This window comes from Flavobacterium sp. CYK-55 (assembly GCF_018413465.1).
GTDB lineage: Bacteria > Bacteroidota > Bacteroidia > Flavobacteriales > Flavobacteriaceae > Flavobacterium.
On sequence record NZ_JAHCDK010000001.1, the window covers coordinates 519,043 to 576,713 of the forward strand.

The 57,671-nt window shown below is 39.3% G+C and carries 51 protein-coding genes and 1 tRNA gene (2 of these 52 only partly in view); 19 read left to right on the plus strand and 33 right to left on the minus strand.

Going from position 1 to position 57,671, the window contains the following annotated elements; genetic code table 11:
- Positions 1–4,535: the 5' portion of a fibronectin type III domain-containing protein gene (locus tag KIH23_RS02295; RefSeq protein WP_213211030.1), read on the minus strand. 3,649 nt of this gene lie to the left of the window's left edge; only the first 4,535 of its 8,184 coding nucleotides appear in the window; its start codon is at positions 4,533–4,535; its stop codon lies off the left edge, out of view.
- Between the two features lie 187 nt (positions 4,536–4,722).
- Here KIH23_RS02295 and hflX point away from each other — a divergent pair, with 187 nt between their 5' ends.
- Positions 4,723–5,940, plus strand: coding sequence for a GTPase HflX (gene hflX, locus KIH23_RS02300; protein ID WP_213211031.1), 1,218 nt, complete (start codon positions 4,723–4,725; stop codon positions 5,938–5,940).
- 46 nt (positions 5,941–5,986) lie between these two features.
- Here hflX and KIH23_RS02305 read toward each other — a convergent pair whose 3' ends face one another.
- The 6 genes from KIH23_RS02305 to KIH23_RS02330 form a co-directional block, all read right to left on the minus strand.
- Positions 5,987–6,904, minus strand: a complete 918-nt coding sequence (locus KIH23_RS02305) for a DUF3078 domain-containing protein (protein ID WP_213211032.1) — start codon at positions 6,902–6,904, stop codon at positions 5,987–5,989.
- Between the two features lie 64 nt (positions 6,905–6,968).
- Entirely contained in the window at positions 6,969–7,478 is a 510-nt protein-coding gene (locus tag KIH23_RS02310; protein ID WP_213211033.1) for a DUF2480 family protein, read from the minus strand.
- Between the two features lie 2 nt (positions 7,479–7,480).
- On the minus strand, positions 7,481–7,804 hold the full coding sequence (locus KIH23_RS02315; RefSeq protein ID WP_213211034.1) for an SUF system Fe-S cluster assembly protein: 324 nt from the start codon (positions 7,802–7,804) through the stop codon (positions 7,481–7,483).
- Positions 7,805–7,809: 5 nt separating this feature from the next.
- Positions 7,810–8,229, minus strand: a complete 420-nt coding sequence (locus tag KIH23_RS02320) for a SufE family protein (RefSeq protein ID WP_213211035.1) — start codon at positions 8,227–8,229, stop codon at positions 7,810–7,812.
- A 1-nt stretch (position 8,230) separates the two neighbouring features.
- Positions 8,231–8,674, minus strand: coding sequence for a hypothetical protein (locus KIH23_RS02325; protein ID WP_213211036.1), 444 nt, complete (start codon positions 8,672–8,674; stop codon positions 8,231–8,233).
- A gap of 1 nt (position 8,675) precedes the next feature.
- Positions 8,676–9,890 carry an aminotransferase class V-fold PLP-dependent enzyme gene (locus KIH23_RS02330; RefSeq protein ID WP_213211037.1) on the minus strand — a complete coding sequence of 405 codons (1,215 nt, stop codon included), beginning with the start codon at positions 9,888–9,890 and terminating at the stop codon, positions 8,676–8,678.
- Between the two features lie 117 nt (positions 9,891–10,007).
- Here KIH23_RS02330 and KIH23_RS02335 point away from each other — a divergent pair, with 117 nt between their 5' ends.
- On the plus strand, positions 10,008–11,348 hold the full coding sequence (locus KIH23_RS02335; RefSeq protein ID WP_213211038.1) for a serine hydrolase domain-containing protein: 1,341 nt from the start codon (positions 10,008–10,010) through the stop codon (positions 11,346–11,348).
- Between the two features lie 71 nt (positions 11,349–11,419).
- Here KIH23_RS02335 and sufD read toward each other — a convergent pair whose 3' ends face one another.
- Genes sufD through KIH23_RS02355 form a run of 4 tightly spaced genes read right to left on the minus strand, consistent with a single transcriptional unit; the run spans position 11,420 to position 15,309 of the window.
- On the minus strand, positions 11,420–12,736 hold the full coding sequence (sufD, locus tag KIH23_RS02340; protein WP_213211039.1) for a Fe-S cluster assembly protein SufD: 1,317 nt from the start codon (positions 12,734–12,736) through the stop codon (positions 11,420–11,422).
- Positions 12,736–13,488 carry a Fe-S cluster assembly ATPase SufC gene (gene sufC / locus KIH23_RS02345; protein WP_213211040.1) on the minus strand — a complete coding sequence of 251 codons (753 nt, stop codon included), beginning with the start codon at positions 13,486–13,488 and terminating at the stop codon, positions 12,736–12,738. Before sufC ends, sufD begins: the two co-directional genes overlap by 1 nt.
- A gap of 30 nt (positions 13,489–13,518) precedes the next feature.
- Positions 13,519–14,967, minus strand: coding sequence for a Fe-S cluster assembly protein SufB (gene sufB, locus KIH23_RS02350; RefSeq protein WP_213211041.1), 1,449 nt, complete (start codon positions 14,965–14,967; stop codon positions 13,519–13,521).
- A 12-nt stretch (positions 14,968–14,979) separates the two neighbouring features.
- Entirely contained in the window at positions 14,980–15,309 is a 330-nt protein-coding gene (locus KIH23_RS02355; protein ID WP_213211042.1) for a HesB/IscA family protein, read from the minus strand.
- A 173-nt stretch (positions 15,310–15,482) separates the two neighbouring features.
- Here KIH23_RS02355 and KIH23_RS02360 point away from each other — a divergent pair, with 173 nt between their 5' ends.
- The 7 genes from KIH23_RS02360 (at position 15,483) to KIH23_RS02390 (ending at position 23,696) form a co-directional block, all read left to right on the plus strand.
- Positions 15,483–16,340 carry an MBL fold metallo-hydrolase gene (locus KIH23_RS02360; RefSeq protein ID WP_213211043.1) on the plus strand — a complete coding sequence of 286 codons (858 nt, stop codon included), beginning with the start codon at positions 15,483–15,485 and terminating at the stop codon, positions 16,338–16,340.
- A gap of 101 nt (positions 16,341–16,441) precedes the next feature.
- On the plus strand, positions 16,442–16,879 hold the full coding sequence (locus KIH23_RS02365; protein ID WP_213211044.1) for a MarR family winged helix-turn-helix transcriptional regulator: 438 nt from the start codon (positions 16,442–16,444) through the stop codon (positions 16,877–16,879).
- Positions 16,880–17,089: 210 nt separating this feature from the next.
- Positions 17,090–18,688 carry a S8 family peptidase gene (locus tag KIH23_RS02370; protein WP_213211045.1) on the plus strand — a complete coding sequence of 533 codons (1,599 nt, stop codon included), beginning with the start codon at positions 17,090–17,092 and terminating at the stop codon, positions 18,686–18,688.
- Between the two features lie 82 nt (positions 18,689–18,770).
- On the plus strand, positions 18,771–20,669 hold the full coding sequence (locus tag KIH23_RS02375) for a M1 family metallopeptidase (RefSeq protein ID WP_213211046.1): 1,899 nt from the start codon (positions 18,771–18,773) through the stop codon (positions 20,667–20,669).
- Between the two features lie 71 nt (positions 20,670–20,740).
- A complete protein-coding gene (gene rnpA, locus KIH23_RS02380) occupies positions 20,741–21,118 on the plus strand; it encodes a ribonuclease P protein component (RefSeq protein WP_213211047.1) in 378 nt (125 codons plus the stop codon).
- A 119-nt stretch (positions 21,119–21,237) separates the two neighbouring features.
- Positions 21,238–22,881 (plus strand): S41 family peptidase, encoded by a 1,644-nt coding sequence (locus KIH23_RS02385; protein ID WP_213211048.1) that lies wholly within the window; start codon positions 21,238–21,240, stop codon positions 22,879–22,881.
- Entirely contained in the window at positions 22,881–23,696 is an 816-nt protein-coding gene (locus tag KIH23_RS02390) for an OmpA family protein (RefSeq protein ID WP_213211049.1), read from the plus strand. Before KIH23_RS02385 ends, KIH23_RS02390 begins: the two co-directional genes overlap by 1 nt.
- Here the strand turns inward: KIH23_RS02390 and KIH23_RS02395 are convergent.
- The 4 genes from KIH23_RS02395 to KIH23_RS02410 all read right to left on the minus strand — a co-directional run bounded on the left by KIH23_RS02395 (position 23,693) and on the right by KIH23_RS02410 (position 28,871).
- A complete protein-coding gene (locus KIH23_RS02395; RefSeq protein ID WP_213211050.1) occupies positions 23,693–24,145 on the minus strand; it encodes a GNAT family N-acetyltransferase in 453 nt (150 codons plus the stop codon). The genes KIH23_RS02390 and KIH23_RS02395 overlap by 4 nt on opposite strands.
- Entirely contained in the window at positions 24,142–25,131 is a 990-nt protein-coding gene (locus KIH23_RS02400) for a DUF4837 family protein (protein WP_213211051.1), read from the minus strand. Before KIH23_RS02400 ends, KIH23_RS02395 begins: the two co-directional genes overlap by 4 nt.
- A gap of 49 nt (positions 25,132–25,180) precedes the next feature.
- On the minus strand, positions 25,181–27,475 hold the full coding sequence (locus tag KIH23_RS02405) for a LysM peptidoglycan-binding domain-containing protein (protein ID WP_213211052.1): 2,295 nt from the start codon (positions 27,473–27,475) through the stop codon (positions 25,181–25,183).
- A 208-nt stretch (positions 27,476–27,683) separates the two neighbouring features.
- Positions 27,684–28,871 carry a phosphoglycerate kinase gene (locus KIH23_RS02410; RefSeq protein ID WP_213211053.1) on the minus strand — a complete coding sequence of 396 codons (1,188 nt, stop codon included), beginning with the start codon at positions 28,869–28,871 and terminating at the stop codon, positions 27,684–27,686.
- Between the two features lie 98 nt (positions 28,872–28,969).
- On the opposite strand from KIH23_RS02410, the gene KIH23_RS02415 reads away from it, so the two are divergent.
- On the plus strand, positions 28,970–30,118 hold the full coding sequence (locus KIH23_RS02415; protein ID WP_213211054.1) for an ATP-binding protein: 1,149 nt from the start codon (positions 28,970–28,972) through the stop codon (positions 30,116–30,118).
- A gap of 5 nt (positions 30,119–30,123) precedes the next feature.
- Positions 30,124–30,507, plus strand: coding sequence for a DoxX family protein (locus tag KIH23_RS02420; RefSeq protein ID WP_213211055.1), 384 nt, complete (start codon positions 30,124–30,126; stop codon positions 30,505–30,507).
- Between the two features lie 2 nt (positions 30,508–30,509).
- Here KIH23_RS02420 and KIH23_RS02425 read toward each other — a convergent pair whose 3' ends face one another.
- From KIH23_RS02425 to KIH23_RS02460, 8 genes are all read right to left on the minus strand, one after another.
- A complete protein-coding gene (locus KIH23_RS02425) occupies positions 30,510–32,774 on the minus strand; it encodes a helix-turn-helix domain-containing protein (RefSeq protein ID WP_213211056.1) in 2,265 nt (754 codons plus the stop codon).
- Positions 32,775–32,812: 38 nt separating this feature from the next.
- Positions 32,813–33,739: a hypothetical protein gene (locus tag KIH23_RS02430; RefSeq protein ID WP_213211057.1), complete on the minus strand. Its 927-nt coding sequence runs from the start codon at positions 33,737–33,739 to the stop codon at positions 32,813–32,815.
- A 63-nt stretch (positions 33,740–33,802) separates the two neighbouring features.
- The gene (locus KIH23_RS02435) at positions 33,803–34,369 is read right to left on the minus strand and encodes an OmpH family outer membrane protein (protein ID WP_213211058.1); all 567 of its coding nucleotides are present in this window, start codon (positions 34,367–34,369) and stop codon (positions 33,803–33,805) included.
- Between the two features lie 197 nt (positions 34,370–34,566).
- Positions 34,567–35,436: a class I SAM-dependent methyltransferase gene (locus KIH23_RS02440; protein ID WP_213211111.1), complete on the minus strand. Its 870-nt coding sequence runs from the start codon at positions 35,434–35,436 to the stop codon at positions 34,567–34,569.
- Complete coding sequence (locus KIH23_RS02445) at positions 35,436–35,948, minus strand: hypothetical protein (RefSeq protein ID WP_213211059.1); 513 nt, start codon at positions 35,946–35,948, stop codon at positions 35,436–35,438. The genes KIH23_RS02440 and KIH23_RS02445 overlap by 1 nt, the downstream gene beginning before the upstream one ends.
- Before the next feature lie 12 nt (positions 35,949–35,960).
- Positions 35,961–37,832 carry a tRNA uridine-5-carboxymethylaminomethyl(34) synthesis enzyme MnmG gene (gene mnmG, locus KIH23_RS02450; protein ID WP_213211060.1) on the minus strand — a complete coding sequence of 624 codons (1,872 nt, stop codon included), beginning with the start codon at positions 37,830–37,832 and terminating at the stop codon, positions 35,961–35,963.
- Between the two features lie 5 nt (positions 37,833–37,837).
- Positions 37,838–38,266, minus strand: coding sequence for an rRNA maturation RNase YbeY (gene ybeY / locus KIH23_RS02455; RefSeq protein WP_213211061.1), 429 nt, complete (start codon positions 38,264–38,266; stop codon positions 37,838–37,840).
- Positions 38,259–41,666, minus strand: a complete 3,408-nt coding sequence (locus KIH23_RS02460; RefSeq protein WP_213211062.1) for a hypothetical protein — start codon at positions 41,664–41,666, stop codon at positions 38,259–38,261. The genes ybeY and KIH23_RS02460 overlap by 8 nt, the downstream gene beginning before the upstream one ends.
- Positions 41,667–41,798: 132 nt before the next feature.
- Here KIH23_RS02460 and gltX point away from each other — a divergent pair, with 132 nt between their 5' ends.
- Positions 41,799–43,304 carry a glutamate--tRNA ligase gene (gene gltX, locus KIH23_RS02465; RefSeq protein ID WP_213211063.1) on the plus strand — a complete coding sequence of 502 codons (1,506 nt, stop codon included), beginning with the start codon at positions 41,799–41,801 and terminating at the stop codon, positions 43,302–43,304.
- A 27-nt stretch (positions 43,305–43,331) separates the two neighbouring features.
- Here gltX and KIH23_RS02470 read toward each other — a convergent pair whose 3' ends face one another.
- A complete protein-coding gene (locus KIH23_RS02470; protein ID WP_213211064.1) occupies positions 43,332–43,973 on the minus strand; it encodes a hypothetical protein in 642 nt (213 codons plus the stop codon).
- Positions 43,974–44,054: 81 nt separating this feature from the next.
- Between KIH23_RS02470 and KIH23_RS02475 the strand changes: the two genes are divergently transcribed.
- Positions 44,055–45,038 (plus strand): SPFH domain-containing protein, encoded by a 984-nt coding sequence (locus KIH23_RS02475; RefSeq protein ID WP_213211065.1) that lies wholly within the window; start codon positions 44,055–44,057, stop codon positions 45,036–45,038.
- 29 nt (positions 45,039–45,067) lie between these two features.
- Here KIH23_RS02475 and KIH23_RS02480 read toward each other — a convergent pair whose 3' ends face one another.
- The 4 genes from KIH23_RS02480 to KIH23_RS02495 all read right to left on the minus strand — a co-directional run bounded on the left by KIH23_RS02480 (position 45,068) and on the right by KIH23_RS02495 (position 47,967).
- Positions 45,068–45,322, minus strand: a complete 255-nt coding sequence (locus KIH23_RS02480; protein ID WP_213211066.1) for a DUF6327 family protein — start codon at positions 45,320–45,322, stop codon at positions 45,068–45,070.
- 2 nt (positions 45,323–45,324) lie between these two features.
- Positions 45,325–45,675: a competence protein gene (locus KIH23_RS02485; RefSeq protein WP_213211067.1), complete on the minus strand. Its 351-nt coding sequence runs from the start codon at positions 45,673–45,675 to the stop codon at positions 45,325–45,327.
- Complete coding sequence (locus KIH23_RS02490; RefSeq protein WP_213211068.1) at positions 45,675–46,004, minus strand: YtxH domain-containing protein; 330 nt, start codon at positions 46,002–46,004, stop codon at positions 45,675–45,677. Before KIH23_RS02490 ends, KIH23_RS02485 begins: the two co-directional genes overlap by 1 nt.
- Before the next feature lie 277 nt (positions 46,005–46,281).
- Positions 46,282–47,967, minus strand: a complete 1,686-nt coding sequence (locus KIH23_RS02495) for a glutamine--tRNA ligase/YqeY domain fusion protein (protein ID WP_213211069.1) — start codon at positions 47,965–47,967, stop codon at positions 46,282–46,284.
- A gap of 123 nt (positions 47,968–48,090) precedes the next feature.
- On the opposite strand from KIH23_RS02495, the gene folB reads away from it, so the two are divergent.
- Both folB and KIH23_RS02505 read left to right on the plus strand, forming a co-directional pair.
- A complete protein-coding gene (gene folB, locus KIH23_RS02500) occupies positions 48,091–48,450 on the plus strand; it encodes a dihydroneopterin aldolase (protein ID WP_213211070.1) in 360 nt (119 codons plus the stop codon).
- Positions 48,451–48,540: 90 nt separating this feature from the next.
- Positions 48,541–48,611 (plus strand) — tRNA-Cys (locus KIH23_RS02505).
- Positions 48,612–48,652: 41 nt separating this feature from the next.
- On the opposite strand, the gene KIH23_RS02510 is transcribed toward KIH23_RS02505, so the two are convergent.
- The 3 genes from KIH23_RS02510 to rnr are packed head-to-tail and all read right to left on the minus strand — an operon-like array spanning position 48,653 to position 52,206.
- Complete coding sequence (locus tag KIH23_RS02510) at positions 48,653–49,327, minus strand: LysE family translocator (RefSeq protein ID WP_213211071.1); 675 nt, start codon at positions 49,325–49,327, stop codon at positions 48,653–48,655.
- Positions 49,328–49,358: 31 nt separating this feature from the next.
- On the minus strand, positions 49,359–50,024 hold the full coding sequence (locus tag KIH23_RS02515) for a head GIN domain-containing protein (protein WP_213211072.1): 666 nt from the start codon (positions 50,022–50,024) through the stop codon (positions 49,359–49,361).
- Between the two features lies 1 nt (position 50,025).
- Positions 50,026–52,206: a ribonuclease R gene (gene rnr, locus KIH23_RS02520; RefSeq protein ID WP_213211073.1), complete on the minus strand. Its 2,181-nt coding sequence runs from the start codon at positions 52,204–52,206 to the stop codon at positions 50,026–50,028.
- 173 nt (positions 52,207–52,379) lie between these two features.
- Between rnr and KIH23_RS02525 the strand changes: the two genes are divergently transcribed.
- The 3 genes from KIH23_RS02525 to KIH23_RS02535 all read left to right on the plus strand — a co-directional run bounded on the left by KIH23_RS02525 (position 52,380) and on the right by KIH23_RS02535 (position 55,978).
- On the plus strand, positions 52,380–52,616 hold the full coding sequence (locus KIH23_RS02525) for a DUF2007 domain-containing protein (protein ID WP_213211074.1): 237 nt from the start codon (positions 52,380–52,382) through the stop codon (positions 52,614–52,616).
- Between the two features lie 614 nt (positions 52,617–53,230).
- Entirely contained in the window at positions 53,231–53,659 is a 429-nt protein-coding gene (rpiB, locus tag KIH23_RS02530) for a ribose 5-phosphate isomerase B (RefSeq protein WP_213211075.1), read from the plus strand.
- Positions 53,660–53,842: 183 nt separating this feature from the next.
- A complete protein-coding gene (locus tag KIH23_RS02535) occupies positions 53,843–55,978 on the plus strand; it encodes a Tex family protein (protein ID WP_213211076.1) in 2,136 nt (711 codons plus the stop codon).
- A gap of 13 nt (positions 55,979–55,991) precedes the next feature.
- Here the strand turns inward: KIH23_RS02535 and KIH23_RS02540 are convergent, their stop codons facing one another.
- Positions 55,992–56,969 (minus strand): hypothetical protein, encoded by a 978-nt coding sequence (locus tag KIH23_RS02540; RefSeq protein ID WP_213211077.1) that lies wholly within the window; start codon positions 56,967–56,969, stop codon positions 55,992–55,994.
- Positions 56,970–57,028: 59 nt separating this feature from the next.
- Complete coding sequence (gene tatA, locus KIH23_RS02545; protein WP_213211078.1) at positions 57,029–57,199, minus strand: twin-arginine translocase TatA/TatE family subunit; 171 nt, start codon at positions 57,197–57,199, stop codon at positions 57,029–57,031.
- Between the two features lie 170 nt (positions 57,200–57,369).
- Here tatA and KIH23_RS02550 point away from each other — a divergent pair, with 170 nt between their 5' ends.
- Positions 57,370–57,671: the start of a M23 family metallopeptidase gene (locus KIH23_RS02550; RefSeq protein WP_213211079.1), read on the plus strand. It continues 568 nt past the right edge of the window; the window shows 302 of its 870 coding nt (coding positions 1–302); the start codon lies at positions 57,370–57,372; its stop codon lies beyond the right edge, outside the window.

Here is a 57,671-nt window from a genome sequence, read left to right on the forward strand (position 1 = left end):
AAAGGAGCTGCATTTTCACAAGTTGAAATTGATTTTACACAGAGGTTAAAAGTGGTCACCTGACTCGCAGCTTCGTTTGACCAAACACGAATGTAATAGGTTTGACCAACAACAAAAGTTGCATTATTACTGGTCAAAGAGTTGGCTGCGCTACAATATTTCAAAGTCAATGCGCCGCAAGTTCCTGAATATACTGCGTGATTTAAGTTGGTCGTTGTTCCTTCAACATTTAACAGTGAAATAAAATGCGTGGTTGAAGTAGCCACAAAACTGAACCAAACATCATCGTTTGAGTTTCCTTGGCATGTGGCCGCTGCAGGTAATGAAGCCGTTGCTCCAATAATATTACCCGGTGTTGTAAGCGTACAAACAGCGGTAAGATTCACAGCAACCGGAATGGCATTAGCACACTCATCATTAGTTGCCGGTGGCGGAGGTGTTTTTATACAAACATTAAAGGTTGCAGACTGTCCTGCTGTAGTACCATTGGTATAAACACGAATATAATACGTTTGTCCAATAACTAATCCTGTTGCAACACTTTGAGGTAAGTTGCTACAATAGATATTGGTTAAAGTACCACAATCTCCTGAGAACAAAGTGTGGTTCAAAGCAACGGTTGCAGAAGCTGGAGTTGGAATCAAATCTTTGATTTCAATCATGTGAATTGCGTTGGTTGCAGTAAACTTGAACCAAACATCGTCATCATTACCGGTACAACCTGTTCCTGTTAATGTTGGTAAGGAAGGCGTAGCACCGAGCGTGTTTCCGGCTGTTTGTAGCGCACATACTTGATCCGGATTTACCGGAACGTCAAGTGCTCCAATACATTCGTCATTGGCTGGTGGTGATGTAATACAAATATTGAAAGCAACTGATTGACCAGCTGTTGTATTTGAATTGTATACGCGAATATAATAGGTGTTTCCTATTGTTAATCCCGTAGCGCCGCTATTGAGTGCTGTACTACAATATAATTTAACTAGGTTATTACAGTCACCTGAAAAAACACTGTGATGTAATGTTGCAGCAGCTGGTGTGCCTACTAAATCTGTCAAGTTAATACTGTGGCTAGTAGCTGTAGCTACAAAACTATACCAAACATCATTATTGGGTTGTCCACAACCTGTTCCTGATAAAGGTGGGGAAAGTATTGGCAATGAAGCTGTAGCTCCGAAAGTATTTCCGGCCACGGTGATTCCGCAGGTTTGACCAGCATTAATAGGTACTGGTGTAGCTGTTAAACACTCATCGTTAACTGGTTTTGTTACAAAGGTAAGTGGTGTCAAAACTGTCCAAGCACTGCTGTCTGGATCAGCACATATTGCCTTAACATAATAAGTATAAGATGTTGAAGGTGTTAAAGGCAAACTGTTGAGTTGCGTTAAATTGTATGAAGTGCCTATAATGCCAGAAATTGTTGGCGGTGTTGGCGGAATATTAGTCGGTGCTGGTTGACCTGTTGGCACTACATACAAATCAAAACTTTGTGATGGAGGAACCGAATTGTCCGTCCATGTTAACAAAGCGCTATTTGATGTAGTAACCGCAGTCATACCTGTTGGTTTAGAACAAGGTGCTGGCGTACAGTTTCCGGTTCCGCTATACAAAACCGTAAGCGGCGCTCCTTCAGCAGGAAGTTTGGTATAAAGCACATCCAAGAATGGGTTTACAACGGTAACACCAATCAAATCAGGTGCTGTTCCTGCAACACTCCAATACAAATCAAATGGAACGCCCGGACACAAAGCAACCGTTACTCCGGCTGCATTGTTGATTTGGTTGGCTCCGAGAGTAGCTACTGTAATTCCATTTTGTCTCACGAGCATTCTACCACCATTCCAGGTATTTCCTGTGGTGTTAGACAACAAGAACTTATAGTTACATTTCGCCGCAGGATCACATGTTACTGTATTGAAACTTGGTATCGTAGCAGGTTGCCATACGCTAGAATCTGAAGCTGAACAAACGGTTCTAACATATACATAATAGATTGTAGCCGGTTGCAAACCGGTTGCTGTAAATGGTGATCCCGGAGCGGTTACATCAAATAATAACTCTCCGTTTCCTGATGGAGGAATAACCCCCGGAGCAGCCGGAGCTGTTGGTCCTTGAGGTGTTAAAACGGCAGGAATCAATAATACTTGCCATTGTGTATCTGTTGGTTGACCATTCGTCCAAGTAATTGGAGCTGTTGTTGTGGTTACACTTGCAATAGTTACCGCCACAGCAGTTGGTCTAAAACAAGTTGGGATGGTTCTAAAAGTTGTAACCGATGTCCAATCGCTTGGACTATCCACCGAACAAACCGAACGAATATAAACATCATACAATGTATCTGGGGTTAACGGTCCGAATGGAGCTGTCAATCCCATTTCAAATGAAGTCGGATCAGTTCCTGGAACCGTATAAGTTGGTATGGTTGTATCGGTTGGAGCAGGTTGTCCAGAAAGAACTAAATAAATTTCCCAACCGGTCGTTGGAATTCCTGAGGTTGTCCAATTAACCGTTGCTGATGTCGTAAAAATAGTAGCTGTAGGAACTTGTACTCCAGTAGGCCTTTGACATTCTGGATTCAAACAATCAACCATTTTAGTAAGCAAAGTGTTGCCCACTTGACTACCACTGTTAGACGTTATTGAATATATAGGTTGGTCAAAGCTGTTTTTAACCAACAAACGAACTGAATTCGCGTTGGTTCCTGCTGTAGTCCACACCAAATCAAATGGCAAAGCATTACATAAAGGAACCGTCACGTTCACTGGGCCTAAGCCTGTAGTGAATGTTGGGCCGATACTTCCAACAACAATTCCCGCTTGTCTGATTTGCATAATAGCGCCTTTCCATCCATTTCCGGTTGAAGTAGTCAAAACAAATGTGTAATTACATTTATTAACGGCCTCACAAACGTCTGTATTGAAAAGGAATGGGCCTGACCATGCGCTATATAATCCGCTACCACAATCTGCGCGTACCCAATATTGATATTGTGTAGCCGGAGCCAAAGGAGTTCCGTCTAGTTGGGTCGTGACCGGGAAGTTTGAATTGGTTACTGCCAAAACACCAGGCCCTGATGGAATCAAGGCTCCTGCAGGTTGTACGGCAACTTCCCAAGCAGTTGAAGTACTTGAGGTTCCGTTAGACCATGAAAGGTTGGCGCTTGTAGTTGTAAATGATGGAACAGATAAGTTAATCGGTGCAACACAATTGGCTTGCTGAACAATTAAAGTATAAGGAAAGTTGGTAGTAGCTGTTGTTGATGAAAGCAACACATACACCGTTTGTCCTGCAGCCACAGGAACTGTTAAGTTTCTGATGCTTGAGTTGGCGTTGGCGACTCCTCCTAAACAAGTCGTTCCGATTGATGAACAAGAACCATATACAAAAACACCCGTATTGGTGCTTCCGAGCGGATTCATACTTACGGCCAACAAGATAGGATCTGTTGAATTATTTTGATAAGAATAAACAACATCATTACTGGCTAAGAAAGCACCTGTCGTTCCACATGAACTTCCCGGCGTATCACCTGTTGTGCTAATGTTGTCACCGTAAATTAACGTATTACTATTGCTCTGATAAGGCAGATTAGAAATTGGAATAGGATCGCTACACAAAGCTCCTTGCGGAGGTGTCGGCACAAGATACGGCCCTACCCAAATACTCGTGCTTTCAGGGCAGACTGAGCGAACATAATATTGGTAATTCGTTCCAGGGGTTAAACCCGTTAAATTGTAAGACCTTGGTGTTGTGGTTGAATTAATCCCTGTAATTGTATTAACCCCCGGTTCTGACGGAATCGCCTCTGGATCAAACCCTGACGGCCCGTAGATTACATCAAAATCATTAATCCCGGCATTAGCTGTCCACTGAAGCGTTGCTGATGTAGACTGAATCGGAGTAACTACACTCAAGGCAGACGGATCTGGACATCTTTGAATAATTCTAACATTGTCTACCAACCAACGGTCTCCTGATGTAGCAGCACCCGGTTGGGTAAACACTTTAACAAACGCAAAATACCTGCTCCCTGTAAAAGTTAAATTAATTATCTTCTCTTCATAATCCAATTGATCAGCAGTTAGCGTACTCAATTGTGTTTCGGTGTATTCCTGCAAAACAGTAAACGAAGCCAAATCATCTTGGTTGGGTGAACTTGACACACGAATTTGGTACTTTGTTCCGGTATCACCGGCTAAGGTTTGTCTAGTAAAAAACCTGAATTGGCTACTAGCAGGAATGGCACTAATAAGTGGCGAAATCAACCACTCTTCTGCCAAAACACCCTGACCTGTGTTTTCGCGATCAATGAAGGCGCAATCAGTTCCTTGATAAGAAGCGTGCGGAGGAACATTTTTCTTCCAGTTCTGACCCGTGTTGGTTCTGTTGTCACGTACGAGCCAGTTTCCTGAAGTTAGCGCCCAAATTCCTGAAGCGTCTGCTGCTGCTGGTGCGCCTTCAAATCCTTCATTCAACTGAGCTTGTCCAACCAGACTGTACAAGGCAACAAAAAAGAATAGAATTAATTTTTTCATAACAATGAAAATTTAGGTGGTTTGTTAAAGTATTGCAATTTTTGAGCCCCAAATTTAACAAAATATATGAAAGCGTTAAGAGAAATTTGCTTTTTAACGTAGATTGCTCAAAAATCATCGGTATAATGCCCATAAAATCAGGTGAAATGTCAGTTTATTGATTAATTTTGCAATCGAAAACGTACCTATGTTAGAGAAAGAAAACATCAATTACGAGCGAACGGTGGTGGTTGGGATTGTGACCCAAAATCAATCAGAAGAAAAGCTCCGTGAATATTTAGACGAACTTGAATTCTTGACTTTTACCGCAGGTGGCGAAGTCATCAAACGCTTTTTTCAAAAGATGGAGCGGCCGAATCCTAAGACTTTTCTCGGAACCGGAAAAATGGAAGAAATCAATGTTTTTGTGCGTGAACACCAAATTGCCACTGTTATTTTTGACGATGAGCTTTCGCCGTCACAACAAAAGAATATTGGTAAAATCCTCAACTGCAAAGTACTCGACCGAACCAATCTGATTCTGGATATTTTTGCCCAACGCGCTGAGACTTCTTATGCTCGAACACAAGTCGAGTTGGCTCAATGTCAGTATTTACTACCCCGCCTATCAGGCATGTGGACACACTTAGAACGTCAAAAAGGAGGAATTGGGCTTCGCGGTCCGGGTGAAACCGAGATTGAAACCGACCGCCGTATTGTGCGCGACCGCATTGCGCTTTTAAAAGAGAAAATCAAAACTATTGACAAACAAATGTCGGTTCAGCGCAGCAATCGCGGGGCTATGGTACGTGTAGCATTGGTTGGATACACCAATGTAGGCAAATCAACTTTGATGAATGTAATTAGTAAAAGCGAAGTTTTTGTTGAAAATAAATTGTTCGCCACCCTTGATACGACAGTTCGTAAAGTCGTGATTCGGAATTTGCCTTTTTTACTTTCGGACACCGTTGGTTTTATCCGCAAATTACCGACACAATTGGTCGAATCGTTCAAAAGCACCCTTGATGAAGTTCGTGAAGCTGATTTGCTTTTGCATGTGGTGGACATTTCGCATCCGGATTTTGAAGATCATATTGCCTCCGTAAATCAAATTCTACAAGACATCAAAAGTCATGACAAGCCAACATTAATGGTCTTCAACAAAATCGACGCCTATCAGCATCAGATCATTGAAGAAGACGACTTAATGACCGAACGCACCCGAAAACACTACACCCTTGAAGAGTGGAAACAAACTTGGATGAATGATTTCGGCCATAAAAATACCTTATTTATATCCGCCACCAACAAAGAAAATTTTGAAGAATTTCGCGAGCGCGTTTATGAAGCAGTTCGTCAAATTCACATTACACGCTTTCCGTATAATCACTTTTTATATCCTGATTATCAAGACGCTGAAGAATAAAAAAGCCTGATGTCATATCAGGCTTTTTTGTTATAGTGGTTTTGATTTAAAAGGCATAATTCACACCCAAACCAAAGATTTGTCGCGTCTGAAATCCGGCAAAAGCATTGTCGTCATAAATCGTTTGAAACACAAAATTGGTCGTCAAATAACGATTGATTTTCATCACAATATTGGTTGTGTAATCTAAATCTACATTTTGCGGTTTGTCTAAATAATTAGAATAAAGGTTCAAAGTATTTTCCAGGGTGACATTTTGCATGATGTCAAATTTGTAATAGCCTGAAGCATAGAAACCGAGTTCGTATCGGTAGCTCTTTCCTTCTTCAACCCCAAAATAGGCTTTATTCGGAAGCGTAAAGTCTTTATCAACAAAAGTAAACTTAGAGGTAAGCGGTGCCATATTAAATTTAAAATTGTCACTTTTCTTCCACAACATACCCGGACCAAAAGTTAAATATCCAGGCGAAAGCATGTTGGTGTTTTCAGTTCTGATTTCTTTACCATTGGCATCTTTAGAGTATACATAACCTTTGGTAAACTGCGTTCTAAAGTTCATAAAAAAGGAGTAATACCAATATCCTCCAGCCTTTTTACCAAAAACAGAATTGTATTCAAAACGGTCGTCGGTTTTCTTTTCAAAATCGGCATTCTTAGTCTGAATCAAACCATAAGATGCAATGACTTTGTTGTCCCAAGTGATTTTGTCTTTCTTGTAATTAAAATCGTAGTTGATTCCGAGGTTTCCCGAAATATTGTTTTCACCACCGGCCAACCAATTGTTGAAGTTAGATTGATTGAACAAAAAAATCAAATTCCCTTTGGTTTTCCAACCATTACTGGTGGTATCAACCGTTTTCTTAACTGTTTTTTCGGTGTTCCCGATGAGCTCTTTCTCTGAAGTTTGGGCTTGAATCAATCCGCTGACCAACAGCGCAAGTGCCCACCATAGTTTCTTTTGCATTTGTTCTTTGTTTTAGAAAGCGCAAAATTAAAAAACCGAGCGAAAAATCTGACTATAAGCGCTTTTATTTTTTGGCTTTGTACAACGGAACGGCCGAACACGCCTCGCCATACATAATGCTTTTGGCGTATTTCTGTATCTCTTGAACCGCCATCAAATAAGCACTCATCGGAACCGGCTTTTTAGAACAACCTTTTAAAATTACTGGTTTGTCTTGATAAATTGAATAGTCAATTTTGGGTAAAACTTCTTGGTATAAAGCGGTTTCTAAATCCTCCAAATTTCCTTGTACAATTTTGGCTGTAAACGGCGAAAGAAAAGTTGTAACCAATACATACGCCCAAGCCGGAATTATGGCATCGGTACTGCATTTAAGCGCTACTAGTTGGTCTTGATGTTGGCTCCAATCATATTCGTTTAAAGCGGTTCGAAATTCTTTTTCCTTGAGCACAAAACCTTCCCAAAGCCATTGTGCTAAATCTATTTCCACACGAACGCCTTTGGTGTAATAATCTTCTAAATCAAAAACCTCAAGTGCGCTGTTGGCTACTCTATTGATGATTTCGTCTGACATGGTTACAACATTCCGAGTTCAAGTTTAGCTTCTTCACTCATCAAGTCTTTGCTCCAAGGCGGATCAAAAGTAATTTCAACTTCGGTAGCTTTTACGTGCTCAATGGATGTCACTTTTTCTTCAACTTCTCTGGGTAAAGTTTCGGCCACCGGACAATTCGGCGACGTCAAAGTCATCAAAATTTTTACTTCAAAATCTTCATTGACCATCACGTCGTAAATCAATCCGAGTTCATAAATATCAACCGGAATTTCAGGGTCGTAAATCGTTTTGAGTTTTTTAACAATGGCCTCTCCTAAGGCATTGGTATCTATCGTGTTTTCCATGGTGATTATTTTTGGGCCGAATAGGCTAAAGCGTACATTTTTATTTGTTTGATCATAGACACGAGTCCGTTGGCGCGTGTGGGTGATAATTGTTCTTTGAGTCCGATTTCATCAACAAAATCAGTATTGGCTGATAAAATATCGTCAGGTGTTTGGTTTGAGAAAACGCGAATCAAAATCGCAATGATTCCTTTGGTAATAATCGCATCACTATCAGCGGTAAAAACAATTCTGCCGTTTTGCAATTCGCTGTGCAACCAAACTTTGGATTGGCAACCTTTGATGGTGTTTTCGTCGGTTTTAAATTCAGGGGCAATGAGCGGAAGTGTTTTCCCTAAATCAATCACATACTGAAAACGCTCCTCCCAATCGTCAAACATCGAGAACTCATCAATAATTTCTTCTTGTATTTCGCGGATATTCATTTTACGATTTCGGTGCTAATTGGTTGATTTTTTCTACCAGTTTTTGAATCTGAGCCGGCGGTGCTCCATGGTCAAAAGTCTGCGACTGATATACGCTGTCGTGGTAGGTAATCTTTAAATCTGCGTGTGGTGCTCCATCATACAACCTCTTTTTGGTCGGCGCTTCATAGGTTGATAATTCTTGAAGTTTGAGTTTCTGAAATTCCTCGACCAAAACTTTCCAATCGGCATCGCTCAATAATTGATCTTTAACCGCAGCATCTTGTTCATCGCGGCGGTTTTTGTACACTGAATAATGTTGGTTTTTCACCACAATTCGTTGGTAAAATCCGCGCGCATTGGCAGTGTAATCAACTACTGTGTTGCTCATGTCTTTTTGAGCATCAGAACCACATCCTTTGCCCATGAGGAGCATTAATAAAAATAAAAATCCTGTTTTCATCATCTTATAAAAGCATTAATCGGGCTTTTTGAATGGCCTCAATCATATAATCAATTTCTTGTTGGGTATTGTAAAAAGCAAACGATGCGCGCACGGTTCCCGGAATTTGATAAAAATCCATAATCGGTTGGGCGCAATGATGTCCGGTTCTAACGGCGATTCCCTTTTTGTCAATAATGGTTCCGATGTCATACGGATGAATTCCGTCAATATTAAAAGAAACCACCGAAGCTTTCTCACGCGCGGTTCCGTAAATTTTCAACCCTTCAATTTGAAGCAATTGCTCCGTTGCATATTCTAAAAGCGTATTTTCATAGGCTTGAATAGTGTCAAAACCCACAGAATTCAAATAATCAACGGCCACTCCCAAAACAATACCGCCGGCAATATTGGGCGTTCCGGCTTCAAATTTATGAGGCAATCCCGCATAAGTTGTTTTTTCAAAACTGACCGTCGCTATCATTTCTCCTCCGCCTTGATACGGAGGTAATCGGTTGAGCCAACATTCTTTTCCGTACAAAATTCCCACACCGGTCGGGCCACACATTTTATGCCCTGAAAAAACATAAAAATCACAGTCTAAATCTTGCACATCGGGCTTTAAATGCGGAACTGCCTGTGCACCGTCAATCAAAACCGCTGCGCCAACTTGGTGCGCCAAAGCAATCATTTCTTTGACCGGATTAATGGTTCCGAGTGCATTTGAAATATGGTTTACCGCTACGATTTTGGTTTTATCGTTGAGCAACGCTTTGTATTTTTCTTGAATCAGCTCGCCTTGCTCGTTCATTGGAATGACTTTTAAAACAGCCCCGGTTCGCTCGCAAAGCATTTGCCACGGAACGATATTGCTGTGATGCTCTAAAGCCGAAACCAAAACCTCATCGCCGGGCTTTAAAATCGAGGCAAAACCGTTGGCGATGGCATTGACTGAATGCGTTGTACCTGAAGTAAAAATCACTTCATAAGCATGCGTTGCATTGATATGATTTTGAATTTTTTGACGAGACAACTCATAAGCATCAGTAGCCTTTTGGCTCAAAGTATGCACACCGCGATGAATATTGGCGTTGATTTGCTCGTAATAATGCTGTATGGCGTCAATAACTACTTTGGGTTTTTGCGAAGTAGCTCCGTTGTCAAAATACACCAAGGGCTTGCCGTGAACGGTTTGAGAAAGTATCGGAAATTCCGCGCGGATTTGCTGAATGTCGGTCATTTACTATTTAGAAAAATTCAAAACAAAAGTAATAAAATTGAAAGTCATACATCGCTAAGAAGTCGTTAATAATTCAATTGTTTTGCTACTTTTACCCGAGTACAAAAAGTCTTACAGATGAGAAAGTTTTTAAAGTTTTTTGGGCTCATTGTTTTAGCCGGATTGATATATGGTGTCGCGGCCAATTATCCAAAACTTGAGTTGATATCGGGCTTTGCGGCCAAAAGTGTCGCTTCGGGTCATTTTATAGACCACCGTTCTTTGGAACTCATCAACCAAACCGACAATGATTTACCGCTGGTTCGTTTGGCTAAAAACAGTTTTGACGATGCCGGAAAATGGGCGCTTTCATCAGTGTACGGACTTAAAGAACGCAAAGCCATTTATCGAGAAGGGTTAGGCGCCACACTCATTGATGATGATTTTGATTTGACATTGCCGTATGAGGTTCCGAATCGTTTGCAGCCGGGCATTCAAAAGCCTTATCCGCTGGGAACTTTACCTGAAAAAGACACCATTTTTGATGATATCGACACCCCAAAACTAAAAACCGCTATTGAAAACGCCTTTGATCAAAAGGGTGAAAAAAGCAAAAGAACCCGCGCGGTAGTTGTTTTATATAAAGATCATTTATTGGGCGAACAATACGCTCCGGGATTTAACAAAAACTCAAAAATTCTGGGCTGGTCTATGACCAAAAGCATCACCGGAACCTATTTTGGTATTTTGCAACACCAACATAAAATCAACATCAACCAACCGGCACCCATTGCTGAATGGCAAAAAGACGAGCGCAAAAAAATTACTTTGAATGATTTGCTGCACATGAACTCAGGCCTTGAATGGGAAGAGAATTACGAAAAGATTTGCGATGCCACTCAAATGCTTTTTCTATCCAAAGATATGTCACGGGTTCAGCTAGAAAAACCACTCATCGGCCCACCTAATCAAAGCTGGAATTACTCATCGGGAACCACCAATTTACTCTCTGGAATTTTGAAAAAACAGTTCAATTCACATCAACAATATTTAGACTTTTGGTACAGCAGTTTGCTCGATAAAATTGGCATGTATTCAGCGCTGGTTGAAACCGACATGAGCGGAAACTTTGTAGGTTCATCGTACGGTTGGGCCACCGCGCGTGATTGGGCCAAATTCGGGCTTTTATACTTGCACAAAGGCAACTGGAACGGCGAACAAATCTTTGATGAAAACTGGGCAAAATACGTGTCAACGCCAACGCAAACTTCTAACGGAAACTACGGCGCGCAATTTTGGCTCAACGACGGCGGGAAATTCCCGGATGTGCCACGCGAAATGTTCTATTGCAGCGGGTTTCAAGGGCAAATGGTGGCTATATTTCCCAAGCATGATTTAGTGGTGGTACGCATGGGCACGAGCGAAGATTTTGATTTCAATGCGTTGCTCAGCGGTATTGTGAATAGCCTCAAAAAATAAACGCAAACCTTATTCAAGTCTGCGTTATCATTTCTTAGTTGCTCAGCATCTCGTGCTCTTAGCAGTTTTATCTATAAATCAAACCCCAAATTCACCCCGAGTTTGGTGGCGATAATTTTGGTAATGCGTTTTTTAAGTTCCGGAATTTTGATGCTTTCAATAACCTCATTTGAAAAAGCATACATCAGCAAAGCTTTTGCTTCTTTCTGCGGAATTCCGCGCTGTTGCATGTAAAACATCGCTGTTTCATCGAGCTGTCCGATGGTACAACCGTGCGAACATTTTACATCATCGGCAAAAATTTCAAGCTGCGGTTTGGCATTAATTGTGGCTTTATCGCTCAGTAAAATATTGTTGTTTTGCTGAAAAGCATCGGTTTTTTGCGCCTCTTTTTCAACGTAGATTTTTCCGTTAAAAACACCTGTTGCACTGTCGTTCAAAATGCATTTGTAGTTTTGATGACTCTCGCAATTGGGCTGCGCATGATGCACAAGCGTGTAGTGATCAACGTGTTGTTTATCGCCAATAATCGTAATGCCTTTCAAGGTAGAATCAATACGTTCACCCAAATGATAAAAGTTTAGGTTGTTGCGTGTGATGTTTCCGCCAAATGAAAAAGTATGCACTGAAACGCGGCTTTCTTGTCTTTGTGCAATATAAGTATTGTCAATCAGATTGGCTGATGACAGGTCGTTTTGTACTTTGTAATAATCAACAATGGCGCGCTTTTGGGCAAAAACTTCGGTTACTGAATTGGTCAAAACCGGGTTTTCGTTCAAACTCTGATGACGCTCAATGATTTGAACATGTGCGTTCTCTCCGACCACCACCAAATTGCGCGGTTGCACCATGAGCGCGTCTTCTTTTCCGGTAGAGAAATAGATGATTTCAATCGGTTTTTCAACCACTTTGCTTTTCGGAATATGAATATATGCACCCTCGGCAGCAAAAGCGGTATTAAGTGTGGTAAGGCTTTCTTCGCGACTGGCGGTTTTATTGAAATACTCATCGATAATCATTTTGTATTTCGGCTTGTGAAGTGCCGATGACATCAAGCAAACATCAATGCCGTCGTGCGTAGTTGCCGATAAAAACGAGCTGTATTTTCCGTCGATGAAAACCACTTTGTAGCTGTCAATTTCGTGCAAAAAGTATTTTTTTACATCGGCAAATTCAACCGCAGGCTCGTGTTTCGGAAAAACCGAATAATCGTTTTTGAGCACAGAATTGAGCGAAGTATATTTCCAAGCTTCTTCTTTTTTGGTTGGGAAGCCTTTGTTTTCAAAATTCTTGATGGCTGCACCGCGCAAATCGTGCAGGTTTGAGTCAACATCAATGTGCTGCTCAAAAGCCATAAAAGATGAGATAAGCTTTTCTTTGAGTTCCATTATGCTTCTTGCTCTTGTTTGATCCAGTCGTACCCTTTTTCTTCAAGCTCTAAAGCCAAATCAGCACCGCCGGTTTTAACGATTTTTCCATCCATCAAAACATGCACAAAATCAGGAATGATATAATCGAGCAAACGCTGATAGTGCGTGATGACCAAAACGGCATTGTATTGGTTTTTGAGTTTGTTGACACCGTTGGCTACAATACGCAAAGCGTCAATATCCAAGCCTGAATCGGTTTCGTCGAGAATGGCAATTTTGGGTTCAAGCATGGCCATCTGGAAGATTTCATTTCTCTTTTTTTCACCGCCTGAAAAACCTTCATTGAGCGAACGCGACAAAAACTTGCGGTCCATTTCTAAAAGCTCTGATTTTTCGCGGATTTTTTTGAGCATTTCGTTGGCCGGCATTTCTTCTTCGCCATTGGCTTTGCGCTTTTCATTGATGGCTGTTTTGATGAAATTCGTCACCGAAACGCCCGGAATTTCTACCGGATACTGAAACGACAAAAACACACCTTTGTGCGCGCGCTCTTCAGGTGCTAATTCTGAGATATCTTCGCCGTCGAGCGTGATTTGTCCTTCTGAAACTTCGTAGTTTTCGTTTCCGGCAATAATCGAAGAAAGCGTGCTTTTTCCGGCTCCGTTCGGGCCCATAATGGCGTGTACTTCACCAGCTTTGATTTCAAGATCAATGCCTTTTAATATTTCTTTGTCTTCAACACTTGCGTGTAGGTTTTTTATGTTTAACATCTTTTGAATGTGATTTTAAAATTTAAATGATTAACCCACTGATCCTTCCAGCGAAATTTCGAGTAGTTTTTGTGCTTCTACGGCAAATTCCATCGGAAGTTTATTGAGTACTTCTTTGCTGAAACCATTCACGATAAGCGCAATGGCTTTTTCAGTCGGGATGCCGCGTTGGTTGCAGTAAAACACTTGGTCTTCGCCAATTTTTGAAGTCGTGGCTTCGTGCTCAATTTTGGCCGTAGCATTCTTGCTTTCGATATACGGAAAAGTATGCGCTCCACAGTTGTTGCCCATGAGCAAAGAATCGCATTGTGAAAAGTTGCGGGCGTTATCCGCTCTGGAACCGATTTGCACCAATCCGCGGTAGCTGTTTTGCGATTTTCCGGCAGAAATTCCTTTGGAAATAATGGTTGACTTGGTGTTTTTGCCCAAGTGAATCATCTTGGTTCCGGTATCAGCTTGCTGAAAATTATTGGTCACAGCAATCGAGTAAAATTCACCGATTGAGTGATCACCTTTGAGCACACAACTTGGGTATTTCCAAGTTACGGCTGAACCGGTTTCAACTTGTGTCCAAGAAATTTTGGCGCTCGTCTCACACAATCCGCGTTTGGTGACGAAATTAAATACGCCGCCTTTGCCTTCTTTGTTGCCTGGATACCAATTCTGTACCGTTGAATATTTAATTTCAGCTCTGTCTAGCGCTATGAGCTCTACCACCGCTGCATGCAATTGATTTTCATCACGCGTGGGCGCAGTACATCCTTCAAGATAAGAAACATAACTGTCTTGATCGGCTATAACCAGGGTTCTTTCAAACTGACCGGTTCCGGCTTGGTTGATGCGGAAATAGGTAGAAAGTTCCATCGGGCAACGAACGCCTTTGGGAATATAACAAAACGAACCGTCAGAAAAAACGGCTGAATTCAAAGCTGCGTAAAAATTATCTTTCGGCGGAACAACCGTTCCTAAATACTGACGAACTAAATCTGGATATTCGCGAATGGCTTCAGAAATCGAACAGAAAATAATGCCTTTCTCGGCCAAGGTTTTTTTAAAAGTAGTGGCCACTGAAACTGAATCAACCACAATATCCATAGCCACTCCGGCCAAAGCTTTTTGTTCGTCCAATGAAATTCCGAGTTTTTTGAAGGTTTCCAAAAGTTCGGGGTCAACCTCGTCTAAGCTATTGTATTTGGCTTTTTTACTGGGTGCAGAATAGTATGAAATAGCTTGAAAATTGGGCTTTTCATAGTGAACATTGGCCCACTCCGGCTCGGTCATTTCTTGCCAAGCGCGAAAAGCTTCTAAACGCCAATCGGTCATCCATTCAGGCTCTTCTTTGCGCTGTGAAATGGCTCTGATAATATCTTCATTGAGCCCGACAGGAAACGTTTCAGATTCTATATCCGTATAAAATCCGTATTCGTACTCTTTGTTTTCGAGTTCAATTTTTAAATCGTCTTCGGTGTATTTTGACATTTGATTGTGGGTTTATAGTGAAAAAGATTCTCCGCAGCCGCAAGTTCTGCTGGCGTTTGGATTATTGAAAACAAATCCTTTTCCGTTGAGTCCGCCCGAATATTCAAGCGTGGTTCCGACCAAATACAAAAATGATTTTTTCTCTACGGCAATGCGTATTTGATTGTCTTCAAACACTTTGTCGTTTTCTGAAATTTCTTTATCAAATTTCAATTCATACGACAAACCTGAGCATCCGCCGCTTTTGACACCTACACGCACAAAGTCTTTGTGGGCATCAAATCCGTCGTCTTTCATCATTTCAACTATTTTTTTGCTGGCCGATTCTGATACTTGTATCATAGCTGATTTTGATTTTGTCTAAATTAACGGCAAAGATACATTAAAATAAACGTTTTGCCAGAGCGGCATTTGATTTTTAAATACAATCTTAACATAGAAAAAAATAATGCCGGCGGTATTTCAGAGTGATTTTACGTAATTTGGTCAACTTTAAATAATCAGATTTATTGGTCATGAAATTACATTCGATTGAAACTGGCAATTTTAAATTAGACGGCGGTGCTATGTTTGGCGTAGTTCCTAAAACCATTTGGAGTAAAACAAATCCGGCTGACAACAACAATTTAATTGATTTAGCCGCACGCTGTTTGCTTATTGAAGATGGTAATCGTCTGATATTGATTGACACCGGTTTGGGCAACAAACAATCTGAAAAATTCTTTGGATATTATTCGCTTTGGGGCGACCACAACCTAGATAAATCTCTACAAAAAGCTGGTTTTCATAGAGATGATATTACTGATGTGTTCATGACGCATTTGCATTTTGACCATTGTGGCGGAAGTGTACAGTGGAATAAAGACAAAACCGGTTATGAAGTAGCTTTTAAAAATGCTCGTTTTTGGAGCAACGAAAACCACTGGAAATGGGCTACAGAACCCAATGCTCGTGAAAAAGCATCTTTTTTGTCTGAGAATATTTTGCCCATGCAAGAAAGTGGTCAACTCAACTTTATCAAAAGAAATGAAAGTGACTTTGTTGCTGAATCAGAATTAGGTTTTGGGGTTTTCTTTGCTGATGGACATACCGAAAAAATGATGATTCCACACATACAATACAACGGAAAAACCATTTGCTTTATGGCGGATTTATTACCTACCGCCGGGCATATTCCGTTGCCTTACGTCATGGGATATGACACTCGGCCACTGCTCACGCTTCCTGAAAAAGAAAAATTCCTAAATGCTGCTGCTGACCAAAATTATTATTTGTTTTTAGAGCATGACGCGCACAACGAAATCATAACGGTTGAAAGAACTGAAAGAGGTATTCGTTTGAATAATGTTTTTAAATGTGGTGATGTTTTATAACCTAGTTTATATGTACTAACCATTCTCAGGCTTTATTTATCAGGGTTTTAACGAGATGTTAAATTTTATTTGATATATCAAAAGTTTTTTACTTTTACCTCATGGAAAGACTTGAGACCATTAATTTTTATCTTTTAGACAAAGCCATTCGCACCTACCGAATGTATTCTCAAAAGAAGCTCAAAGAAAACGGCTATAAAATTACGGTTGATCAATGGCTCATCATAAAAGTTTTGATGGAAAATCCGGGTATTTCGCAACAAGATATTGCCGAAAAAGTTTTTAAAGACAATGCCTCGGTAACCCGCATTATTGAACTGTTGGTCAAATCAAAATATTTACACCGTAAAGTCAATCCAAAAGACCGAAGAACTTCTATTCTAACAGTAACATCCGAAGGTGAAGACATAATTGAAAAAGTCCAAAATTTAGTGTTGCAAAACCGAAGAGTTGCGCAAACCGGTCTAACCATTGAAGAGCTGGAAAGCTTGAATGCAACACTCAAAAAAATCATCCATAATTGTCAATCAACTCAATAAACAACTACTCTTATGATTAAATTAATTTATGTGGTAACGCTTTGGGTCATTTCCACTTTTATTTTTGTACTATCATTATTCTGATTATTAAAACTTAGCTTGCTTTTTCCAGGGTCAACGCGGCAAAAATTTGCGTGATAAATTATTGTTAACCAAGCTATTTTGTTTAAACGAACCTGATTACATTTGAACCTCATAAAAATTAATAAAATGAATTTATCAAGATTAACCTGCGTTTCATTGGCTCTCGGTGCTGCGCTTCAATTGTCAGCTCAGACATCAAAACCTACAACTTTTACCGCTAAAAAAGCACCCATGACAGAAAATCAGCTCAAACGCTGGAGTCATTTAGATTTATCTAAAGACAGTATACCAGGAATGAGTGTTGATCGTTTGTATGCTGAACTAGTTAAAGGGAAACCGGGTAAAAAAGTAATTGTAGGCGTAATTGATTCGGGTGTTGATATTGATCATGAAGATCTCAAATCAGTGGTTTGGACCAACAAAAAAGAAATCGCGGGCAACGGTATTGACGATGATAAAAACGGATATGTAGATGATATCCATGGATGGAATTTTTTGGGTGAATCCGGAAATGAAAACCTCGAAATGACTCGTCTTTTGAAAAAAACGGACGACGGCTCAGAAGCTTACAAAAAAGCCCAAGAAGATTACAACAAAATGATGGAAGAAAACTTGCAAGGCAAACAACAAGTTGACTTTCTGTTTAAAGTAGATCAAACCATTAAAGACTATCTCAAAAAAGATTCGTACACATTAGAAGATGTAAAATCAATACAGAGTACTGATCCAATGGTTTCAAGAAGTAAACAAGTCATGATCAGTGTGATTGGCCAAGCCGGACCTGGTTTTGCAGATGAATTGAAAGCATACAAAGACCAAGTGTATGACATGCTCAACTACAACCTCAACAAAGATTTTGACGGCAGAAAAGTGCTGGGCGACAATGCCGACGATATGAGTACAAAATTCTACGGAAACAACATCGTTTATGGCCCAGACAAAGAACAAGCGCTTCACGGCACACACGTAGCCGGAATCATCGCGCAATCGCGCAACAACAATTTAGGGGGTGACGGAATCGCCAACAATGCTGAAATTATGGCGGTTCGTGCGGTTCCAAACGGTGATGAATACGACAAAGATATTGCTCTAAGTATTCGTTACGCAGTAGACAATGGAGCTAAAGTGATCAACGGAAGTTTCGGAAAGAGCTTTTCTCCACATAAAGAATGGGTTTATGATGCCATTAAATATGCTGAAAAAAAAGACGTTTTGATTGTACATGCCGCCGGGAACGACGGTGAAGACATTGATGTAGAAAACAATTTTCCAAATGACTCAGATGATAAAAAAACTGAGTTTGCCAGTAATGTTATTACAGTTGGCGCCTTGAACTATGAATATGGAGAAAAAATCATCGCTCCGTTTTCAAACTACGGAAAGATTAACGTTGACGTATATGCTCCTGGCATGAAAATCTATGCAACAACACCGAACAACACCTACAAATATGAGCAAGGAACCTCAATGGCGTCGCCAAATGTAGCTGGAGTTGCAGCAATGATTCGTTCATATTTTCCGAATCTAACGGCCAAACAAGTCAAGTATATTTTGATGAATTCAGGAACCGCCATTGACATGAAAGTTGAAGTTGCCGGCAATGCTGAAGATAAAAAAGCCATGTCTGAAATTTGTACCTCTGGCAAAATTGTCAATGCGTATAACGCTTTTAAAATGGCAGAAAAAATGTCGAAAAAAGCACCTAAGAAAAAAGTTAGAGGATAAATTTTGACCTCATAAAAAGCCTGATCGATGATGTTTTCGTTCAGGCTTTTTTTATTTTTAACCCCAAAGAAAAACAATCATTATGAAAAAACATTCTTGGTTATATGCCTTTTTGTTGGCTTCGCCTTTGGTTCAAGCGCAAAGTAATAGTTATTGGCAACAGCAGGTTGATTACAAAATGAATGTAGTCATGGATGCAGCTAAATATCGTTATCAAGGGCATCAAGAATTGGTGTATACCAACCATTCACCCGACACGCTCAAACGCGTTTTTTATCATTTATACAACAACGCTTTTCAGCCCGGAAGCGAAATGGACGCTCGCTTACAAGCCATTGCCGACCCTGATCGCCGGATGGTTAAAAAAGTAAAAGTTGACGGAAAAGAAATCAAACAAAGCCGCATTGCACAGCTCAAAGCTGATGAAATTGGTTATCTCAAAATAGCAAACTTCAAACAAGACGGTGTGGCCGCTGTTGCTAAAGAAGTCGGAACCATTCTTGAAGTTACATTGGCCAAGCCGATTTTGCCCAATAGCTCAACGGTTTTAAGCCTTGATTTTGACGGACAAGTTCCGGTACAAATTCGTCGTTCGGGCCGGAATAATATTGAAGGCGTAGAATTTTCAATGGCGCAATGGTATCCGAAAATGGCTGAGTTTGACTTTGAAGGTTGGCATGCTGATCCGTACATTGCCCGAGAATTTCACGGAGTTTGGGGTAATTTTGATGTCAATATTACCATCGACAAAGATTATATTTTGGGCGGAAGCGGTCTGCTCGTCAACAAAAATGAAATCGGCAAAGGTTATCAAGATGCCGGGATAACGGTGACTTATCCGAAAAAAACCAAAACCTTAACTTGGCATTTCAACGCGCAAAATGTACATGATTTTACCTGGGCGGCCGACAAAAATTATCTGCACGACATACAGCAAGTTCCCGGCGGTGCCACGATTCATTTTTTATATAAAAACAATCCAAAAATCATTGACAATTGGAAGAAAGCCGAGCTTGAAACCGTCAAACTCATGCAGTTTTACAACCAAACCATCGGAAAATATCCATACGATCAATATTCAGTGATTCAAGGCGGCGACGGCGGAATGGAATATGCCATGTGTACTTTGATTTTGGGCGAGGGCACTTATGACGGACTTATTGGTGTGATTGGTCATGAAATGGCGCACTCGTGGTTTCAGCATGTATTGGCTTCAAACGAAAGCAAACACAGTTGGATGGACGAAGGTTTTACCTCATTTTTAGAAGATTTGGGCATGAATGAAATAGCCGAGAAAAAAGCGGCCAATCCGCATGCGGGCTCGTACGACAGCTATTATTTCATGGTCAATTCAGGTAAAGAACAGCCGCAAAGCACGCATTCTGATCGCTACGATTACAACCAAGTGTATAGCATCAATGCCTACAGCAAAGGCGATATTTTTCTGTCGCAATTGGGCTATTTGATTGGGCGCGACAATCTGATGAAAACGCTCAAGCGATACTATTCAGAATTTAAATTCAAGCATCCAACGCCCAACGATATCAAACGCACCGCCGAGCGCGTTTCGGGCGCCAACCTCGATTGGTATCTGACCGATTGGACACAAACCACCAATACAATTGATTACGGTATCAAAACCATCGAAAGTGCCACAGATAATGTTCCGAGAACCGGCGTAACCCTCGAGAGAATCGGGCGCATGCCGATGCCTTTAGATATTTTGGTTGAATATACCGACGGTAGTCGCGAGTGCTTTTATATTCCGCTGCGCATGATGAGTTTTGAAAAAGACAATCCGGACGCGTCGGTTAAAAGAACGGTTTTGCCTGATTGGGCTTGGGCCTACCCGACTTATTTCTTTGAAATTCCAAAGGCTCAATCATCGATTCAAAAAATCACCATTGACCCAAGCGGTCTGATGGCCGATGTCAAGCGAGACAACAACCAATATCCTAAACCCGAACCGGTTAAAAAATAAAAATCAAGCGAGCCCGAAACAGCTCGCTTTTTTTATAGGTTCCTTTGTACCTTTGCGCAGAATCAGCGTATATGAAATACACTTATCCGAAATCTGAAAAACTCAAAAGCCAAAAAGTCATTGAAAGCCTTTTCAAAGAAGGCAAATCTGTGGCTAAATATCCGTTACGCTTGGTGTATGTTGGGCTGAATCCAACAGAAGAAAACCAACATTTTGTAGGGGTTTCGGTATCAAAAAAATATTTCAAAAAAGCAGTTGATCGCAATTACTACAAACGCTTGCTGCGTGAGAGTTATCGTTTGAATCAACAATTGCTCAAAGAAAAACTGCAAACGCCCATGGCCATCATGTTGTTTTACCAAACAAATCAACCCATGAGTCTAGAAGAAATGCAGCATAAAATGCGCTTGCTATTTGAAAAATTTCACACAAACAACAACGAACAATAGACCAAATCCGTTGTTGTTTTGACGTTTAACGAATTCTCAAAACGCATTGTTTTTCTGGGTTAAACCGTTATATTTGAACCCGATTGCCCAAAACCTTTGTCGGGTATAAAAAACAGGCTATGCTTTCATTGATTAAAAAAAAATACATCCTCCCTACTCTAGCTTCAGCTTTCTTACTTGTTGGCGTAGGTTTTAGCCTTAAAGAAGACTATTTTGAAGTAGCCAAACAGATTGAAATTTTTACCAATTTATACAAGGCCGTCAATGCCAATTATGTAGACGATACCAATCCGGCGGAGCTCATGAACATTGCCATCAAAAGCATGTTGGCTGATTTAGATCCATACACGAATTACTTCAACGAACAAGACATCGTCAAATATAAAATCAACAACACCGGCGAATATGCTGATATTGGCGCATTAGTCACCCGAAAAGACGATCAGCTCATCATCAAAGAACCCTACAAAAATATGCCTGCTGACAAGGCCGGACTCAAAGCGGGCGATGCTATTATTCAAGTGGGTGACATTGATTTAAGCGATTTTAAGGATGATGCTTCACAATTGCTTCGTGGTGGAAAAGGCACAAAAATCTCCATCAAATACATCCGTCAAGGAAAAACACTTTCAGGCCAAATTGAATTGGGAGAGGCAAAAACCAAAGCCGTCCCGTTTTTCGGAAAAATTGACGACAAAACCGGGTATATCGTATTAACACAGTTTACCAATACCGCTTCGTTAGAAATCAAAGAAGCCTTTGAACAACTCAAAAACGAAGGCATTGAAAAATTGGTTTTAGATTTACGAGACAATCCGGGCGGTTTGCTCAATGAAGCGGTGAATATCTGCAACTTTTTTGTACCGAAAGACGAAGTAATTGTCACCACCAAATCAAGAATCGAAAAACACAACAACACACACAAAACCACACGTGAACCTATTGATACGCAAATTCCATTAGCCATTATTGTCAACGGAAAAAGTGCATCGGCCTCAGAAATCGTATCGGGCGCTTTGCAAGATTTAGACCGAGCGGTGGTTTTGGGTGCGCGCAGTTTTGGTAAAGGATTGGTGCAACGTCCGGTTGATTTGACCTACGGAACCCAACTTAAAGTGACCATTTCGCGCTATTACACTCCGTCTGGCCGCTGTATTCAAGCGCTTGATTATGCGCACAAAGACAAAGACGGAAAAGCCATCCGTACCACCTCAGATAAATACAATGCGTTCAAAACCAAAAACGGAAGAACGGTATACGATGGCGGCGGAATTTTACCCGATATTGTTTTGGATGAAACCAAGCTGAGCCCAATGACCGAAAAGCTAATCGCCAATGACGGAATCTTTGATTTTGCGACTGAGTATTACTACAAAAATCCAAACTTGGGACAAACCATCCCGACTATTACCGATGCTGATTTTGCTGAGTTTAAAGCATTTCTCAAAAGAAAAAACTTCAATTTTGACTCAGAATCTGAAGCTGCTTTAAAAAACACTTGGAAAGCTGCGCAAAAAGAAAAAGTGGATGCCGGAATCCAGACCGAATACCAGCAATTACTCACCGCTTTGGCGCGCAGTCAAGAAGCCCAATTGACTCAAAATCAAAAGGAAATCAAGAACTTAATACTAGACGAGCTGCTCAAGCGTTATCAGTACAAAGAAGGACTTTATCAATACTACATCAAAAACAATCCTGAAATAAAACGAGCTGTAACTGTTTTGGCCAATCCTGCCGAATACAACAAAATTCTCAAAAAATAATGATTCGGATTTTAAGAATACTTCCTTTATTGATTTGCGCTTTGGCATTTGCTCAGGAAGAAAAAGTACAATCAGTTTACTTTGAATTTAATAAATTCAACCTCGATGAAAAACAAGGTCAAGCCGTGATTGACTTCATCAAAAACACTGATTCTACCCGCATCGAATCCATCGAAATTTTTGGTTATACCGACGATGTCGGAAAAGACGATTACAACTTTAAGCTTTCGACCAAAAGAGCCAATACCATTCAAGAAAAACTCAACCAAAGCGGAATCAAAAACAAAGTCATTGTAACCATCGAAGGAAAAGGGCGCATTTTGATTGACGATGATTTAGTCGAGAATTTACCCGAAAAACGCTCTAAAAATCGCCGCGTTGATATTGTGCTAAACTTAAAACCACTGCCTAAAATTGAACTTCCGGGGTTTTATACTACACTACAGAAAAAGCATATAGTAGGCGATCACATCTATCTTGAAAATCTACTTTTTGAACGCGGCAGCAGTAAGCTTACCATTGAAGCCAAAACGCAACTCGATAAATTGTCTAAATTATTGCTCAAATACAAGGCGCTCGAGTTTGAAATTCAAGGTCATGTTTGTTGTACACCGCCCTATCAAAAAGAAGCGATTGACCGTGAAACCCGCAAGCGAAATTTATCATCAAACCGCGCAGAATCAGTTTACAAATATTTGGTTTTTAAAAAGATTGACAAAAAGCGTATGACTTTTAAAGGCTACGGAAACTCGGTTCCGCTGGGCAAAGGTTCAGAATATGACCGCCGTGTTGAGCTTGTGATTACCAAAGCTTAGCCGCGCGTCATGCGAATGTGCTCAATATCATCTTCGAGATAAACATCGCTCACCACAACAAATCCGTGACTTTCATAGAATTTCTGCAAATATAATTGCGCTGAAATGGTGATTTTTTGCGTATTAAAATACACTTCAACCGCATCAATTGCCTCGCGCATCAGTGTGTGTCCGTGTTTTTCTGTTCTGTTTTTTTGAGCCACTACTACCCGGCCAATGGACGCGTCTTCAAAATAATCTCCAGCCTGAAATAAGCGCGCATACGCAATTATTTCGTTTTCAAGCAAACCCATCAAGTGAATTGCATTAGCGTCTTTGTTGTCGATGTCTTGATAAACGCAGTTTTGCTCCACAACAAAGACTTCAGAGCGCAATTGCAGCAATTGATATAGTTCGTTTAGAGAAAGTTCGTTAAAACGCTTTATTTTCCATTCTAGATTTGAGGTCATTTTCGGTTGGTCTTTTTTAAGAATTCTACGGATTTGATGATGGCTTCCAGTTCAAACATAATATCGCGTTTGGCTTCTGACGGATCATAGCAAAAACCTTCTATGACTAAAATTCGCTTTCGGGAGCGATCAATCAAGTGATAATTGATGAATGGCCCCGACATATAATCGTTTCGCAACTCCCAAGTTCCTTTGGTTTCATAGGTTTCACGTCCGGCAATACGCGTTCTGAACAAATAAGGCGCATAAGAATTTTCGGTAATCATCGGGGAGTTGGTGCCCATTCCACGAATGTATAAACTACCTATAGAATCACGGGTTTTGATGATGCTTTTGGTAATATTTCTGCTGGTAAACAAATTGCTCATCGGAATCTGATAAATCAAAATACTGGCGTTTCCACTGGTGATTTCTTTTTTGAGCCAAACAAATTTTCGCCGCTGTAAAACATATTTGAATCCCTGCGGAATATGAATGTCAATGCCAAATTTTCGCTGAATTTTTTTGGTCAGAATTTTTGCCGTATCAATAATTCGCTGATTTTCAAAAATCTCGGTATTATGCATTCTGCGAATAATTTCCGGAGCGTGCTGCTCAATTTGCTCCAGCAATAACGCCGTGGTTTTGGCCGAAATATGAATCACATTCTGCGGATGCGCAAACTCATTCTGAACAATTTCAAACTTGGTTTCGGTTTCTTTTTTAATGATGATGATGTTGCGTGAATTGGTTGTAAACCCCTCGAGCAATTTGAGCGGATATTGGTTGATGGTAAACATCGGTTCTTCTTGTGGCAAACCAATCACCGGACCTGCAAATTTATTTCGGATGCTATCGCCCACTTCGCCGTTCCAGAGCGGATCATCAATAATCACCGAGATGGTATTGATAGGCCCGGACGTTTTTTGATGCGTGCGATCGGGCTTTTTCATGCAAGCTGTTGCAAAAGCCAAAAAAATAATCACAAAAAAAAGGGCTTTTTTCATCCGTTGTTGGTTTGAAAGAAGCCCTAAAATTAATGCTTTTGAATCAACTCTATCCGTTAATTTTGAGTTTCATGCCCGGTTTGAGTGAATTTGAATTGATTCCGTTCCATTTTTTGATGTCAGAAACCGTTACTCCAGGGTATTTTTTGGCAATGCTAAACAAAGAATCTCCTTTTTGAACATAGTAGTGTTCGTCTTTTTTGTTCTTATTGCTTTTATCTTTCTTAGAAGATTTTTCAGCTACTGCCGTATCATTATTTGTTACTGCTTTTTTGGCAACAATAAGTTTGTCTCCCAGATTAATCTTGTTATCTTCAAGATTATTCCATGCTTTTAAATCAGCGACAGAAACGTTGTTTTTGTGAGCAATGCTACCAAGATTATCACCTTTTTTGACGGTATATTCAACATTTTTGAATTCTGAATTGTCGGCAACCGCTTCTTGATTTTCAGCTTCATTATTAAGGGTAATCTCAGAAACTTTCAATCGGCTTTCTAACTGAATATTGTTATCTTCAAGATTGTTCCATTTTTTTAAATCTTCTACCGAAATATTATTTTTTCTAGCAATGGTTGAAAGATTATCGCCTTTTTGAACTACATAAAAATTATCGTTTGCATCTAGCTCAGTTTCTTTTTTATTTCGATCACTATTAGCGATGGCGGTTTCTGATTTAATCGGTTTTTTAACCACCGTAACCACACGTTCATTGGTGATTATTTTTAAGCTTTTGCCCGCAGCAATGCTGTTGCCTTTGATTTTATTCCACTTTTTCAAGTCTGCTAAAGAGACGTCGTTTTTGTCAGCAATTTCGCTTAAGTTATCCCCTTTTTTGACTTTATAAAAACGAGTTACATCTTTGTAGGAAACCACTTTTTCTTCTTTAAAAAGCTTGGTTTCTTTAGGTGTCGTCTCGACCAAAGCGGTTTGAATTTGCTTCGCTTCAGCTTGTTTCACAGCCACCGCAGTAGAGTCGGTTTTGGTTTTCTTCACGCGAGCCGCAATGCGTTCGGTAGTGACAATTTTTAGATTTCTTCCCAGTGGAGCCTTGTTGCTTTTGAGTTTGTTCCAACGCTTGATATCAGAAACAGCTACGTCGTATCTATCGGCAATTTCACTCAAATTATCGCCGCGGCGCACTTTGTGAAATTTCGTTCGCGTAACCGAATATGATTCACCAGAACTTACAGAATCTCTAGAAGCCCATGCTTGCTGAAATCTTGAATTAAAAGGTCGCTCTCGTTGGTCTAACTCATGCTGAATGTAGGCATAGATTTTATCTTCGTTTGACGTAAAGACAGCAATTTTATCATTGGGCAAACGCAAATAGTAAGCGTTGTCGTGATAAGCCGGAACTACGTTGAGTTTGTATTGCGGATTGAGCATTTGAATCTGCGTGATCGGCATATCTAACAAATCGGCGATTTGCTTGAAAGTCATTTGCTTTTTGATCATGATGGTATCAGTAGCAAAATGCTTTACAATAGCGCGGTCTGGTTTGATTCCGTGTTCTTTATGGTATTCGTAAATATACATCGTCGCCAAGAAAGCAGGCACATAACCTTGAGTTTCTTGCGGCAGATATTTCCGAATGTTCCAAAAGTTTTGGTGACCGCCAGAACGTCTGATGGCTTTGGCTACGTTTCCAGGTCCGGAATTGTATGATGCCAAAACCAAGTCCCAATCGCCAAAAATCTTGTACATATTGGTCATATACTGAGCGGCTGCTCCACTGGCTTTTATGGGGTCAATACGGTCATCAACATATGAATCAATTCCTAAATTATATTGCTTTCCGGTATGGTACATAAACTGCCACAGACCCGTAGCGCCAACGCGAGATACGGCTCTTGGATTCAAAGCTGATTCTACAACTGCCAAATATTTGATTTCAAGCGGAACATTTTGTTTGGCCAAAGCTTCTTCAAACATTGGGAAATAATATTCCGAAACAGCCATCAATCGCTCAAAAGCTTTTTTGCGATTTTTAAGGAACGATTTAATGATGTTTTCTAATCCTTGGTTGTATTCAATATTGAACGGAGATTTAGAATCCATTTCTTTCAGACGAGCCTTGAGTAAATCTGTTGATAGTTCGTAATCAACTTTTTGATCCAGGTTGATGGTTTTGATGTCATTCTCAAGATCATTGTAAATGTCTAAACTCGTTAGCTCTTTAAGCCACAAGCTATCAACGCACGAAGCAAGATTGTCTTTGACAAATGTTTTTTTGATGGAATCCAAATACGAGATATTGCCCTGTGGTTTGGTGGCAATATTTTGTGCAAAAGCATTGGCAGCAAAAAGAAAAAGGGCTGCCCAAGTGATTTTGGGTATTCTCATAGTTTTATTTCTGGGTTTTCAGAAGGCTGAAAACGGTTGTCTCTTTCGGTTTACTCGGGTTTTCAGGGTAATTCCTGAGCACAATCAATTATTTATCAAATGGTTGTACGCGGCAAAAATAGGAATCTTAAATTACATAATCCCTATTGAATAACTTAAAGTTGTTATAAATATTGCCTAACTGCTCTATAAAAAAGGCATTTTTTGATTAATCCATAATAGCAGCAATGCCCGGAAGCGTTCTTCCTTCAAGCATTTCGAGCATGGCTCCTCCACCGGTTGAAACATAACTCATACGAGGTTCAAGACCGAATTGCTTTACAGCCGCTACTGAATCACCGCCGCCTACCAATGAGAATGCACCCGCAGCTGTTGCCTGCGCAATCGATTCTCCTAAAGCAATGGTTCCATGGGCAAAATTAGGCATTTCAAATACTCCGAGTGGACCGTTCCAAAGAATGGTTTTTGAGCTCTTAATAACTTGCTCAAATTGTTCTAATGATTTTGGTCCGGCGTCTAAACCTTGCCAACCGTCTGGAATTTGTTTTACATCAATGATTTGCGTCTGTGCATCGTTGGCAAAAGCATTGGCCGCAATCACATCAACCGGCAAATGAATCTGTACATTTTTCTCGCGCGCTGCTTCTAAAATATCAAGCGCCAACTGCAATTTATCGTCTTCACAGATTGAATTTCCAATTTGGCCACCGAGCGCTTTGACAAACGTAAAAGTCATTCCGCCGCCAATAATCATGTGGTCAATTTTGTCGAGTATATTTTCAATAACCGTGATTTTTGAAGACACTTTTGATCCGCCTAAAACCGCAGTAACTGGTTTTTCGCTGTGTTTTAAAACGCGGTTCAAACTTTCTATTTCTTTGGCCAACAAAAGACCAAAAGATTTATCATTCGGAAAAAATTGAGCAATAATCGTCGTTGAAGCATGTGCTCTGTGCGCTGTTCCAAAAGCATCATTCACATAAATATCGCCCAATGAAGCCAACGCTTTTGAAAAAGCAACGTCACCGGCTTCTTCTTCAGGATGGAACCTTAAGTTTTCAAGCAATAAAACTTCGCCAGGTTGCAGATTCTGCGCTGCTGTAGAGGCTTGTTCACCAATGCAATTTTCGGCAAACTTTACAGAAACGCCCAAAACTTCTGAAGTTTTAGCAACAATGTGTTTTAATGAATATTTGGCTTCAGCTCCTTTCGGACGGCCTAAATGCGACATCAAAATAACGCTTCCGCCACCGCTTAAAATATGATCAATGGTGGGTTTTGCTGCCTCAATACGAGTAGCATCGGTTACCTGAAAATTTTCGTCTAAAGGCACATTAAAATCAACGCGAATGAGCGCTTTTTTGTTTTTAAAATCAAAATCAGCCAAAGTCTTCATAAAAATTCATTTTTAGATTGGGGCAAATATAGACTTTTAATTTGGCGCAGAAAAACGAGCGGTCGCTTTCAGGCTGTTAACTTTTGCTATATTTGCTCATGCTTTTTTCAGAAATTCTCGGACAAGATTACCTCAAAAATCACCTCACCAAAAGCGCGCTTTCGGGTAGAATTCCGCATGCGCAACTTTTTCTCGGGCCAGAAGGATCTGGAACTTTGCCCATGGCGATTGCTTATGCGCAGTTTATTTTGTGTCAAAATTCAGGTTCTGAAAACACGGGCGGAAACGAAGCTTGTAACTTGAAGTTTGCCCATTTTTCTCATCCGGATTTACATTTTATCTATCCGAACGTCACCACCGAAGAAATCAAATCAAAACCCAAAAGCCTTGATTTTATAACCGAATGGCGCGCTTTTTTACAGCAAAATATCTACGGAAGTTTGTTTGATTGGTACCAACATCTAGGCGTTCAAAACAAACAAGGCGAGATTAGGGTAGAAGATGCCGAAGACATTGTCAAATCATTAGCGCTCAAATCATACGAAGGCGGATACAAAGTGGTTATTATTTGGATGGCCGAAAAGATGAATACAGCCGCTTCAAACAAACTGCTCAAAATGCTGGAGGAACCTTCAGACAAAACGCTTTTTATTTTAATTGCCGAGCATGAAGAAGATATTATTCAGACCATTTTGTCGCGTTGTCAAGTATTGCATTTTAGCGCCATTCCAGAAAAAATAATCGCTGATGCCTTGACTGCGCAACACGATTTAGACCCGAGAACAGCTGCAAAAATCGCACATCAAGCGCAAGGAAATTACAACAAAGCACAACAAATTCTCAACGAATCGGGCGAAGATGTGGTTTTTGAAAAATGGTTTGTTGATTGGGTCCGCGCGGCTTTCAGAGCCAAAGGAAACGCGTCAGCCATTCAAGATTTGATTCAGTGGAGCGAACAAATTGCCGGATTAGGCCGCGAAACGCAGAAAAAATTTTTAAGTTATTGCATTGAGTTGTTCCGTCAGGCTTTGTTGCTCAATTATCAGACGACGAGTTTGGTATATATGGAACCCAAAATAGAAAAGTTTAAACTCGAAAATTTTGCGCCTTTTGTTTCCGGAAACAACATTCAGGATATTTACAAAGAGTTATCAGACGCCATTTATCACATTGAGCGCAACGGAAATGCCAAAATTATCTTGACTGATCTTTCAATAAAACTCACGCGTCTCATTCACAAATCATAACGTTTATGGTATATGCTGCCCCGATTTTAGTTGCTGTTTTTTTGGCGGTTACTTTTTTGCAATCGGCTTATGAAAAAGTCATGGATTGGAAAGGAAACATTGCTTGGCTCAAAGAACATTTTGCACAAACCATACTCAAAGACCGAGTTCCATTGGCCTTGTTTCACGTGCTGGTTTTAGAATTAATTTCTGGAGTTCTTTGCTTGGCCGGAAGCATTCAACTCTACGCGAACCACAACAAAGTCTTCGCTTTATACGGCGGAATTTTTTCGTGCATCACCCTGACGATGTTGCTCTTCGGACAACGGTTGGCCAAAGATTACGACGGCGCTCGAACCATCGTCATTTATTTTGTACCGGCGGTTTTAATCGTGTATTGGCTGAGTTAACGCTACAAACTGGCGCGAAACATTTTGAGTTCATCCCAAGTAAATTGATCGCCGTATTTTTCTTTGAGCGGATTCAATGAAGCTTCGTTATAACCTTTAAAAGCTTCGGCTAAAGCTATTCGCTTGTCTTCAGGCAAAACATCTTCAATAGAAACCGCTTTGAGTTCGATGAGTTTGGCCATATGCGTGGCGATGGTTTGCGGGGTGAGTTTTCGGACGCGCGCAATTTCTTTCAAAGTATTTTGCTGATGCCACAGTTCAAGCGTTTGCAAATAGGTTGATTTTTTGGGCTCTTTGATTTTCTTACTTTTTGTTGGTTTTTCAAGCTCATTTTCTTCTTGATCTATTAGTTGGGCGTGCTGCTCAAGATATTGACTTCGAGCCCATTCTAACTTGCGAATGCGATAATTTTTTAGTTCATCGGTTTGTAGATTTTCTTTTCTGATAGATAATCCTTGTGCCATGATTTGAACTAGATTTTTAGCACGCATGAGTTCAGAAATAGCTTGATTGTGATGCATTTCTAATTCGATTAACTCATCATAAAAACCTTGTGCTTTTCGGGCATGTCGAACGATTTCAAGCGTCAATAACAAATGGGTAAACAGTGCATCTAAAACCGGAAAAAAATAATCATACGCCGCCAATATTCGCTCTTCTGTATACTTGAAGTCAATAGGCTGGACACTAAAAATTCTGTTGAGTTGTTGCTGAAATTTTTGCGACGGATTGCTCAATTGTTCTATTTTATCGAGCTGGTTTTGTGCCCAAATGGCGTGTTTTGCTTTTTCAGAATTGGGTGCTTTTTGCTGATAACTAAAGCGATGATGGCGCCAATGCTGAATTAAATCAGTCCAATCAAAAGCCTGAATTAAATATTGCTGAATGTATTTTTGGGTTTCAAATCTAAGTTCGTCTTTAATTTCATCATCGGTTAACTGTCCTGAACTATACTGAACAACGTCTTCATCATTGCTAAGGCCGTTCATTTTGAGTGGTGACAGCAACACTAAACCTTCTAAAGATCTCAAACGCGACAAAGCCACATAAGCCTGTCCGGGCATAAAAACCTGTGAAACATCAATGGCTGCTTTGTCAAAGGTGAGCCCTTGACTTTTGTGCACTGTAATGGCCCAAGCCAACCGAAGCGGATAATGAACAAAAGTGCCCAAGACTTCTTCTTTTATATCACGAGTGGTTTCATCAAGGGTGTATCGGATGTTTTGCCATTCGTATTTCTCAACAGTTATGGTCAGAGATTCTTCCGGAAAACGCACGAGAATTTCTTCGTCTGAAAGCGATTCGACGATGCCCATCTTTCCGTTGTAGTATTGTTTTTGTGCTGACCAATCGTTCTTGATAAACATAACTTGCGCACCGATTTTGAGTTCTAAAGCGGCTTCAATCGGATACATTTTTTCAGGAAAATCACCCACAATATCCGGAAAGTAAACCGTAGATTCACCCTGTAAATCTTGAAGCGATTTCTGATTGATGGCATCGGCCTGAGCATTGTGTGTTGTGAGTGTTATGTAGCCTGATTCCGGATTGGCTTTGAACTCAGGTTGCACATATTGTTGCAGCATCTGCCAATCATTTACTTGTAATTCGTTGTTTCTGAGTTGATTGAGAATTCGAATAAAATCAGAATCTGACTGGCGAAAAATCTTTGGCAACTCAATATAAAGCGGCGGTTGTCTTTGGGTAACCAAGGCGTGAAAAAAGAATTTTCCGCGATAAAACTGCCGGAGTAATTGCCATTCTTGATCTTTGACCACTGGCGGAAGCTGAAACAAATCGCCAATAAACAAAACCTGAACCCCGCCAAAAGGCTGTGGGTTTTTTCGAACGTTTTGCAGGGTAAAATCAATCGCGTCCAAAAGATCGGCGCGCAGCATGCTTACCTCGTCAATAACGAGCAAATCCATGCTTTGTAAAACGGCTTTTTTTGTGGCATTCATTCTAAAATGTCGCGACAAAGTAGCCTTGGTTTCATAATTGACAAAACCCGATAGCTTAGGCGCATCATCGGTGGGTAAAAAAGCACCAAAAGGCAATTGAAATAATGAGTGAATGGTAACACCCGCTGCATTGAGTGCTGCTATTCCGGTAGGCGCAACCACAACGGCTTTTTTGTGGGTGGTTTGCATAATTTCACGCAACAAAGTGGTTTTTCCAGTTCCGGCTTTTCCGGTTAAAAAAATACTTCGGCGCGTTTGGTTGATGAATTGAAGCACGTATTGGGCTTCGGCGGATAAAGAGTTCATAGGCGTATATATCTGACGGTAAATATAATAGATAGCATTTATTTAGAAATACGCTGCAAAAAATTATTAACTATTTCTGAAGATTTAACAGCGCCTTGATCATTGAGGTGATCGGCATCATAAAAGTCTTCATCGTTGAATCTTTTATCTGCGAATAAATTGAGATAATAGGCTACTCCTGGGTTTTTTTGTTCAAAAGAAGTGCATGTTTGTATGATTTTATTTAGCTTTTTAGGGTTTAAATAACGCTCATAAACCCGGGTTTGCGGCATGGAAACAATCAGAACCTTAATGCCTTTTTGCTTGCACAGATTTATCATTTCTTGAATCCGACGGGCATTAATCGTGAAGTCGGTCAATCCGTCTTCTTGAATTTTGGCTCGTTTGGAAGCAACTTGCTCGGCAGGAATTCTATCTTTTTGCAAATAATTATTGCCCCATCCGTTCAAATCGCAATCCAGAATTGTTCTTTTTTTAATGTATCTTTTGATTAAATCTCTGGTTTTATAGGGGCTTTGCGTTAAAGTGAGCAAGTAATTTCTGGGGTCAAACGGATTGATACTTGGAACATCTACATGCATAAATCGAGCATATAAAAATTTACGCCAACCATCATCACCTGTGTTGTCTAGCTGACTCAAATTAGTGTATTCAATACAAAAAACAACTTGTTTGAGTTTGGGTAAACGATTAACATATTGATTGAACAAAAGTTGATCAAAGTATATCGTCTGACTAACGTTGGATAGGTTAAAAGTGGGTTGACTAAAATATTTTGGGTTTAATCCGTACAAGCAGTGTGAGTCACCAAAAAGCAAAACTTCAATTTGATTTTTTTGTTTCTCAATAGACTTTTGTTTGAGGGTGTAATTGTTTGGAACTTGTCGTAGAAAAACTTCAACAGCCAATGCAGCTATCAAAAACAACCCAATCAAAAATGATATTTTAATAACAAATTGCCTCATTAAGGTTTGCAAAAAAAGCCTTCACAATGAATCATGAAGGCTTGATTTTTAATTATTTAAATTTTATTTTTTGATTTCTTTTTTCTCGTCAGAAGCATATTCTTCATTGAGCAATTTGATCACTTCTTTGGTAATGTCATACTGATCTTTAGCATATAAAATAGATACATTCGTGTCGCCACTGGCAAAAACATAATCGTAGCCTTTTTCTTTGCCGTATTTCTTGATGTATTTTTTAACATTGCTGACCAATGAATCCATTTCAACACCGCTTTCTTCTTGCAATTGTCTGAGCATCGCATCTTGCGCATAACTGAGTTCTTGTTCCTTTTTTTGCAAACGAGCTCCGTTGGCTTGAGCCCATGCTTGACCATTGGCTTGGGCATTTTTCTGAAAATTAGCCGCTTCAGACTTGAATTTGGCCACTTCAGCTTGTAGTTCTTTGCCCATTTGATCAGATTTGTCTTTATATTTCTTTTCGATGTCTTTGGCTTTTTGATATTCTTCCATCAGTTTTGAAGTATCAACATAAGCCGTTTTGAAATCTTTTGAAGGAGCAACACTTTCATTGCTTTTGTTACAAGAAATAAACAAGAGTGAAAGCGCTAAAATTAGGGTGAGTTTTTTCATGAGTAGAATTTGTTTTCTGTAAAGTTCAAATGTAAAAAAATATTGTTGCAAGTTGCTTTTAAAGGTGAATAAGTATAGACTATAGAATTTAATTTTAAAATAATGTTTTATTATCAAAACCGGCCTCTTATTAGGCTTTTTGACGGGTTTTCTGTCTTGATTTAAGAACAACTCTATTTGTAGTGACAAAAGTCAGTCTAAACGGCTGTATGGCTGCTTTTGGGTTTTTTAATGATGTAAATGTGTGATGAAAATTCTTTGGTGCGCATTCCTGATAGATTAGAGCATAATCCAATCCAAAAACCTTGAATCATATTCATTTTACCGGTTTTGTATTTTTCAGACAACAACGAAACATAAAATGAATCAAACCACATCGGTTTTACTTGAACCAATTCTAAACCTTGGGCTGCAAACAACGATTGAATAGACTTTTTTGAAAAATGCCATAAATGCCTTGGAACATCATAAGCCGCCCAATGATTTTGATAATGATGTGCATCAAATGATTTGTAATTCGGAACAGCAATGATGATGGTTCCGCCAGGTTTAACCAGTCTTTTTAATTCGGTGATTTGAGCTTTTACATCCGGAACATGTTCTAAAACATGCCACATGGTAATAACATCAACCGAATTATCTTTTAAATCTTCAGTAGAGTAGGTGAGTTCAACGCCTTTTTGCAAGGCTATGTTTCGGGCTTTTTCATTGGGTTCATATCCTTTAACCTGCCATCCTGAGCTTTTGGCAGCAGCTAAAAAATCTCCGGTTCCGCAGCCAATATCCAATAAAATTCCTTTGTTTTTTTGCTCTGCTAAAACCAATTTGAGCTTTTGCTGAATGGCTGTCTTCTTGATGAATTGATAGATTTTTTCAAACCAAGAACGTGAAGAATCTGTATGTGAAATATAATCTTCACTTTCGTAATAACTACCCAATTCATCTGAGGTTGGCTGTGGAGTAGTAGCCAACAAATCAATTGAAGTATCTAGGTACAAACTAAATTCCTTCTGAGAAACTGAGTAATCTTTAACTTTTAAATAAAGCTCTGATGAAGTCATATTGATTATTGATTGTAGTATTCGTCTTTTAGATTTTTTAGATAATTAACCGCAATATTTTGAAGTAAAGAATCATCTGCTAAGCAATCTTGATGATCGCTGTTCACCATTGAAAAAGCAATAAACTTTCTCTGAATTTCAACCGTTGCATCATCAGGTTGCAAATTTATTACTGAAAAATTAGAAGAATCGAAGTATTTTTCGAATTCAGAATTATCGTACAGAATAATTTTGTATCTATTTCGGTCAATAGTAACTGAATATTCGAGACTATAATAGTTTTCTTTTTTAAATTTCATTGAAAGAAATTTTTCTATAGTCATGTTTTTGGTGTTGTTTTCAAAAATAAAAGCGGTTAATGGTTTAGGGTTTCCAAAAACTTCTTTGCCGTTAGGAACTAATAAATAGTCTTCAATTTGAATCGTAGCTTTTCTAGCTACACATGAAATAAAAAAAACACTGATGACAAAAACCAGCATTTTCCCTTTATTTATGGTGTGTACGAAATGTCGTTTCACGTGGAACATTATTTATCTTCCCATGTAAATCAGCAAAACAGAAATGTCGCTTGGAGAGACACCGCTAATTCTAGACGCTTGAGAAATGGTTACTGGACGAATCTTTGTAAGCTTTTGTTTGGCTTCAATTGACATAGATTTGATGAGCGAATAATCAAAATGCTCGGGGATTTTCACATCTTCTAAGCGAACCAATTTGTTGGCATTGTTGCGTTCTTTTTCAATGTATCCTGAATATTTAACTTGTATTTCTGCTTGTTCAATGATCTCACGGTCTAGTTGATTTTCTTCAATAAAAGCAGTAACCTTTTCAAACTTGAGCATATCGTCAAGGTTGATTTGCGGTCTGGAGAAAACTTTAAACATTTTATCAGACTGATTCATTGGCGTACTTTCATTAGCCAATAAAATAGGATTAGCTTCTTCAGGTGTAACACTTGTTTCTTTAAAAAACTGAACCATTTTCTCAGACTCATTGAATTTATACTCCATTCTTTTAAGTCTCTTTTCACTGGCCAAACCAATATTATAAGATAACGGAGTTAGTCGAGAATCAGCATTGTCTTGACGCAACAATGTTCTAAACTCAGCTCTAGAAGTAAACATTCGATAAGGCTCTTCGGTTCCTTTTGTGATTAAATCATCTATGAGAACACCAATGTAAGCTTGATCTCTTTTTAGAATAAACGGTTCTTGTTCTTTCACTTTTAAAGCAGCATTGATTCCCGCCATCAAACCTTGAGAGGCTGCTTCTTCGTAGCCCGTTGTACCATTTATTTGTCCTGCAAAATACAAACCTTCAACCAATTTGGTTTCTAGTGTATGCTTGAGCTGAGTAGGAGGGAAGTAATCATATTCAATAGCATAACCTGGACGGAAAAATTTGACTTTTTCAAAACCAGCAACAGAGCGCAATGCTTTATATTGAACATCTTCAGGTAAAGATGTAGAGAATCCATTGACATAAACCTCAACAGTATCCCATCCTTCAGGTTCAATAAAAAGCTGATGGCGTTCTTTATCTGCAAAACGGTTGATTTTATCTTCAATAGATGGGCAATATCTTGGCCCAAGGCTTTGAATTCTGCCATTAAACATAGGTGAGCGATCAAAACCTTCTCTGAGAATATCATGAACTAAGTTTGAAGTATAGGTCATATGACACAACTTCTGATGTTTTAACGGTTGGGTAATATCTAGATAAGAAAACTTATCTGGGTTAACATCACCGGGCTCTTCGTACATCTTTGAATAGTCTAACGAACGACCGTCAACTCTCGGAGGCGTTCCTGTTTTCATACGGCCCGATTCAAAACCAAATTTAACCAAGTCTTCTGTAATACCAAAAGCGGCACTTTCGCCTGCTCTTCCGCCGCCAAATTGCTTTTCACCTATATGGATTAATCCATTTAAAAAAGTTCCATTAGTCAGAACAACTGTTTTAGCTTTAATTTCAACACCCAAAGAAGTTACAATTCCTTGAATCTTGTGATTGTGAATTAAAAGGCCGCGAACCATTTCTTGATAAAAATCGAGATTAGGAGTTTGCTCCAGCATTAATCTCCAAGTTTCTGCAAAACGCATACGATCACTCTGAACGCGTGGCGACCACATTGCAGGCCCTTTAGATTTATTGAGCATTTTGAACTGAATAGCTGTTTTATCAGAAACAATCCCAGAATAGCCACCAAGAGCATCAATTTCACGAACAATTTGCCCTTTAGCAATACCACCCATCGCAGGATTACAAGACATCTGAGCAATGTTCTGCAAGCTCATAGTCACCAATAAAGTTTTACAACCCATATTAGCGGCGGCAGCAGCAGCTTCTGATCCGGCATGCCCAGCACCAACAACAATTACATCATATACTTCCTGAAACATGATTGCTATTTAAGTGGTTGTTCCACGTGAAACATTTTAATTTTTTCGTCTTCTTTTAATCGCATTAAAGATTCATCCTTTTTGCTTTTGTCTTTATAACCACAGTAATGAAGTACGCCATGCACCAAGACTCTTTTCAATTCTTCATCAAAAGAAACTTTAAAATCTTGAGCGTTTTCTCGAACACGGTCGATGGAAATGTAAATATCGCCATGTAATTCATTTCCTACAGAGTAGTCAAAGCTGATGATATCAGTCAAAGTATCGTGACTAAGATAGCTTTTGTTGATTTCAAGCAAATAATCATCTGCACAAAAAATATAATTTATATCACCTTCTTTCTTGTTTTCAGAGACGATAACTTTTGAAAGCCAAGCTCTATGTAGCTTAACCTGTTTTAATCTAAATGGTGTTTCGTAGTTAAAACTAATCATGAGTTTTAAAGTATTCCTGAACCTTTTGGTTAAAATTAGGGCGCAAAGGTAAGGCTTGTCTGTTTAATATTTCAACACTATTGAGATATTGTTGCAGTTGTGTTGGCAAAGCATTCGTTGTATTATTAAACTCTTTCTTATTGGTCTCTGATTGACGCTTTTTATCCTCACCTTGTTGTTGAACAGCTTTCTGGAGTTTGAGCAACTCATACTTTAAATTAAGAACTTTTTGCAAAGTTTCATTGTTAAAGCCTTTGTTAAGTAATTGTTTTTCAAGCTCTTTCATCTGATTCAATGCGTTCTGACCAGAGCCGCCAATGCCTTGCCTTTCTAATTCTTTCTGGAGCGCATCTCGCAATTGCTGTTGCTCCTTATAAATTTCCATAATGGCATCGGCGTTGCCATCACCATCTTCACCTTTTTGTTGACCATCCTTACCTGGTGAAGATTGATCTCCTTTATCTCCGCCACTTTGACCGGACTTTCCGTCCTTGCCAGACTTTCCGGATTTTCCAGACTTGCTTTCGCCGGGCTTATCACCTTCGCCTTGACCTTCAGAAGAACTTTCGCCAGGTTTTACACCTTCACCTGGCTTATTTCCTTTCTTCATGCCTTTTTTCATCTTTTCGCCCAAACCTTCTTGCTTTTTAATAATATCAGGCAATTGCATTCCTTGACCTTGACCAGGTTTAGGTTTACCCATACCAGAACCAGACATTTGCATTTGCATGCTGTTGAGCAAATCACTTAAGAAATCAGCTAATCTATTAGCAGAAGTTACCGCATACTGTTGATGTGAAGTTCCTTTGGGTATTTGAGCATCAGCTAAACTTTCAATGGCCTTATCCATATTGTAATGAACGTTGCCAACTTCTTGCGTGATGTTGTCTGAAAATTTTGGATTTCTGAGCGACATGGCAAACAAACTATCATCAACATGCTTGAACTGTTGTTTGAGATTTTGCTGGATTTTCAAATTCTTATTAAACGACGGAGAACCTCGCTTTAAACCTTTGAACTGCTTCATCACATCTTCTTGCGAAAACGAGTAGGCGAGCAGGTTATCTAAAATCTGGCGAAGCATTTTCACGTCTTCATCCATCTGCTCCATTTCGTCTTGCTGCATGCCTTCTTGCATCTTAGCTGACATTTGCTTCATTTTTTGGGCAGCGCTTTTCTGCTTCGGTTTGGCTTTATCTTTTTTGTCTTTCTGAAGTTCCTCCGAAGCCTTTTTCATGTCTTCATCAATGCTCTTTTGTTTTTCGGCATCGGTCGGAATCTCCATCGGAGACTTTAATTCTTTGTTGTCTTTTTGTAAATCTTTGAGCTCTTCCTGAATCTTATCAAATTCTTTGTTGATTTCATTTTGCTTTTCAGCTGAATTCTCCTTTTCGTTCTCAGCTAATTTATCTTGCTTTTCACCCAAATCTTTAAGCTTATCTGCCAATTGTTCAGCCTTTTTACTCACGTAATAGCGCTTGGTAAGCTCGAGCAATTGCTCTAAATTTTTGGTTTGATTCTTACTGGTTTGCTTGAACTCATCTATCTTTTGCATGAGTTCTTCATTCTTGATTTTGTCAGTCAATTCTTTGAGTTCATCCAAAAGCTTTTTGTTCTTTTCGAGTTCTTTATTGTTCTTTTCAAGACGCTTCTGAAGTTCTTCTTTAAACTCATCTTTTTTATCAGATTTGAACTTGTCGAGATTCTCTTTCATCTTTTCAGAGAACTCTTTCATCATTGCGTCTTGTTGCTTTTGACGGTTGATAAAATCGTTGATCTTCTGCTGATCTTTAAACTCTAAATTGTCTTTTTCTTTTCCGGATTTTTGAATTTTCTCGAGTTCAGAAATCTGCTTGTCTTGGTTCTTGAGCGATTGCTCTAAACCATTGATGTTGCTGTTTTGTTGTTGCAACATCTGATCTTGCTTTTCAGATTCAGTGGCTACACGATTCGAAAAAACCGATGATTTACTGCTTTTAAAATGATGAACCGCATCATTGTCAAAAATCTCAAAATAGTATTCATAAGTAACGCCCGGTTCTACCTGAAGTTGGCTCGGAAACGAGAATACAAATCGATCGTACAAATCATTTTTCACCGGAATCGTTCCGCGGCGGGCGGTTTGCGGTTTGCCAATTTCATAATAAACAATCTGCAAACGCGATAAGCCGTAATCATCTGATACTTGCCCGATCAAATACTTCTTCTCGGTTTTAATACTATCCGGCGCATGTCCAACATCAATGCTCGGATATTGATCTTTCACCACCGAAATCTGATAAATGAGTTTTTCGTAGTGACGCACTTTTTCGTTTGAAGTCAAAATTTGGTAATCCGTCGGTTCTAAAATAGATTTTGAATAACCAAACTGATTTTCATTTCGGATGAATAAACCTTGCGTGTTTTTATCTTGCCATTCCACACGACTCGTGGCTTGGGCGTTTATTATCCAGTTAACACGCGTTCCTTCGGGTACCACAGCATTTCCTGAACCTTTGATGATTTCAGACTTGCGATGCAAATAAGACGGAAACTGCAATTGCATCTCAAAATTGGCAATCGATGGAACCGTCACTACGCGCAGTTTATAATCGTCAGAAACCACCGCGTTGGCTTGCAAGTGAAAATCAATATCCGCTACCGGTTTGCTGAACTTATACTGAAAAGTTCCGGGCTGAACCGTCTCCATAAAATAACTTTCGTCACCCAAATAAATCATCACATTTTCAGGAATCACGCGGCCTTTGGTTTTGAGCACGAGTGTAAAATCTTTGTTTTGCTCGGTCTGCAAAAGCGGGTTGACAATTTCAAACGCAAAAGGAGCCGGCGGCGTAAAAGTTTTCTGAAAATGCACCACTCGATTAAAACTCTGTGAAATCACATTGCTGTTGCCTGACAAATAGAAAAAAGCAAACAACAAAACCGGAATCAAAGCCAATGGTAAATATTTTCGGTTGGCTTGGATGTTGATCGCGTTGGTAAATGGAATCGGTTGTAAGCTTTGCGCCTTCTGATCTATCGAAGCCAACAAGAGTTCGGTATTGCTTTCTTGCGTTGAGAGTTGCAAAAAGTTCGTCAACTTATCACTAACTTCTGAAAAGTGATTTCCGATGATGGTTGATGCCTGAGTATAATCAATTCCTTTTTGAAATTTGAATAGCTTAAAAATCGGAAACAATATATACCGCAAAAGCAAAAACACTTCAACCGCCACAAACGTCCAGAACAATAGCGTTCGGCCCAGCGGTTTGAGCCACAGAAAATACTCTACAAATAATGTAAACAGAAAATAAATTAATCCCAATCCAACAAAAAAGAGGGCGCCTCTGATGAGTTCATTGAGGTAATACTTTCGGATAAAAGCTTCTAATTTCTGATAAATAACGCGGGTAGAATCCAAGGTTCAAGCGCAGTTTTGGTTACAATCGCTAAAAATACAATTTTAAACGAATCGAAAAACTTAAAAATTTATCAATACGCAGGCTGCTTTCAATGCTTTTTGAAGTGTATCTTTGCGCAAATTTTTAAGTCTATGTCACAACCTGTTCGCGTTCGTTTTGCGCCAAGTCCGACCGGTCCGCTTCATATTGGCGGAGTCCGCACGGCTTTGTTTAATTATTTGTTTGCCAAAAAACACAACGGTACTTTTTACTTGCGTATTGAAGATACCGATCAGAATCGTTTTGTGCCCGGCGCCGAAGCGTATATTTTTGAAGCACTTGAATGGTTGGGCATTTCACCTGACGAAACCGTGGGCAAGAACGAAAAGTTTGGTCCGTATCGTCAGTCAGAACGAAAAGCCATGTATCGTCAATATGCAGAACAGCTCATTCAAACCGGTTGGGCGTATTATGCTTTTGACACGGCCCAAGCGCTGGATGCTCATAGAAAACAACACGAAGCCGAGGGTAAAACCTTTATTTACAATTGGCACAATCGTGAAAAATTAGATACTTCACTGGTTTTATCAGCCGATCAAATCCAAAACAGAATTGACGCCGGACAAGATTACGTGATTCGTTTTAAAACGCCGGTCAATGAAACTTTGCATTTGCATGATATTATTCGAGGTGATATTCAGTTTGATACCAACTTGCTCGACGATAAAGTTTTGTTTAAAAGCGATGGTATGCCAACCTATCATTTGGCGAATATTGTTGATGATCATCTGATGGAAACTTCGCATGTTATTCGCGGTGAAGAATGGTTGCCTTCATTGCCGTTGCATCATTTGTTGTATAAAGCTTTTGGTTGGCAAGCACCTGAATTTGCACATTTACCACTGATTTTAAAACCCATCGGCAACGGAAAACTCTCAAAACGCGATGGAGACAAAATGGGCTTTCCGGTATTTCCGCTGGAATGGAAAACAGAAGAAGGCACCTCGTCGGGCTATCGCGAAAAAGGTTATGTGCCTGAAGCGGTCATCAACTTTTTGGCTTTACTAGGTTGGAACGACGGAACCGATCAAGAAATTTTTAGCCTGGAAGAACTCGTTCAAAAATTTGATTTAAACCGCGTACACAAAGCAGGAGCGAAGTTTGATCCGGAAAAAAACAAATGGTTCAACCATCATTATTTGATGTTGCAAGACAACGCTTCATTGGCCAAATCATTTGCGGTGATTCTTCAAGAAAAAGGATATAATGCTTCTGAGGGAAAACTCACACAATTGGTTTCACTCATTAAAGAACGGGCGAATTTTGTTTCAGAGTTTTGGGAAATGAGTGATTTCTTTTTTGTGGCACCAAATATTTATGACGAAAAAGCAACCAAAAACTGGAATGCCGATACCGCCGAGCTCATGAGCGAAATCATTACGGTCATAAACAACATTGCTGATTTTAGTTCTCAAAACATCGAAACCATAGTTAAAGAATGGATTTCTGCGCGTGAAATCGGGATGGGTAAAATCATGCAACCTTTGCGCTTGAGTTTGGTGGGTGCGCTCAAAGGCCCGCATTTATTTGATATCATTGAATGGATTGGAAAAGAAGAAACCACCCAACGAATTCAAAAAGCAATAGAAACTTTATAAAAAAAGCTCCCGATTTGGGAGCTTTTTTTATAAATTAAATATGATTTGTGCGTTAATGGTTCCCAGGGTTCCCTTGAAATTTCGGTTCCCGTTTTTGGCCAACAAATCATCATCTTTATTGAGTTTGTTGAAGAAATTGGTAAAGCCGTATTCATAAAAGACCAAGGCGCGTATTACTTTTCCGCCGCCTGAAGCGCCTAGGTAAATTTGGCCACTGGCCGGAGAAACATCAATAATATCTTTTGCTTTTAAAACGGTTCCGGACAATTGTTTTTCTTCATCTGTTCCGGATATATGCAACTTCCCGTTGATCTGAACTTGCGGTCCAAAATCAACCGAAACATGGTCTTCTACCACATTATAACTAAATAACAATCTAACTTTTACACCTTGAAAATTATATTTCACGCGCTGATTGTAATCAGCCTCGAGTGAGAAATTATTTGAGAAAAACTGCATGCCGTATATCATGCTCCAATCATTGTAGTAATTTCCGCGCACCGAAAGTCCGCCGGCAAAACCGCTCTCTGGTTTGGCGCTAAAGTTACTGGTAAACAATGAAGTTTGTGAAATCCCGCCTGAAATTCCAATGCGATTTCCGTCTTTATTCTGAAACTGACCAAAAACTGAAAACCCTGAAAGCATCAGTAATGCAAAAATTTTTTTCATGTGTGAAAATGTTCTTGATTTAGATGTAACAAACATACATTAAATTTCGTAGAATGGCTTTTTAACTTAAAATTTATCCATATGCCATTTCTCGTAATTATTTTGTTTATAGGCTTAGTCCTTTTACTCTCATCTTTCTTTACTGTAAAGCAACAAACTGCCGCAGTTATCGAACGATTTGGCAAATTTCACAGCATTCGAAACTCAGGTTTGCAACTCAAATTACCCATTATTGACAGAATTTCAGGTCGCGTGAATTTGAGAATCCAACAACTCGATGTGATTATTGAAACCCAAACCAAAGACAATGTGTTTGTTAAAATGAAGGTTTCGGTTCAGTTTAAAGTGATTCAAGAACATGTATATGAAGCGTTTTACAAACTTGAATATCCGCACGATCAAATTACAGCTTATGTTTTTGACGTGGTGCGCGCCGAGGTTCCGAAGCTTATTTTAGATGATGTTTTTGTTCGAAAAGATGATATTGCCATTGCCGTAAAACGCGAATTAAATGAAGCGATGATGGCCTATGGTTACGACATTATCAATACTTTGGTGACTGATATTGATCCGGATATTCAAGTAAAAAATGCTATGAACCGCATCAATGCTGCTGAACGTGAAAAAACCGCAGCTCAATTTGAAAGCGAGGCACAACGCATCAGAATTGTTGCCAAAGCCAAGGCTGAAGCCGAAAGTAAAAAACTCCAAGGTCAAGGTATTGCCGATCAAAGAAGAGAAATTGCCCGCGGATTGGTTGAAAGCGTTGAAGTGCTCAACAGTGTTGGGATTAACTCACAAGAAGCATCAGCTTTGATTGTGGTGACGCAACACTATGATACTTTGCAAGCCATCGGTGCCGATACCAATTCTAACTTGATTTTGTTGCCGAACTCGCCTCACGCAGCCACCGACATGCTCAACAATATGGTCGCGAGTTTTGCCGCTTCCAACCAAATTGGGGAACAGCTTAAAAATCAGCCAAAAAAAGTGAAAGATAAAAGCAAAACATCGTCTGATTACAATCCGTCAGACACTTCAAATCCTGAAGAAACTTCTACTTAATTTGACACAAAACACAATAAAAAAGAGGCTTAATCGCCTCTTTTTCTGTTTAATATCCATTGCAAAATAAACGGAAATGCGGTTTTTAGAACACTTCCAGCCAGTCCGCTTAATATGTGTTTGTTAAACCAAGCTAAATAGGAAATTTGCTCGCTTGGAAAAACATTTTCTTTTAATTTTTGTACACTTAGCGAAGCTTTTTGATAGTGAAGTTCGCGCTCAATTTTAAGCATTTCAAGTTCGCGTTCAATCTCGTCGTAAGAGCTATATTTTTGGGTATTCATGATTAATCGTTAAAGAAAATTTCTGAAAAACGTTCCAAAATCGGGCCTTCGACAATTTTGTCTTTAACGCTAAAAAGCAATAAAGCTAAAATGAGATAAACACCGGCCACCAATAAAAATCCTAGCGGATACGATTGCATCCAAGCGCCTAAAGCCAATGCTCCGGCAATAGAAGCAAAGAGCAAAACAACCAGCAAACACAAAGCAATTAGTAAAAACTTGACCATCAACGTGGTAGATTTCATAGCAACTTTAAAACCCCAGAGTTTGTAATAAGCTACAGTGGTTTCAACATACGCTTTGGCGTGCTCTTGAAATTCTTCGGTTTGTTCTTTGATTTCTTCAAAAGCCATTACTTCTGAAATTTGGCGTTCTGTTGTTTTAACTCGGCTAGTTTTTGTTCAAGATAAGTAATGGCTTCTTCAGCTTTATAACTCGAACGCGACAATAAATCATCCATAGATTCTTTGAGGTCAACTTTGGTTTGATCTAATTTTTCTTTAGCCTCGTTTTCTACGGTTTGGAACTTTTCTTTCAAATCATCTTTGAGATCATCTAAATTGTCTTTGATTTTTTTTCGGGTTTCAGCTCCTTTGTCGGGAGCGAACAAAATTCCGAGACCAACTCCAATGGCGGCACCCAAAAGTAAGGCTACCAAACCTTCACTATTTTTTCCTGACATGATTTTTAATTTAGAAGTCTAAAGTTACGAAATTTCTTTTCTGAGCTTTGTTAAGAGAACTCACAAAAGGCAAAATTTAATTTAAAGCGATTTGAGCAACATTCACAACTAAAAATATAAAACCACCTTGGTTTTTTTTAAAATTCGCTTAGAATAAATTTATGGATGTCAGTTTTAATAGTGTTTGTTGATGATTTTTATAATTTATATAGTTAATGATAATCATTAAAAAACCCGCCTTGTAAGCGGGTTGATTATAGAATTTTTCAATACATGATTATTCTTTGTTTTCAATCTTAGCCCATGTATCTCGAAGACCAACTGTTTTGTTAAAAACTAATTTTTCTGAAGTTGAATCTGGATCGACACAAAAATAACCCAATCGTTGAAACTGATAAGCGGTTCCGGCTGATGCATTTTTTAAACTTGGTTCCATATAACCGGTAATCACTTGTAATGAATTTGGGTTGATATAGGTTTTAAAGTCAATGTCTTTATCGCCATCAGGATTTTCATGTGTGAATAATCGATCATAAACACGAACCTCAGCTTCAAGAGCATGCTGCGTTGAAACCCAATGAATCGTTCCTTTTACTTTGCGCATACTGGCTTCGGTTCCGCTACCAGACTTACTATCAGCATCATAAGTACAGTAAATTTCGGTGATATTTCCGTGAACATCTTTCACTACACTTTCGCCTTTAATGATATAGGCATTTTTAAGACGAACTTCGGTTCCGAGGGTCAATCTAAAAAATTTCTTGTCGGCTTCTTCTTTAAAATCTTCGCGCTCAATATAGAGTTCTCTGGTAAATGGAACTTTTCTGTAACTCAACACTTCAGCTTCAGGATTGTTCTCGGCATCGAGCCATTCATCTTGACCTTCAGGGTAATTGGTAATCACCAATTTCACCGGATTAAGCACAGCCATCACGCGATCAGTGGTTTTGTTGAGTTCTTCGCGCACGCAAAATTCAAGCAGCGAAACATCAATCAAATTGGTTCTTTTAGCGATGCCAATTGTGTTGGCAAAATTGCGAATGGCCATCGGTGGATAACCGCGTCTGCGCATTCCTGAAATCGTACTCATACGCGGATCATCCCAACCGGTCACGTGATTTTCATCAACCAATTGGAGTAATTTTCGTTTAGAAACTATGGTATGCGAAAGGTTTCTTCGGGCAAATTCACGTTGCTTTGGGCGGACCAATGTGTCATCATAAATCTGATCTAAAAACCAATCGTATAATTCGCGATGCGGCAAGAATTCAAGGGTACACAACGAATGTGAAATCTGTTCTAAATAATCACTTTCACCATGTGCCCAATCATACATCGGATAGATACACCAATCATTGCCTGTTCGGTGGTGGTGCTCGTGCATGATGCGATAAATAATCGGGTCGCGCATGAGCATATTCGATGAAGTCATATCAATTTTAGCGCGTAAAACATGCGTTCCTTTCGGGAATTCTCCGCTTTTCATGCGGGTAAAAAGATCTAAATTTTCTGCAACAGAACGATCTCTGAACGGTGAATTGGTTCCCGGTTGTGTAGGCGTTCCTTTTTGTTGTGCCATATCTTCAGACGATTGGCTATCAACATATGCTTTGCCCTTCTCAATGAGTAAAACGGCCCAATCGTAAAGCTGCTGAAAATAATCAGAAGCATAACATTCACGATCCCATTGAAAACCCAACCATTGTACATCGCGCTTGATGGCATCAACATATTCTTGCTCTTCTTTGGATGGATTGGTATCGTCAAAACGCAAATTAACCGGAGCGCTATAATCAAGACCCAAACCAAAATTCAAGCAAATTGCACTGGCATGTCCTACGTGCAAATATCCGTTAGGTTCAGGTGGAAATCGAAATCGAAGCTTGTTGTTTGGCAGACCGTTTTTTAGATCTTCCTCGATGATTTGTTCTATAAAATTGAGTGATTTTTCCTCAGTTGACATAGTAAAAATTTAGAGCCGCTAAGTTATAAAATAGTTGCGAAGTTCAGCGATGATTTGAAGCTGGTTTTCAATCGCAGTAAGAAATATTTTATACATTTACCCAAGTTAACAATCGCTAAAAACATGGGTAATATCAGACTAAAAAACATCAGAGTTTATGCCTATCACGGATGTTTAGCCGAAGAAGCCAGAATTGGTTCAGACTACAGTGTTGATTTGGAAATCAAAACTGATTTGCGAAAATCATCTATCTCAGACGAGCTTTCAGACACGGTTGATTATGTAACACTCAACAAAATAGTAGTTGAAGAAATGGCCATTCGTTCAAAACTACTCGAACATGTCGGTCATAGAATCATCACGCGTATTTTCAAAGAATTGCCAGAAGTTTCGAGAATTGTTTTGGGTGTTTCAAAACTCAATCCGCCCATTGGTGGTGATGTAGAAGCAGTTACCATTATTATGGAAGAATACCGCAATTAATCAGAAATAGCGGGCTTTGCGCAATAAATTATTTTTTGTGAATTGAATTTTATTTTAAAAATAATTTACTATGTTTGCCCCCGAACATCAGGCGTCGTGGCCGAGTGGCTAGGCTGGGCTCTGCAAAAGCTCCTACTCCGGTTCGAATCCGGACGATGCCTCAACAAAAAACCGCTTCAAAAGAGCGGTTTTTTTATTGGTATTATTCTATCTTTTCAAGTGCTTTTTTGACCAATTTCTGATCGCTCGGAAACCATCCTTGAAACATCAATGTCAGTCCGAAAATAATCAACAATACACTGATAACCTTTTTGATTTTAAGAATATTAGTAGGCGTCATTTTACTTCTGAGTTGCTTGGCTAAGAGTATTTTTCCGATGTCAACCACTAGATACGAAAGTAAAACTGCCGAGAAAAAAGTCACCATTCGTCCCGTTTCTAACTGCAATTTTGGTCCGATGGTAATCAAAATCAAAAACCAAAAAAGCAGTACGCCCACATTGATAAAATTCAAGAAAAAACCCTTGATAAATAAGTTAAAATAATTGATTTTGATGAGTTCATCAACAGCTATTTCATCAACATTCTTACTGACTTTTTTGAGTTTAATAAACGAGGTAATGCCATAAGTAAGCATCATAATTCCACCAAAAATAAAAATAGCCGGATCGTTTTTAATGCTTTGAATAAGCTTATAACTACTGAAATAAGCCAATGCGATGAAGATTACATCAGCTAAAACAACACCCAAATCAAAGACCAAAGCAGCACGGAATCCTTTGACAGCACTGGTTTCAAGTAAGACAAAAAATACAGGACCAACCATAAAACTCAGAAAAATACCGAGTGGAATTCCTGTAAAAATATCTTGTAACATCTAGGTGGTTTTTTGGTAAAAGTAGTAATTTTTATTTACCTGCTTCGCGAATCTCGCCTCCCATAACGACTTTTTTGTCGATGTTTTTAGGTTTTCCGAATATAGTCACTTCGCCACCGGCGCGTACTTTGGCATCAACATATTCTGAAGCGTGTATTTTTGCTTTTCCTCCAGCGTTAGCAGTTACTGTTGTTTTTAATGTATGCATGTTTTCAGCAGAATAAACAGATCCTGAATTAACCAAAACATCTTGTTCATCAGCTTTTCCACTGATATTTACTTTAGATCCGTCATTTAAACGCGCTTGTAATTTGTTGACCTCAAGGGGTAAATCAACCGATCCACCTTCTTTGGCAATCAAACTGAAATCTTGAGCGTGAATTACTGATTCGCTCCCTATATGTGAACCTTCATTGACCTCAACAGCATTGATAGAATTGTAATAAACAGTTGCTGAAACTTCATCACCGCTGAGCATTTTGGTAAGTGGCATTCTGATTTTGAGTTCACCGTTTTTATTGATGAGTTCGACCTGATTTGAGCCTGAACCATTGAGTAAAACTTTGTTCTCAGATGACGGAATCAAAATCACATCAATCTGATCAAAGACATTTACTTTATTGAAATCACCAACTTTTTTTTCTTGTGACCAACCTAAAACAGAGATAAAAATAAAAGCTAAAGCTATTTTTTTCATGTTATTCATTTTTACGGATGAAGTGAAAATCGAGTTGTTTTTTAACCAAATCAGCATTCTTAACCTTAACGAAAACCTCGTCTCCTAATTGTAGAATTTTATGCGAAACTTCGCCCACCAAGGCATATTGCTTTTCGTCAAAAGTGTAATAATCATCTTTGATTTCACGAATACGACACATGCCTTCACATTTGTTTTCAACAATTTCAACATAAATACCCCATTCAGTCACGCCTGAAATCACACCTAAGAATTCCTGATCAGCGTGGTCTTTCATATACTTCACTTGCATGTACTTAATACTGTCGCGCTCAGCGTTGGTGGCCAATGCTTCCATGTTGGAGGCATGTTCACATTTTTCTTCATAAAGCTCTTGATCAGCTGATTTTCCGCCATCGAGATAATACTGCAAAAGTCTGTGCACCATCACATCAGGATAACGGCGAATCGGCGAAGTAAAATGTGAGTAATAGTCAAAAGCCAAACCGTAATGACCAATATTTTCGGTTGAATATTTAGCCTTGCTCATACTTCGAATCGCCAATGTATCAACCAAATTTTGTTCTTTTTTACCGATGACATTTTGCAAAAGTAAATTGAGCGATTTTGAAATATCAGTTTTAGATTTAAAATTCAAGCTGTATCCAAATTTTGAAATAATGCCTTGCAAGTTAAAAAGCTTGTCTTCATTAGGCTCGTCGTGAATTCTGTATACAAAGGTTTTCTTTTGTTTACCAATAAACTCAGCCACTTTTTTGTTGGCCAGTAGCATAAATTCTTCAATGAGATGGTTGGCGTCTTTTGAAACTTTAAAATAAACACCTATGGGTTCATCTTGCTCGTTGAGGTTGAATTTTACTTCGACTTTATCAAATGAAATGGCACCGTTGGCCAAACGTTTTGAACGCATAATTTTAGCCAATTCATCGAGTTTTAAAACAGCTTCTATGACCGGTTCATCAACCGTATACGATTGACCTGTGAGTGAAACTTCAACCGGAATCACCGCTGATTTACTTTCAATAATACTCTGCGCTTCTTCATAAGCAAATCGCTGATCAGAATAAATGACCGTTCGGCCAAACCATTGGTTGATCACCTGAGCTTTTGAGTCGATTTCAAAAACCGCTGAAAAGGTATATTTTTCTTCATTCGGACGCAGTGAACACGCAAAGTTTGAGAGCACTTCAGGCAACATCGGAACCACACGATCCACCAAATAAACCGAAGTTCCGCGACGCTCGGCTTCTTCATCGAGAATCGTCCCTTCTTGCACATAATGCGATACATCGGCAATGTGAATTCCTATTTCGTAATTTCCGTTGTCTAGTACTTGAAACGACAAAGCATCGTCAAAATCTTTGGCATCTTTTGGATCAATGGTTAAAGTCAGCACTTGGCGCATGTCGCGTCTTTTGTTGATTTCTGCTTCTTGAATCGAAGTATCGAGCTTTTGTGCATAGTTTTCAACCTCGGCCGGAAATTCATAAGGCAAACCGTATTCAGCCAAAATAGCGTGAATTTCGGTATCGTGTTCACCGGGTTTTCCGAGTACTTTAATCACAGAACCAAACGGGCTGTCGGCTTTTTTAGGCCAATCGTCAATGTTGACTAAAACCACATCGCCTTGCTGAGCTGCTCCGATTTTATCTTTTGGTATAAAAATATCGGTATACATTTTAGCATTAGCAGTAGTCACAAAAGCAAAATTCTTTTGAATATCAATCACGCCCACAAATTCGCTTTTGGCGCGTTCAAGAACTTCAATCACTTCACCTTCAGGCTTTTTTCCTTTTCGTCGGTTGTAAACATATACTTTAACCTTGTCTTTATCTAAAGCGTGGTTCAGATTGTTGGTGGGTATAAATACGTCTTCTTCAAATTCATCGCAAATAAAATACGCAGTTCTACGCGAGGTCATATCAATCGTGCCTTCGTAGTAATCTTGGCTGATGGCTTTGACTAAATAACGTCCGGGCTCAGATTCAATAATGACTTTTTGAGCAGCTAAAATTTTTAAATCTTTGATGATTTCGTTGCGACTTTTGGTATCGTCTACTTCTAAAATCGCAGCTATTTGTTTGTAGTTAAAAGGCCGGTTGGCATTTTGTGAGAGTATCTTGAGGATTTTCTGAGCAAATGATTTGTCTTTTTTACCCAGTTTTTTATTTTTCTTTCGCATGTTCATTCTATATGGTTCAAAGGTAATGAATATCTGAACTCAATTACCGCTAAGCGAAGGTCTTAAAATTAAGATAAGAATGAGTTCATCTTAACATATCATTGGCGCATAAGATACTTATAAACAATCCTGTGAAATCAGTACTTTTATATACCATAAAAACAAAAAAAGCCATGCAAGAATTTATCACCATTGCTGTTTTTAACTTCGCTCATGAAATCACGATTCTTAAAACTATTCTCGATCGCGAAGAAATTCCGTATTTGTTTCAAAACGAAAATCTAGTATCTATTGATCCACTGGCCAGCATCGCCTATGGCGGAATCAAATTAAAAGTGCATCCAAACGATCAAGAAAGAGTACAACAAATTATCGATGATCTGAATCGACCCAAACTCAACATCGTTTAACTTTTCAACAACTATTATAAAATCAAAAAAAATCTTTGAATTAAAATTTAATTTTATGATGGTTATTATTGCTTGTTAATTGTTGAAATAACTTTTATTAAAAATGCATGGTTGTGAACTTAACTTTTTTTATCAGGATTTTTCAACAGTTTTTTAGCATTTCAAATGCTTCATTTTGAATGGAATTTTAAAAACAATCAACAGTTGTTGACAAGAATTAAACACCTAAAATTGTCTATAAATATTTTAAAAAAAGATGTTGATAATTGACCTAAAACGGCGCATAAATTTTCTAAAATTTCATTACTTATTTTTTGGTTTTTTCATTTTAATTTTGGTTTGTGAGTTTTCAAATTTCTACCAAAAAAACTTCTGATTTTTCTTGATCAACTTTTCAACACAACATGTTAAATTAAAGTAAACTGAATATCAGGCTTTTGTAAAAAACAATTAACATCGTTAAAAATCAACTTTTAATAAACATTCAATATTCTGAAAAACAGAATCTTAGTAAAAAAAAGATTTGATTCAGAAGATAAAATGCCGTTTGAATTTTAGCTTTTGTACACTTATATATTGTGTACCTTTGTCAGAGCAATTCAAATCAACACTTCATGAAAATTTCTATCGGAAACGACCACGCCGGACCAGAATACAAAAAAGCCATTGTGGCGCATCTCGAGCAAAAAGGCCACACCGTTATCAACCACGGAACCGATACTTTTGATTCGGTTGATTATCCTGATTTTGGCCATCCGGTTGCATTTGACATCGAGCAGAAAAATGTTGATTTCGGAATTGTCATTTGCGGCTCCGGAAACGGTATTAATATGACGGTAAACAAACACGCCGGTGTTAGGGCTGCTTTGTGTTGGACCAAAGAAATTGCCGCTTTGGCGCGTCAGCATAACGATGCCAATATCATCAGTATTCCTGCGCGTTTTACGTCAGTAGTTCAAGCTGTTGAAATGGTTGAAACCTTTCTATCCACAGAATTTGAGGGCGGACGACATGCCTTAAGAGTCGGTAAAATCAGCTGTTAGATTTTGATTTTGGCGTTGCGCTGCCCACCGCGAGCGGATGGGCCACGCCGCGCACTCGGCAGTCGCTACCCTCATGCTTCGGGTGAGCTCCAACAAAGCCTCGATTGCTAATGCGAGACGCGTGTACTTTTGAGTTTTCATCTCAAAAGAATGGTTATTTTTACGCGCAAACTTTTTTGATTTATGAACCTTATTCAATACATCCAAAATCAGCTTTCTCAGCCATCAGTTAATACCAAAAGCATCCAAACCACACTCACGCTTTTGGCCGAAGATTGTACGATTCCGTTTATTGCGCGCTACCGAAAAGACCAAACCGGAAACCTGGATGAGATAACCATCGAGCAAATTGCCAAAAGCAACAAACAATACGCCGAGCTGGTCAAACGCAAAGAAAGTATGCTTAAATCTATTGAAGAACAAGGGCAACTAACACCCGAACTCAAAGCCAAAATTGACAACAGTTTTGACGCCCAAGAACTCGAAGATTTATACCTACCTTATAAAAAGAAAAAGAAAACCCGCGCCGATGTGGCTCGTGAAAAAGGCCTCGAACCGCTGGCCAAAATCATCATGGCACAGAATGCCGACGATCTTGATTTTATCGCCTCTAAATATATTAACTCGCAAGTGCCCAATGAAGATGAAGCCTTGCAAGGTGCACGCGACATTGTTGCAGAATGGATCAATGAAAACCTCTATGTGCGTAAAAATCTGCGTCGTTTATATCAACGAAAAGCGCTGATCAGTACAAAAGTGGGTAAAGACAAAGATCAAGATGAAAATGCGCAAAAATTCTCGCAATATTTTGATTGGTCAGAGCCTATTTCAAAAGCGCCTTCACACCGATTATTGGCCATGTTGCGCGCCGAAGCAGAAGGTTATGTCAAGCTTTCGGTGGCCCTGGATGAGCCTTCTGAGGCTATTGATTTTATTGAAAACAACACCATCAAAAACAACCGCGCAACCGCGCAGCAACTCAAGCTCGCCATCAAAGACAGTTATAAACGATTGCTTGATCCGGCTATTTCAAACGAGACTTTACAAGAAGCCAAAACCCGCGCCGATATCAAAGCCATTGATGTTTTTGCACAAAACCTAAGTCAGTTGTTGCTCGCGCCGCCCTTGGGTGAAAAGCGCATTCTAGCTATTGATCCGGGTTATCGTTCGGGTTGTAAAGTGGTTTGTTTGGATGAAAAAGGCGATTTGTTGTATAACGAAACCATTTATCCGCATCAGCCACAAAACGAAACCACTTTGGCTATGAAAAAAATTAAATCCATGGTCAACGCTTATCAAATTGAAGCGATTTCTATTGGTAACGGAACCGCAAGTCGCGAAACCGAAACCTTCATTAAAAAAATCGCTTTTGACAGACCGTTGCAGGTTTTTGTGGTTTCTGAAGCCGGCGCGTCAGTGTATTCAGCCAGTAAAATTGCCCGCGATGAATTTCCGAATTACGACGTAACCGTGCGCGGTTCGGTATCCATCGGACGACGATTATCAGACCCGCTGGCCGAACTCGTCAAAATTGATCCAAAATCGATTGGCGTGGGACAATACCAACATGATGTAGATCAAGCCCGCCTCAAAGATGAGCTTGATACTGTGGTGGTTCGCTGTGTGAATTCAGTGGGTATTAACATCAATACCGCGAGTAAATCACTGCTGGGTTATGTGTCGGGCATTGGTGAGAAAATGGCCGAAAATATTGTACAATATCGTTCTGAAAACGGCCCGTTTCAAGACCGAAAAGAACTTAAAAAGGTTCCGCGTTTGGGCGATAAAGCGTTTCAACAAGCCGCTGCTTTTATCCGCATTAAAGACGGAAAAAATCCGTTGGACAATTCAGCCGTTCACCCTGAGGCTTATTCTGTAGTTGAAAAAATGGCTAAAGATTTAAATATCCCGCTGGGTGATTTAGTGGCCAATAAAGATAAAATTTCTCGTATCAATCCTGAACAATATACCAATGAAACGGTAGGAATTTTAGCAGTAAAAGACATTTTGAAAGAGCTAGAAAAACCGGGACTAGATCCGCGAAAAGCGGCCAAAGTTTTTGAATTTGACCCGAATGTCAAAAACCTAGACGATTTACGCTCAGGTATGATTCTGCCGGGTATTGTAAACAATATTACGGCGTTTGGTTGCTTTGTTGATATTGGCCTTAAAGAAAGCGGTCTCGTGCATATTTCACAACTCAAGCAAGGTTATGTATCTGATGTAAATGAAGTGGTGAAGCTGCATCAGCACGTTCAGGTAAAAGTTTTAGAAGTTGACCAAGCGCGCAAACGCATTCAACTCAGTCTGATTTTGTAGTGCGAAAATACCCTTAAAAGATATTCACAAATAAGCAAGTACAGATGTTGCTAAAATCAGACTGACTAATTTGACTTCCGTTTTGTTTTACGGTGTACGAATTAGTTCCGCCTGATACACTGTATTCTAAGGTGTACAAATTATTGTTAGCCCACTGAAAGTCTTCAAGATTTTGATCAGCAGTATAGTAATCTTCTGTACCATTTCGGTAGATTTTACTACCGTTTAAAGCAAAAATCCCGCTTCCGAATTCACTAAGTTTTGTAAATGACCCGCTAGTATCTGGGTTTATTACAGCATCAGAACCAATTTTCTGATAATATGGGTGTCCGTCTTTGTTGCCAAATACATAAAGACCGTTTATGCCCAGAAAAAAGCCAAAATCTTCTGTATTTGTGTAGGCGGTAAAAGTACCGTCAACATACATTCCTGATTCTAAAGTTGGATGCGTAACCGAAAAATGCCCTACGCCTTCTTGCCAACCCATTCCGGTAATGATATAATCAGCATCAGACAATTCAGCAACTTGAGTTCGCTCGCCATTTTTCCAATATACTAAGCGATAGACGTTTGGGGTTACAGATAAATCATGAATTATTCCTGAAATGTATAAATCAGAATCAATTATAGCCATGCCGCCAATTGAAATAACATCAGAGGTATTGGTGGCATAGGCTTGATGCAAGTCGGTTAAAACACCATTAACCCATAGTAATTTATGGGTGTAAATATTAGCCCCATCAGTGTATTCTCCACTACCTAAAACATAAACTTTTTGACTTTTAACCACTAAACTATCAACGATTGATTGATTAAAACCAGTATCATCCAAGTTGATTATTTGATTGTTTTTCCAGTAAACTGCACGGTTGTCTTTTTGCCCTCCAACGTATACATCTGTAGTTGTGTCGTGGTTGTTTACCGCATCACGCTCAGAGCACGAAGTAATGACGAAGCTTAAAACTAAAATTAGGCTGTAATAGAATCTCATGACGGGTTGTTTATAAAGCATAAAAAATCCTGAGTTTATACAAAAGCTCAGGATGGTTTTTATTTATTTTCTTCTTTGCTATTGGCTTTATCATCGCCTTTGGAAGCATCTTTAAATTCTTTGATGCCTGTTCCTAAGCCTCTCATGAGTTCAGGAATTTTTTTACCTCCGAACAACAAAAGAACTACCAATAATATAATTAGGATTTCTGTAACGCCAAATCTTCCCATGGTTTTAAAATTTTAGCCGAAGCATTAAAATAAATTAATATGCTGGCAAAGATAAACAGAAATTCTCTTAAAAAAGGGCATTGATTGGCAAATATTTATGACAGGCTCAGGGCGCAGATTTACTTTACAGCAGCGGTTTAATTTCTATATTTGTCAACTAAACTAGTCATATGTCAGAAAAAAGACTCAAACGGCAAGAACTCCGCAAAAAACTCTACACCAAAAACCGATTGGTTATTTTGAATGAAGAGTCTTTTGAAGAGGTTTTTTCTTTGCGTTTGACTTTGATGAATGTGTTTGTAGTTGCTGGTTTAGGTGCCATTCTCATCATTTTTTTTACCACTTTTATTATTGCTTTTACTCCGCTGCGCGAATATATTCCGGGTTATGCTTCTGACCAACTCAAACGCGATGCAACCCGGTTGGCATTAGAGTCAGATTCGCTGGTGAATGCCGTTAAAAAAAATGAAGC

Bases quoted from the DNA above. Each gene is read 5' to 3' on its own strand.
- hflX (WP_213211031.1), top strand. From the start codon at position 4,723: ATGTTAGAGAAAGAAAACATCAATTACGAGCGAACGGTGGTGGTTGGG.
- gltX (WP_213211063.1), top strand. From the start codon at position 41,799: ATGTCACAACCTGTTCGCGTTCGTTTTGCGCCAAGTCCGACCGGTCCG.
- KIH23_RS02370 (WP_213211045.1), top strand. From the start codon at position 17,090: ATGAATTTATCAAGATTAACCTGCGTTTCATTGGCTCTCGGTGCTGCG.
- KIH23_RS02385 (WP_213211048.1), top strand. From the start codon at position 21,238: ATGCTTTCATTGATTAAAAAAAAATACATCCTCCCTACTCTAGCTTCA.
- folB (WP_213211070.1), top strand. From the start codon at position 48,091: ATGGGTAATATCAGACTAAAAAACATCAGAGTTTATGCCTATCACGGA.
- KIH23_RS02420 (WP_213211055.1), top strand. From the start codon at position 30,124: ATGGTATATGCTGCCCCGATTTTAGTTGCTGTTTTTTTGGCGGTTACT.
- KIH23_RS02360 (WP_213211043.1), top strand. From the start codon at position 15,483: ATGAAATTACATTCGATTGAAACTGGCAATTTTAAATTAGACGGCGGT.
- mnmG (WP_213211060.1), bottom strand. From the start codon at position 37,832: ATGTTTCAGGAAGTATATGATGTAATTGTTGTTGGTGCTGGGCATGCC.
- rnr (WP_213211073.1), bottom strand. From the start codon at position 52,206: ATGCGAAAGAAAAATAAAAAACTGGGTAAAAAAGACAAATCATTTGCT.
- KIH23_RS02390 (WP_213211049.1), top strand. From the start codon at position 22,881: ATGATTCGGATTTTAAGAATACTTCCTTTATTGATTTGCGCTTTGGCA.
- KIH23_RS02330 (WP_213211037.1), bottom strand. From the start codon at position 9,890: ATGACCGACATTCAGCAAATCCGCGCGGAATTTCCGATACTTTCTCAA.
- KIH23_RS02525 (WP_213211074.1), top strand. From the start codon at position 52,380: ATGCAAGAATTTATCACCATTGCTGTTTTTAACTTCGCTCATGAAATC.
- KIH23_RS02355 (WP_213211042.1), bottom strand. From the start codon at position 15,309: ATGATACAAGTATCAGAATCGGCCAGCAAAAAAATAGTTGAAATGATG.
- KIH23_RS02395 (WP_213211050.1), bottom strand. From the start codon at position 24,145: ATGACCTCAAATCTAGAATGGAAAATAAAGCGTTTTAACGAACTTTCT.
- KIH23_RS02315 (WP_213211034.1), bottom strand. From the start codon at position 7,804: ATGGAAAACACGATAGATACCAATGCCTTAGGAGAGGCCATTGTTAAA.
- tatA (WP_213211078.1), bottom strand. From the start codon at position 57,199: ATGGGAAGATTTGGCGTTACAGAAATCCTAATTATATTATTGGTAGTT.
- rpiB (WP_213211075.1), top strand. From the start codon at position 53,231: ATGAAAATTTCTATCGGAAACGACCACGCCGGACCAGAATACAAAAAA.
- rnpA (WP_213211047.1), top strand. From the start codon at position 20,741: ATGAAATACACTTATCCGAAATCTGAAAAACTCAAAAGCCAAAAAGTC.
- KIH23_RS02365 (WP_213211044.1), top strand. From the start codon at position 16,442: ATGGAAAGACTTGAGACCATTAATTTTTATCTTTTAGACAAAGCCATT.
- KIH23_RS02535 (WP_213211076.1), top strand. From the start codon at position 53,843: ATGAACCTTATTCAATACATCCAAAATCAGCTTTCTCAGCCATCAGTT.
- KIH23_RS02405 (WP_213211052.1), bottom strand. From the start codon at position 27,475: ATGAGAATACCCAAAATCACTTGGGCAGCCCTTTTTCTTTTTGCTGCC.
- KIH23_RS02490 (WP_213211068.1), bottom strand. From the start codon at position 46,004: ATGTCAGGAAAAAATAGTGAAGGTTTGGTAGCCTTACTTTTGGGTGCC.
- KIH23_RS02515 (WP_213211072.1), bottom strand. From the start codon at position 50,024: ATGAAAAAAATAGCTTTAGCTTTTATTTTTATCTCTGTTTTAGGTTGG.
- KIH23_RS02495 (WP_213211069.1), bottom strand. From the start codon at position 47,967: ATGTCAACTGAGGAAAAATCACTCAATTTTATAGAACAAATCATCGAG.
- KIH23_RS02320 (WP_213211035.1), bottom strand. From the start codon at position 8,229: ATGAATATCCGCGAAATACAAGAAGAAATTATTGATGAGTTCTCGATG.
- KIH23_RS02540 (WP_213211077.1), bottom strand. From the start codon at position 56,969: ATGAGATTCTATTACAGCCTAATTTTAGTTTTAAGCTTCGTCATTACT.
- KIH23_RS02470 (WP_213211064.1), bottom strand. From the start codon at position 43,973: ATGAAAAAAATTTTTGCATTACTGATGCTTTCAGGGTTTTCAGTTTTT.
- KIH23_RS02510 (WP_213211071.1), bottom strand. From the start codon at position 49,327: ATGTTACAAGATATTTTTACAGGAATTCCACTCGGTATTTTTCTGAGT.
- sufB (WP_213211041.1), bottom strand. From the start codon at position 14,967: ATGTCAAAATACACCGAAGACGATTTAAAAATTGAACTCGAAAACAAA.
- KIH23_RS02430 (WP_213211057.1), bottom strand. From the start codon at position 33,739: ATGAGGCAATTTGTTATTAAAATATCATTTTTGATTGGGTTGTTTTTG.
- KIH23_RS02335 (WP_213211038.1), top strand. From the start codon at position 10,008: ATGAGAAAGTTTTTAAAGTTTTTTGGGCTCATTGTTTTAGCCGGATTG.
- KIH23_RS02375 (WP_213211046.1), top strand. From the start codon at position 18,771: ATGAAAAAACATTCTTGGTTATATGCCTTTTTGTTGGCTTCGCCTTTG.
- KIH23_RS02310 (WP_213211033.1), bottom strand. From the start codon at position 7,478: ATGTCAGACGAAATCATCAATAGAGTAGCCAACAGCGCACTTGAGGTT.
- KIH23_RS02435 (WP_213211058.1), bottom strand. From the start codon at position 34,369: ATGAAAAAACTCACCCTAATTTTAGCGCTTTCACTCTTGTTTATTTCT.
- KIH23_RS02400 (WP_213211051.1), bottom strand. From the start codon at position 25,131: ATGAAAAAAGCCCTTTTTTTTGTGATTATTTTTTTGGCTTTTGCAACA.
- KIH23_RS02480 (WP_213211066.1), bottom strand. From the start codon at position 45,322: ATGAATACCCAAAAATATAGCTCTTACGACGAGATTGAACGCGAACTT.
- KIH23_RS02325 (WP_213211036.1), bottom strand. From the start codon at position 8,674: ATGATGAAAACAGGATTTTTATTTTTATTAATGCTCCTCATGGGCAAA.
- KIH23_RS02415 (WP_213211054.1), top strand. From the start codon at position 28,970: ATGCTTTTTTCAGAAATTCTCGGACAAGATTACCTCAAAAATCACCTC.
- KIH23_RS02425 (WP_213211056.1), bottom strand. From the start codon at position 32,774: ATGAACTCTTTATCCGCCGAAGCCCAATACGTGCTTCAATTCATCAAC.
- KIH23_RS02410 (WP_213211053.1), bottom strand. From the start codon at position 28,871: ATGAAGACTTTGGCTGATTTTGATTTTAAAAACAAAAAAGCGCTCATT.
- KIH23_RS02485 (WP_213211067.1), bottom strand. From the start codon at position 45,675: ATGGCTTTTGAAGAAATCAAAGAACAAACCGAAGAATTTCAAGAGCAC.
- ybeY (WP_213211061.1), bottom strand. From the start codon at position 38,266: ATGATTAGTTTTAACTACGAAACACCATTTAGATTAAAACAGGTTAAG.
- KIH23_RS02475 (WP_213211065.1), top strand. From the start codon at position 44,055: ATGCCATTTCTCGTAATTATTTTGTTTATAGGCTTAGTCCTTTTACTC.
- sufD (WP_213211039.1), bottom strand. From the start codon at position 12,736: ATGGAACTCAAAGAAAAGCTTATCTCATCTTTTATGGCTTTTGAGCAG.
- sufC (WP_213211040.1), bottom strand. From the start codon at position 13,488: ATGTTAAACATAAAAAACCTACACGCAAGTGTTGAAGACAAAGAAATA.
- KIH23_RS02305 (WP_213211032.1), bottom strand. From the start codon at position 6,904: ATGCAAAAGAAACTATGGTGGGCACTTGCGCTGTTGGTCAGCGGATTG.